Below are 55,593 nucleotides of genomic sequence, written 5' to 3' on the forward strand. Positions count from 1 at the left end.
AAACAGAGAGCGTCAGATGGCGAAGCCGATGGTGGTCGAGATTCCGCACGAACTCGGCCGCGAGGAGGCCCGGCGGCGGATCGACGAGGGCACCGTCAAGGTGCGCGACGCCCTGGGCAAGAGCGGCATCACCATCAACGCGCTGAACTGGACCGGCGACCGCCTCGACTATTCCGTCACCGCGCTCGCCCAGACCGTGGACGGCCAGATCGATGTCGGCCAGGACATCGTGCGCGTCGAGGTGCGGATGCCGCTGCTGCTCTCGATGTTCGCCCAGAAGATCCAGAAGATCGTCGGCAAGGAAGGCAACAAGCTCCTCCTGACCAAGAAGTAGCGGGAACCCCGCGCGGCAGCCTCCGTTGGCGAGGGGCGGCGGCACGGTGCCCGCCGCCAGCGAGGTGCGTCTCCATGGCCAATCCCGGACAGATTCCGGAATCCCCCGTGCCCGGACCGGAAACCCCGAGCCCCGGCCCCGCCACGCCCGACGCACCGCAGGTGCCCGAGCCCGGCCCCGGCCCGGAGATCCCCGGTGGGACGCCCGCCGAAGCGCCGGGCGAGACGCCGACGGAGATTCCGGTCGAGAGCCCCGGCGTGCCGGACTCGACGCCGACCGGCCCGGCCAACCCGATCGCCTGACGATCCGAAAGGCGGGGGCCATCCAGGGCCCCCGCTTCGATTGTTCCCGACCCCGGCGGCTGCCATAAGCCCGCCATGGCCGTCACACCGCTTCTCACCCTCCAAGACGTCGCACTCACCTTCGGCGGCACCCCGCTGATCGAGCGGGCGGATCTGACCATCGCGCCGGGTGAGCGCACCTGCCTCGTCGGCCGCAACGGCTCGGGCAAGTCCACCCTGATGCGCATCGCCGCCGGCCTCGTCGAGCCGGACCGGGCCGTGCGCTTCGTCCAGCCGGGCACCACGATCCGCTACCTCGCCCAGGAACCGGATTTTTCGGGGTTCGAGACCACGCTCGCCTTCGTGGAGGCTGGCCTCGCACCCGGCGACGACGCGCATCGCGCCCGCTACCTGCTGGAGAGCCTCGGCCTCGACGGCACCGAGGATCCCCGCCGGCTCTCCGGCGGCGAGGGGCGCCGGACCGCGCTCGCCCAGGCGCTGGCGCCCGAGCCCGACATCCTACTGCTCGACGAGCCCACCAACCATCTCGACCTTCCCGCCATCGAGTGGCTGGAGGCGGAGTTGAAGCGCACGCGCTCGGCGCTGGTCCTCATCAGCCACGACCGCCGCTTCCTCTCGGCCCTCTCGCGGGCCACCGTCTGGCTCGACCGGGGTGTGACGCGGCGGATCGAGCAGGGTTTCTCCAGCTTCGAGGAGTGGCGCGACGCCTTCTTCGAGGAGGAGGAGCGGGACAAGCACAAGCTCGACCGCAAGATCGCCGACGAGGAGCACTGGCTGCGCTACGGCGTCACCGCCCGGCGCAAGCGCAACGTGCGCCGCCTCTCCGACCTTCAGGACCTTCGCAAGAAGAGCCGCGAGCACCGCCGCCCCGTGGGGCAGGCGGTGCTGTCGGCTTCCGAGGGCGAGGCCTCGGGCACGCTGATCGCGGAGGCGCGCCACGTCTCGAAATCCTACGGCGAGCGCCGGATCGTCCACGACCTGACCCTGCGCGTCCTGCGCGGCGACCGGCTCGGCATCGTCGGCCCGAACGGGGCCGGCAAGACCACGCTCATCAACCTCCTCACCGGAGCGCTCACGCCCGATTCGGGCGAGATGCGCCTCGGCACCGGCCTCAACATGGTCCATCTCGACCAGGCCCGCGCCGTGCTGGAGCCGAGCGCCACGGTGACGGAAGTGCTCACCGGCGGGCGCGGCGACACCGTCACGGTGGGCGGGCGCAGCCGCCACGTGATCGGCTACCTGAAGGACTTCCTGTTCACCCCCGAGCAGGCGCGCACGCCCGTGAGCGTGCTCTCCGGCGGCGAGCGCAACCGCCTTCTGATCGCCCGGGCGCTGGCCCAGGCCTCGAACCTGCTCGTGCTCGACGAGCCGACCAACGACCTCGACCTCGAAACCCTCGATCTGCTGCAGGAGATGCTGGGCGACTACGCGGGCACCCTGATCCTGGTGAGCCACGACCGCGACTTCCTCGACCGGGTGGCCGGTAGCGTGCTGGTGAGCGAGGGGGAGGGACGCTGGGTCGAGTATGCCGGCGGCTATTCCGACATGCTGGCCCAGCGCGGGCGCGGGGTGGAGGCACGCAGCGACTCGAAGGAGAGCAAGCCCTCCCGCGATCGGGCCGAGCCGCGGGAGAAGTCCGCCCGGGCGGAGCCGGCCGCGAGCCGGACCAAGCTCGGCTTCAAGGAGCAGCACGAACTGAAGACGCTTCCGGGCCGCATGGCCGAGCTGGAGGCGGGCATCGCCAAGCTGCGCGAGGTGCTGTCCGATCCCGGCCTCTACGGTCGCGACCCGGGCCGGTTCCAGAAGGCCACCGCGATGCTGGGCGCCGCGGAGACGGAACTCGCGGCGGCCGAAGAGCGCTGGTTGACCCTGGAGATGCTGCGCGAGGCGGCGGGGAGCTGAGTCCCGCCGCGGCGATCTCAACGCAGATCTCCGGGCAAACCCGGTCTTTAACCGGCTCATTATGGGGAAAACATTTTCCCAGCGGGGCGGATTAAGTTGCGAGGCTGCAACAGCTGCCGTCGAAGCCTCTTCGCAACGCTCCAAACACAGTCATCTCTGTTGCCCGTACGGCAACGCTCGCCCATGGTGCCGCTGCGGACGGGCAACCCCGCCGCGAGCCTGACCGACCCCACCGCGGGGCGGCCCCGGGCACCAAGAGACACAGGACGGGTTGGGCCGCGCACGGGACGGTGAGCGCTCCGCCAAAACAAGTCCGGTCTCACGGGTCTCGAAACTTCTGGAGGGTTCATCATGAAGCTCGTCAAGAGCCTTCTCCTCGGATCGGCGGCAGGGCTGACCATCGCGGGTGGGGCTCAGGCCGCCGACCTGCCGGTTAAGAAGGCCGTTCCGATCGAGTACGTCCGGGTCTGCACCGCCTACGGCGCTGGCTTCTTCTACATCCCCGGCACCGATACCTGCCTGCGCGTCTCCGGCCGTGCCCGCGCCGAGTATGGCTACATCGGCAGCGACAACCGTCGCGTCGTCGGCGGCGGCGACCTCTCCGGCTTCATCGGCCTCGCGCGCTTCAACTTCGACGCCCGCACCCAGACCGGCTACGGCACCCTGCGCGCCTTCCTGCGCCTCGACGCCGCCAGCCGCACGGGCAACACCAAGATTTCCTCCGGCACGAACCTGCGCAGCGGCAACGCCTTCTCCGGCACCGGCCAGGACGCGTTCGGCCGCATCCAGAACTTCATCAACGTCGACAAGGCGTTCGTGCAGTTCGCCGGCCTGACCGCCGGTCGCGCCTCCTCGTTCTACGACTTCTACGCCCACGACTACGAGATCATCGGCTCCTCGCTGGGCTCCGATCTGCCGTCCACCAACCTGCTCGCCTACACGCAGAAGTTCGGTGAGGGCTGGTCCGCGACGATCTCGATGGAAGATCCGAACTACCGCAAGAACCCGATCTACTCCGACTCCGTCCCGGCGGCGGCGGCGGGTGCGGGCGCGGGTGCCCTCTCGCAGGTCCTCACCACCGCTCCGACCCCGATCATCCTCAGCACCGACGCCGTGGGCAACGCCACCTCGGTTGCCTTCATCGACGCCGTGCAGCGCTCGCGTCTGCCCGACTTCGTCGGCTCGCTGCGCTACGACGCTCCGTGGGGTTCGGCTCAGCTCTCCGCCGCCGTGCGCGAGATCAACACCGGCGGCTTCCTCAACACGCTCTCCGCCGCAGGTCTCGGCACCATCAGCGCCGCAGGAACCCAGGCTCTGCTGGCCGCGCGCGGCATCAGCGGCGTCGGCCAGACCGAGTACGGCTGGGCGGTTCAGGGTGGCCTGAAGTTCAACCTGCCCTTCATCGCCCCGGGCGATGGTCTCTACCTCCAGGGTTCGTACGGCGAGGGTGCCTCGTTCTACACCGGCATCAACCGCTTCACCGCCGGCTACCTCAGCAACGCCTCGGTCTATGCCGGCAACCCCTTCAACCAGTACCTCGCCGACGCGATCGTGAACCCGCTGACGGGCCGGCTGGAGCTCTCCAACAGCTTCACGGCAGTGGCCTCGTACCTCCACTACTGGTCGCCGGAATGGCGCTCGGCCTTCTACGGCAGCTACGGTGAGATCTGGTTCTCCGAGGGTGCCCGCCAGGCCACCAGCCAGGCCAACGCCATCGTCGGCAGCCCGTCGACGATCGCGCCGCCCTCCTACCTCACCAACGGCCTCGGCTATAACCTCAGCCAGTCGCTGCGCGACACCTACCAAGTCGTCACCGGCGCGAGCCTGATCTGGTCGCCGGTCAAGGATCTCGATATCGGTGTCGAGGGCCAGTACATCCGGACGGGCGTCAAGAGCGGCCGCGTCTCCGACGGCGACAAGGGCGGCTTCACCGGCACCGGCGCCAACCAGATCCCGACCCGCACCGTCAGCAGCCAGGACGTGTTCCAGGCCCGCTTCCGGGTGCAGCGCGACTTCTAAGACGTGAAACGGCAGGCCTTGCGCCTGCCGTTTCAAACGACCGGTCTTCCGCCGGGTGCGGAGACCACCGACGACCGACACCTTCCAGACCCCGGCCGCGAGGCCGGGGTTTTTTATGCGCGCGGCCCCGAACGGACCGGACTTCGCTCGCTTCTAGAGCTGCGCCCGACCACGTTGGGTCGGGACGCGTCTCTGAACCTTCGTTGTGCCGCGCTTTCTTTCGACGAACCGGCGTCCACTTCGTCGGAAAGCGCTTTAGGTGGTCTCGGACGACGCGGATGGTCCCGGTCTGCGGGCTCGGGAAGGCCGGTCCCGCGGCCTTCAAAGCGCCCCGATGGCGCGGTCTTCTGCGGGCCGAGCGAGGTCGCGTCTCCTTGTCCACTCCATCGTTCCCCTCCGCATCGCCCCGACCGCCCGCGCGCGGCCTGGCCCGCCTCGGCTGGATCGCCGGACTGCCCGTCCTCGCCCTGATCGGCGCCGCGGCGTATCTCGGCACGCCGCGTCTGTCCGAGAGCTTGCGGCGGCAGGCCGCGGAGATCGTCGCCGCGACCGGCGAGGGCCAGCCCGAGCCCTGGCTGCGCGTCTCGGTCGAGGGCCGCGACCTGATCGCCGCGGGCGAGGCGCCCGAGGCGGCCCAGCGCGACGCCGCACTCGACCGGCTCGCCCGGATCGAGGGCCGGCGCCGGCTGACCGACCGCACCGGGGTGATCGAGGAGGTTTCGCCCTTCGTCTGGTCCGTGGAGCGTCCGGCCACCGACCGCCTCGAAGCCACGGGCAGTCGCCCGGCCGAGGTCGGTGCCTTCGAATTGGCCCAGCGCCTGAAGCCGGCCCTGCCGCGCGCGGCGACCCTGGACGACCGGGCCCGGGCCGCCCGGGGCGCGCCGCGGGACTTCCCCGACGCGGCGGCCTTCGCGGTCGAGCGGTTGCAGGATCTCACCACCGGCGCCGTCGCCACCCTCAACGACACCGTCATCTCGATCCGCGGCGAGGCGGCGAGTCTGGCCGCCTACGACGCCCTGCGCACGGCACTCGCCAATCCGCCCCAGGGCTACAGCCTCGGCACGGTCGAGATTCTGCCGCCCGCGGTCGAGGATTTCCGGTTCGCGGTCTCGCGCCGGCCGGACGGCAGCCTGGAGCTGAACGGCCACGTCGCCTCAGGAACCGCCCGCGAGGAGATCCGCGCCGCGGCCGCGGAAGCCGCGGAAGGGGCGGCGATCGACGACTGGATGCACGATGCCCGCGGCCTGCCCCCCGGCATCGACGGTACCGCGCTCACCCGCTTCGTGCTCCGGCTCGCGGGGCTGCTGCACGAGGGCCGCGTCGCCTTCGAGGCCGGAACCGCCACGGTCGAGGGCAATGCCCTCGATGCCGGCGCGGTCGGCGAGGTCGAGGCGCTGATGCGCGACGGCCGGCCGGCGGGCGTCGCGGCGGGCCGGGTCGCGCTCACCGCCCGGCCGATCGTGCCCTATGTCCTGCGCATCCGCCGCGGCGCCGACAGCGTCACCTTGAGCGGTCATCTCCCCGATCAGGCGAGCCGGGAGACCCTGCTGGCCCGGTTGAGCCCGCGCTTCTTCCGCGAGACGATCCACGACCGCACCCGGCTCGCCGACGGGGCGCCGGCCGGCCTCGCGGCGGCGGCCGCGGCAGGCATCGACCCGCTCTCGACGCTGGCGAGCGGAGAGCTGACGCTCACGGGCACCGGCCTGCGCCTGACCGGCACCAGCCTCTATCCCGAGAGCGCCGCCCGCCTGAACCGCTCGCTGCCGAAGGCGGTGCCGGTGGGCTGGAGCGCCTCGGTCGCGGTCACCTCGGGCGAGACGCCGATGGCGGCGGCCGATCCGCGGGAATGCGGACGCCGCCTCGCCGAGCGCACGGCGCAGCCCCTGCGCTTCGCGCCGGGCAGCGCGGCCCTGGCGCCCGAATTTTATCCCGTGCTCGACGCCGTGGCGGCGCTCGCCCGCGCCTGTCCGGGTGAGCGCCTCGAGGTCGTCGGCCATCTCGACCCGCCCGGCGCCAAGCCGGAGGCGCGGCCCGATCCGGTCGCCGACGAGGCGGCGAAGGAAACGGCGCCGAAGCCGCCCGCGAAATCCGCCAAGGACCGCAAGGCCAAGCCGGCCGGCAAGCCGGCGGCCACCGCCGCCAAGGACGAGAGCGGCCAGAAGGACGCCAAGGGCGAGGGCAAGACCGAAGCTCCCGCCGACGCCAAGCCCGAATCGGCCGAGGCCGCCAAGGCCGAAACCGGCACCGATCTCGCGCGGGCGCGGGCGCTGGCCGTGCTCGATTACCTCCAGAAGGCGGGCGTTCCGCTGGACCAGGCCGCCGCTCCGGCGGATGCCGCTCCGCTCCCGGACCGGCAGGGAATCGGCCTCAGCCTGCGCTCGTGATTCCGCTCGCCACCTCGCTCTGGCCGGAATTGACCGCGGCCCTGTCACTCGGCCTCGCCGTCGGCGCCCTGACCGGCTTGCCCCGCAGCCACGCCGCCCGCCTGGGCGCCGGCCTGCTGTTCCTCGGGCTCGCCGCCCTAGCCGGGCTGGCCGCGACGGGGACGGTGCCAGGCCGCGGGGGCCTGTGGGTCGAGAGCGGGGCGCTGATCCTAGGAGCCTATCTCGCGGGCTGCGTCCTCGGCGGATTCGGCCGCCTCGCCCTGCGCCGGACCTGACCCGGGCGGCGCGTCCGCCCCGTCTGCGAGGCCCCAGATCCGCTGCGCCCGCCCGACGCCGCGCAGGGAGAATTCGCCGACCGGAATTACGGGCGTGCCGCAGCGCCGGGCGAAGGCCTCCGACAGGAGCAGCGAGCGGCCCAGCTCGTCGCAGAGCCGCTCCATCCGGCTCGCCTCGTTGACCGCCCGGCCGATCACAGTGAAGTCGAGGCGGCGGTCGGTGCCGACATTGCCGGAGACCACGCGCCCGTAATGGAGCACGATGTCGGCCTCCAGGGCCGGCAGGCCCCGGCGGCGGCGGGCGCGGTTCAGCGCCGCGTTCCGCGTCAGCGCCTCGCGCGCCGCACCGAGCGCGCCCGCGCAGGCGGGGCAGGCGAGGGCATCCGGCTCCGCCACGGGAAACACCGCCAGGAAGCCGTCTCCGAGGAACTTCGAGATCTCGCCGCCGTGGCGCTGGACGGGATCGCCGAGCGCGTCGAAATGCTCGTCGAGCCAGCCGACCACCTTCAGCGGGTCGTCGCGATCCGCCAGGGCGGTGAAGCCGCGCAAGTCCGCGAGCAGGATCGCGGCGTGCACCACCGCGCTCTGTCCGCGCCGCATCTCGCCGGCCAGCACCCGGGCGCCCGTGGCGGGCCCGAGATAGGTGCCGAGCATCTCGCGCATGGTGTGCGAGAGGCTGAACTTGGCCGTGACGAGGGCGATGACGGGCACCAGCCCGGCCAGCATCGCCCGCTCCGATTCGCTGAAGCCGCCGGCCCGGTCGGTGGCAAACGAGATGCCGACGCCTTCGAGCGCCGTGCCCGGGTCGAAGGCGGCGAGATGGAGCCGGTACTCGGTGGCGCCGGCCTGCCTCAGCTCGGTCAGGAGCGGCAGGTCCGGGAAGGCGTCCGGGCCATCCAGTTGCCAGCCGACGAAGCTGCCGCCGGCCGCGTGCAGCCAGCCGACGGGGCTCCGAAGATAGGAATCCTCCCCCTCGGGGCCGTGGAGCGTGGTGAACACCTCCACGCCGTCCCCGCGCCGCCACGCGATGCTGGCGCCGCGAAACTGGGGATCGATGACGGGCACGGCCAGGCTGAGGCGCCAGAGCGGAAGACCGGCCGCGACCAGTTCCTCGCAGAACGCGGCGATGACGCGCTCGCCCGCATCCGATTCGGTCGCCCGCGCGACGAAGCGAGCCTCGATGGCGCGCAGGGTGAGATCGGCGGGCGTGTCCGTGGGGGGCATGGCGGGCGCAACCATATCCGCGCCCGCCGCACGATCCAGAGCGGCGGGACCGCGCCTGTGGGCAAGTCGCCGGTTCGAGGCCGCCGAAGCGGCCGCTTGCCCGGCGGCACGGAAGGCTTCAACCGTGCCGCGGCAGGCGCGCGATCAGGGAATCTTCGGCATGGACGACAGGACGGGTGACGTGGACGGCTTGCGGCGCCAATTCGCTTTCCTGGCCGAGATCGACGGGCTCAAGGCCGTGCTGCGGCAGAACCGGACGATCGGGGAGGGGCGGCGCGAGAACTCGGCCGAGCATTCCTGGCATCTCGCGATGTTCGCCCTCGTGCTCGGCGAGCACGCGCCGGGGATCGATCTGGCCCGCGTCGTGACGATGCTGCTCGTGCACGACATCGTCGAGATCGATGCCGGCGACGTGCCGATCCACGGCCATTACGACGCCGCCGCCCTGGCCTTCATCGAGGCGGCGGCTGCCGAACGCATCTTCGGGCTGCTGCCCGGCCCGCAACGGGACCGCTTCCTGGCGCTGTGGCGCGAATTCGAGGCCGTCGAGACCGCCGAGGCGCGCTTCGCCAAGATGCTCGACCGGCTCCAGCCGCTGCTGCTCAACACGCTGACCGGCGGCGGAACCTGGGCCGAGAACGGCCTCACGCAGGCGCAGGTGCTCGCCCGCTACCTGCCCGTGGTCGAGCGCGGCGCGCCGAGCCTGCTGCCCCATGTCGAGGGGATGATCCGCCGCCACTACGCGACGGAAGGCGCTTGAGTATCTCTCACAAAACTCCCGCCGCGCTTCCGTCGCCAGAGCGAGAGGCGTCGGTGACCGGGAGTTTCGTGAGGCACTTCAAGGCCTGACCGGCTGCGCCTCCGCGCTCACGGCGGCGCGGACGCCGCGGGCAAAGTCGCGCTCGATCATCAGGGCGCTCTTGCCGTCCAGCCGATTGCGGTAGACCTGCAGGTTCTCCATCACCCGCTGCACGTAGTTGCGCGTCTCGGTGAAGGGGATGCGCTCCACCCAGTCGATCGGATCGACATCGGGCCGGCGCGGGTCACCGTAGGCATCGACCCACTTCTTCACGTTGCCGCCACCCGCGTTGTAGGAGGCGAAGGCAAGGATGTAGGAGCCCTTCCAGTCCTCCATCAGCTCACCCAGATGGGCCTGGCCCAGGCGGGCGTTGTAGGCGGGATCACTGGTGAGCCGGTCGGTGTCATAGCCCGTCGAGACGCGCTTGGCCGTCCGCTGGGCGGTCGCCGGCATCATCTGCATCAGGCCGCGCGCACCGACGCCGGACTGGGCGCGGGGATCGAACTGGCTCTCCTGCCGCGCGATGGCGAACACCATCGCCCGCTCGACCTGCGGCACCGCCGTGAAGGTCTCGTAATCGGGGATGCCGAGGGTCGGGTAGGCGTGGGTGTCGAGCGCCAGCCCGCGCTGCGTGGCGAGCTTGCCGATGGCCACGAGCGCCCGCGCGTCGCGCGCCTCCACCGCCGCCTCGCCGAGCGCGTTGACCTGCGCCTCGTCGGTGAGGAAGCGGGCCGCGTCGATGTAGAGCGGCAGGGCCAGTTCCTTGAGGGAGGCCGCGGCGAGCAGCTTCAGGCCGCGCACGAACAGCCGATCGTCGAAGGCGGCCCGGGCCGTTGGGCTCAGCACCGCCGCCTGGCGCAGGGGCAGGCTGTGCTGGCCGAGCCGGGCGCGGGCGAGCTGGCCGTAATAGGCGATGGGCTGGAGCGCCGCGCGCTCGTAGAAGCCCTTGGCCTCGGCGGCCTTGCCCGCGGCCTCGGCTGCGCGGCCCTGCCAGTAGGCGGCACGCGCCAGCGAGATCGGCGTCTCGGCCACGGACGCGGCCCCGGCGAAGTGCCGCTCGGCCGCGGCCGGATCGGCCATGAAGCGCAGGGCGATCCAGCCGGCGTGGAACTCGGCCTCGATGCGCTTCTCGGCCAGTCGCGCGGAATGGGCGGCGCTCACGGCGTAGGCGGTCTTGGGATCGCCCGCATCCATCAGCTTGCGGGCGACGATCCGGCGCTCGACCCACCACGTGTCCCCGTCCACGATGACCTCGGGATTGGTGGGCGCGGCGAGCAGAACCTTGGCCGCCTCCTCGGCCTTGTCGGCCCGTCGGAAGAACTGCACCCGCGAGAGCAGGTAGGAGGAATCGTTGCGCAGCGACGGCGGCACCGCGGCGAGCGCCGAGGCGCCCCCCTTCTTGCCCTGCACGGCGCGGCGGGCGCGCACGAGGCTGGCATAGGAGCCGCCGGCATAGTCCGCGGCGCGGGCGGCGGTGACCCAGTCCTCCTTCAGGAGGGCGCGCTCCATCCGGTAGCGGTGATCGACCACGGTGAGCAGGCCGGGGAAGGCGTCGGTGACCCTCGCTTCCAGGCTGCGCCCGAAGCTCTCCTCGCGCCACAGGTCGCGCACGAGGTCGGCCGCGTCCGCGTCGAGCCCGTCGGCGCGCAGGGCCAGCGCCAGGGCGAACTTGCCGGGAGCACTCTGGGGCTTGGCGCTGGCGAAGTAGGCCCGCACCACGGCCGGGCTCTTCTTCTCGGAGAGCAGCCGCTCCTCGGCGCGCCGCCGCAGCAGCGGGCCCGCCGGCCAATCGGGATTCGTCCGGGTGAAGGCGACGACCCGCTCGAAGCTGATCGCGGCGCCGGCACGGATCGCCACCCATTCGAGCAGCGCCCGGGCGGCCGGGTCCGTGAAGGTCTCGGCGAGCCGGTCGCCGTCGGAGGCCTTGCCCTTGCGGTAGAGATCAATCGCCTGACGCAGCTGTCCGAGATCGGTCTGCCCGGAGACGACCGGCCGGCCCGGGTCCGGCACCTCGGGGGAGGGGGCGGCGGGCGAGACGCCCGCATCGGGCAGCGGGAAGGCGACCGAAGCATCGCCCTCGGTCGAGGCGTAGGCCGCGGCGGCGGCCGGCAGCGGGGTGTCGGCGGCGGCCTCGCTCGCGCTCGGATCGAGGCGCAGCGCATCGGCGGCGACCGGGTCGGCGGCGGGGCTCTGGGCGTCGTTCACCCGCGCGGCGGGAGCGGTGGCGTCGCTCGTCGGGGCGGCGGGCGCCGAGGCCGGTTGCGGGTTGCGCGGCTCGATGGCGGCGCCGGGCCCGGCCAGCATCGCGCTGCCGGACAAAGCGAGCCCGAGGAGGAGGGGCAGGGAGCGGGCGGGCAACGCCTTGGTCATCAGACACCCCGACTCGGAGGCCAAGCCTTAAGCTCGGCCCAAGTCCGTTAAGATGGCATTAACTGCGCAAGCGAAGCGTTTGCGCGCGGACGGGGGAGGGCCTATGTCTCGCCCGTCCCGCCTGCGGCCGAGGCCGCCGGGACGTGCCAGAAGCAGGCAAGAAGAACGGCCGGGAACGCCAGGATGACCGATACGCACGCCCGCCTTCGCGGCTCGATGACCGCGCTCGCGACCCCCTTCCGCGACGGTGAGTTCGACGAATCGGCCTTCCGGAAATTCGTGAACTGGCAGATCGAGCAGGGCACCCACGCGCTGGTGCCGACCGGCACCACCGGCGAGAGCCCGACGCTGAGCCACGTCGAGCACGACCGCGTGGTCGAGGTCTGCGTCGCGGAAGCCGCCGGCCGGGTGCCGGTGATCGCGGGCGCCGGCTCGAACTCGACGCGGGAGGCCGTCGCGCGGGCGCGTCATGCCGAGAGCGTCGGCGCGGATGCGGTGCTCACCGTCACGCCCTACTACAACAAGCCGACGCAGGAGGGGATGTACGCCCACTTCAAGGCGGTGAACGACGCCGTCGGCATCCCGATCATCATCTACAACATTCCCGGCCGCTCCGTGGTCGACATGAGCGTCGACACCATGAAGCGCCTGTTCGAACTGAAGAACATCGCCGGCGTGAAGGATGCCACGGCCAAGATCGACCGCGTCAGCCTCCAGCGGCAGGCCTTGGGAGAAGATTTCATCCAGCTTTCTGGCGAAGATGCGACGGCGCTCGGCTTCAACGCCCATGGCGGCGTCGGCTGCATCTCGGTGGTCTCGAATGTCGCGCCCCGGCTCTGCGCCGATCTCCAGGAGGCGACGCTCAAGGGCGACTACGCCAAGGCGCTCGCGATCCAGGACCAGCTGATGCCGCTGCACGTGCAGATGTTCTACGAATCGAACCCGGTGCCGGCCAAGTACGCGCTCTCGCGCCTCGGGCTGATGTCGGAGGAGGTGCGCCTGCCGCTCGTGCCGGCGACCGAGGGCTGCCGCCGAGCGGTCGACGCCGCGCTGGCGCATGCCGGCTTGATCTAGCGCCGGCCCGATCCGAGGAGATCCGGCGAGACGCCTCGCCGGAGACCGCGGCGGTCCCCATATCGGTGGGCCGCTGCCCGACCGCGAACCTGAAGACGAATGGCACCCAAACCCGAACCCGGCCGGCGCGTCGTCGCCGACAACCGCTCCGCCCGCTACCACTACACGATCGAGGACACGTTCGAGGCCGGCATCGCGCTGACCGGCACCGAGGTGAAATCCCTGCGCGGCGGCAAGGCGACGATCGGCGAGTCCTATGCCGGGCCGTCGGGCAACGACCTGATGCTGTTCAACGCCTATATTCCGGAATACCTCGAGGCGAACCGCTTCAACCACGACACCAAGCGGCCCCGCCGCCTGCTGCTTCACCGGCGCCAGATCAACAAGCTGATCGGCGCGACCCAGCGCCAGGGCTACACGGTGATCCCGCTGAAGATCTACTTCAACGACAAGGGCCGGGCGAAGGTCGAGCTGGGGCTCGGCAAGGGCAAGCAGCTCCACGACAAGCGCGAGAGCGTCAAGCAGCGCGACTGGGAGCGCGACAAGGCCCGGCTGATGCGCGACAAGGGCTGAGACCGTTCCGGCTTTGGTCGGAGGCTCGAGCCAGCCCCACCGTCAGCGCGAGCGCATGCGAAGCGATCCAGCGGCGCGACCTTTCCGGATGGGGCGGCGCTCTGGATTGCTTTCGCTGAGCCTCGCGATGACGGTGAGGGTCAGTCTCCCGTCATCGCGATCGTGGCAGCGGTGTCCCGCTCAGCCCTCCGGCTCTTCCTCGGAGGAACCGGGGCGGATGCCGTAGCGGCTCTCCAGACCGGGATTGGACCGGGGTGCGCGCTCGGCGAAATCGCGACGCGGCCCCTCGCCGGGTGCCCGGACGGGCCGCTCGCTCGGATCGCGCCCGATGCGGGCGGCGAGGTGGGCGAGATCGACGAACTCGTCCGCCTGACGGCGCAGGTCGTCGGCGATCATCGCGGGCTGCGTCTGGATCGTCGAGACCACGGACACGCGCACGCCCCGGCGCTGGATCGCCTCCACCAGGGAGCGGAAATCGCCGTCGCCGGAGAAGAGAACCATGTGATCGATGTAGGGGGCGAGTTCGAGCGCGTCGATGGCGAGCTCGATATCCATGTTGCCCTTGATCTTGCGGCGCCCGGCCGAGTCGGTGAACTCCTTCACAGGCTTGGTCACCACGCGGTAACCATTGTAATCGAGCCAGTCGATCAGCGGGCGGATCGAAGAATACTCCTGATCCTCGATCATGGCGGTGTAATAGAAGGCCCTGATCAGATTATCGCGATTCTGAAAATCCTTGAGAAGCCGCTTGTAGTCGATATCGAAACCGAGCGCCTTCGTGGTGGCGTACAGGTTTGCACCGTCGATGAAAATCGCGGTGCGTTGCTTATCGGGCATTGAATGATCCGTGTCTTGAAGCTGAAAGAAACTGCTCTTGCCAATTTAGGAATAGAAGCGGTTCATGAAATCGAAGATCCGGGAACTGCACGGACCCGTGCACAACCGAACCGTCCATCGATAGCAGCCTTCGTTCGTGCAGGCGCGCTTGTGTTCGGAAGGTTTGTGGCCGCCTCTAACGGGAGCGGCTCAAACGGGCGCGGAGCGAGCGCACCCGCACGGGCAACGGCCCTATCGGTCTTTCGTGACGGAGCGAACCTGTCCTGTCAAGCACGCGCGCGGATCGAGCCAGAGTGTTTCCGGCTGCAGCGCAAGATCATGCCGGATACCGTAAAGAACACATCGCGGTTTTCAGCACCGCCTCAATAGTTGCGGCACAGGCAGACAATCAACTTCTATATGAAAATATTTACCTCAGGTTAAATCAGCTTCGCAAACGCTCGGCCCTCGAACGCTCTCCTTAGGACGCGACGGCGCGACGGGAGCTTTGCGAGGAAGGCTGCGGAGAATGGAAAACTGATTTCCACATTCGCCGATCCTCGCGCTGTCAGGCACGCTGATGGGAAGGCCCGACCCCACGACGGCTTGTGAGAGGGTCATGGCTTCGGCAGAGCGCGGCTGCCCGGCTTGACCGGCGGGAGTGCGGCGAGTTCCGGCGGCAGAGCGTCGGGGGAATAGGTCGGGATGTCGAGGGTGACGAGGGAAAGGAGCGGCAGACCGATCTCGCCACGCCCGCCCGAGCGGTCGATCAGGCAGGCCGCGCCGACCACCTCGCCGGCCTCGTCCTTCAGGGAGGCGAGGCATTCCCGGGCCGAGAGCCCGGTCGTGACGATATCCTCGACGATGACCGCGCGAGTGCCGGCGGGGATCGAGAAGCCGCGGCGCAGGGTGAAGGGACCGCCGGGGTCGCGCTCGACGAAGATCGCCTTGGCGCCGAGATGGCGGGCGGTCTCGTAGCCGGGGATGATGCCGCCGATCGCCGGCGAGACCACGATGTCGATCCGGCCGAAGCGCGCCGCGATCGCCTCGGCCAGAGCCCGGCAGAGCCGCTCGGTCCGGGCCGGGTCGGAGAAGATCGTCATCTTCTGCAGGAAGGTGGGCGAACGCAGCCCGGAACTCAGGATGAAGTGCCCCTGCAGCAGCGCGCCCGCGGAGCGGAATTCTTCGAGAACATCTTCCTGCGTCATGTCCGCTCGCGCGCAAACCCCGTCTTCCGCCGCTTCTTGCAGCGGCGGGCGCAGGGCGCAAGCGGGGGCTGTCGGCGCAACCGCGACGGCGGGCCGCTAAGTGTCTCTCACAAAACTCCCGCCACGCTTCCGTTGCCAGATCGAGAGGCGTGGGTGAGCGGGAGTATTGTGAGGCACTCTAATTGCGGACGCGCACGACCTCGCGCGGCCGATGGCGGCGCACGAACTCGGGCGGCGCGTCGTAGGCCGGATCGTCGATACCCACGGGCAGGAGCGCGCCGAGCAGCACGCCCTCGGTTCCGCCGCGCTGAATCATCGTGCGCATGCCGGGCTGCAGCCGGCCGTCGTCGAGATCATCGGGATGGGCGGGCACGAGCGGCAGCCCCTCGGGGCCGCCGCGCTGGATCATGGTCCGCATGCCGGGCTGAAGGGTCTGCGCGCCGGCCTCGACGGCGAGCGGAAGGCCCAGCCCGAGAAGGGCTGCGGTGACGAGGGAAAGCTTCATCGGGGCGCTCCGGTCAGGCACGTCGCGGACCCGGCATGCCATGCGCGGGCCCGATCACGGAATGACGGGCCGGCGCGTCGGTTCCGCAAGACGGTCGGCCATGGTCCCCCAACTCGGGCGAAGGATTAGCCGTTCACCCGCTCCACGCGGCTGACCGAGCGCTTGCCGCGCAGGTCCGCCACGATGGCGGTGAGGTGCTTCAGGTCCGGCACCGAGAGGTCGATGGCGATGTCCGTGAAGTCCTGGGTGCGGCGCTTCATCGAGACGTTGTCGATGTTGCCGTCGTGCTCGGCGATGACCTGGGCAATCTGGGCCAGGGTGCCGGGCTCGTTGATCGATTCGAGGCTGATCTTGGCGGGGAAGCGCTCGTGCGAGCCCTCCACGTCCCAGCGCACGTCGAGCCAGCGCTCGGGCTCGTTGTCGAAGGCGGCGAGCGCGGCCGACTGGATCGGGTAGATCGTCACGCCGACACCGGGGGTGAGGATGCCGACGATGCGGTCCCCCGGCACGGCGCCGCCGTTCGGCGCGAAGCTCACCGGCAGGTCGCCCGCGAGCCCCCGGATCGGGATGCCGCCCGGAGCAGCCGCCCCATCGGTCTCGGCGGAGAAGGTCAGGCGCATGGTCTGGTCCTTCGAGCGGGTGAGTCGCCCCGCCGCTCCGTTGGCCGCCGGCCCGCCGCTGGCGCCCGCGCGGCGCTCGTCCTTGAAGTCGGGATAGACCGCCTTGACCACGTCGCCGGAGAACATCTCACCGCGCCCGACGGCGGCGAAGACATCCTCCGTGCCGGCGCGGGCGAGCCGGGGCAGGGCGCCGCGCAGCTTCTCCTCGGAAAAGCTCTTGCCCGCCCGCTCGAAGGCCCGGTCGAGGATCTGGCGGCCGAGCCCCGCATATTGCCGGCGCACGGCCGTGCGGGTCGCCCGCCGGATCGCGGCGCGGGCCTTGCCGGTCACGACGAGGGATTCCCAGGCCGCGGGCGGCGAGGCGCCGTCGGAGCGGGCGATCTCCACCTCGTCGCCGTTGGCGAGTTCGTGCAGCAGCGGCGCGAGCCGGCCGTTGATCTTGGCGCCGACCGCCGTGTTGCCGACATCGGTGTGGACGGCGTAGGCGAAGTCGATCGGCGTGGCGCCCCGCGGCAGGGCGATCAGGCGGCCCTTGGGGGTGAAGCAGAACACTTGGTCCTGGAACAGCTCCAGCTTGGTGTGCTCCAGGAATTCTTCCGGCGAATCGCCCTCGGCCAGGAGTTCGATGGTGCGGCGCAGCCACTGGTAGGCCCCGCTCTCAGTGGCGAGGCGCGGATGGATCTCTCCCTCGGCGCCCTCGGCGGAGGCCTCCTTGTAATGGGCGTGGGCCGCGATGCCGTATTCGGCGATCTCGTCCATCTCGGCGGTGCGGATCTGAAGCTCGACGCGCTGCCGCTTGGGCCCGATCACCGTGGTGTGGATCGAGCGGTAATCGTTCTGCTTGGGGGTCGAGACGTAGTCCTTGTAGCGGCCCGGCACCATCGGCCAGCTCGTGTGGACCACGCCGAGCGCCGCGTAGCACTCCGCCACCGTGCCGACGATCACGCGGAAGCCGACGATGTCGGAGAGTTGCTCGAAGGCGACCGACTTGCGCTCCATCTTCGACCAGATCGAGAACGGCTTCTTGAGCCGGCCCTTCACCTGGGCCGTGATGCCGCGGGCGGCGAGCCGGGCGGTGAGATCGTGCTCGATGCTCTCGATGACGCTGCCGGACTTGGCCGAGAGGTCTTCGAGCCGCTTGGTGATGGTGGCGTAGATCTCGGGCTTGAGCGTGCGGAAGGAGAGGTCCTCCAATTCGTCGCGCAGCTCCTGCATGCCCATGCGGCCGGCCAGCGGCGCGTAGATGTCGAGGGTCTCCTCGGCGATCCGCGCCCGCTTGTCGTCGCGCATGAAGTGGAGGGTGCGCATGTTGTGCAGGCGGTCGGCCAGCTTGACCAGCAGCACCCGCACGTCCTCGGCCACTGCCAGGAGCAGCTTGCGGAAGTTCTCGCCCTGCACCGCCCGCTTCGAGACGAGATCGAGCCGCTTGAGCTTGGTCAGCCCGTCGACCAGCGCGCCGATCTCGGGCCCGAAGATCTCGCGGATCTCGTCGAGCGTGGCGGCGGTGTCCTCCACCGTGTCGTGCAGCACCGCCGCGACGATGGTCGCGTCGTCCAGGCGCAGATCGGTGAGGATCGCGGCGACTTCGAGGGGATGGGCGAAGAACGGGTCGCCGGAGGCGCGCTTCTGCGTGCCGTGCGCGCGCATGGCGTAGACGTAGGCGCGGTTCAGAAGCGCCTCGTTCGCGGCCGGGTTATAGCGTTTGACCCGTTCCACGAGTTCGTACTGGCGCATCATCCGCCGAAGGATCCTGCTCTGGGATGGTGTGGGGGCCCGGCCGGGCGGGCCGTGGTCATCGCGCGACAGCTTCCCGCATCGGCGGCCTTCGCGCCAGACCCACGGCGTCGCAGACGAAACGTGACGGTTTCATCCGGCCTGCACCGACCGCAGGGCCGGAAGACGAGAACGCCCGCCGCTCGGGACCGAGGGCGGGCGCGAAGGCGCAAGAGCGGGTGGGACAAGAGCGGGTGGGAAAGGCTTACTCGCCCTCGTCGTCCGTCTCGGTCGGCGGAGCCAGATTCTCCAGGCCGCGCAGGAGGTCTTCCTCGCTCATGAAGTCGAACTGCACGTTCTTGTCGTCCGAGGAGGACTGGGGCGCCACCGCCGCGGCGGCGGGGGAGCTCGACAAAAGCGGCACGGTGTCGGCCTCCGGCTCGTCCACCTCGACGTATTTCTGCATCGAGTGGATGAGCTGCTCCTTGAGATCGTCCGCCGTGATCGTCTCGTCGCCGATCTCGCGCAGGGCCACGACCGGATTCTTGTCGCGGTCGCGCTCGACGGTCAGGGGAGCGCCGGCGGCGAGCAGGCGGGCCCGGTGGCTGGCGAGCAGGACCAGCTCGAAGCGGTTCTCGACCTTCTCGATGCAGTCTTCGACGGTGACGCGAGCCATGCGAGGCGGCTCCTTCCTCAGGCGCGGATACGAACGATATGCGTGATGAACGGGCTTCCTACACCGGATGATGCCCCGCAACAAGCACTCGCCACGCCGCCGATTCCGTCCTGCCGCAGATACGAAGCGGGCAGCACTCGGCTGCGCGAACGCGCGCTTCAATCTCTGTCGCGTTTCGGTGGCATTTCGCCGTGTGCGGAGGACCAGCTTGACCCTGATCCTCCGCATGAGCATCGGCTAAGGCTGGCACCGAAAGGGGCGGGGAGGGTCGCACCTCCTCGCTCCACTCCTGAGAGAATTGAGATTCGATCGGAAAATTCAAGTCACAGGAGAGCGCCGCTTTGCTGTGGCGTTCCCGGCCCCGTCGATGAGGCCCAATCCACCTCGGATTCCGACCCCTCCTGCCTGTTGAGAATCCGGCCCTCCCGGTCCACATGGAAAGCGGCGTCGGCTGATCCCGGCGCCGCTTCCCGGCCGGCCTTGAACCGGCGCCAGCGGACCCGAGGATTGTCTCAGATGTTCATCCAGACCGAAGCCACGCCGAATCCCGCCACGCTCAAGTTCCTGCCCGGCCGCGTCGTGCTCACCGACGGGACCTTCGAAGCCCGCGATTCGCAGAGTGCCGAGCGCTCGCCGCTGGCCACCGCCCTATTCGCGGTGCCCGGTGTCTCGGGCGTCTATTTCGGGCACGACTTCATCTCGGTCACGAAGGCCGACGGCGTGAACGAGTGGCCCCAGGTGAAGCCCGCCGTGCTCGGCGCCATCATGGACCACTTCCAGTCCGGCCGCCCGGTGCTCGCCGAGGGCACGGCCCTGGCCGAGGACGAGACGGAGGAGTTCTACGACGAGGCCGACCACGACACGGTCGCGACCATCAAGGACCTGCTCGAGACCCGGGTGCGCCCGGCGGTGGCGGGCGATGGCGGCGACATCACCTTCCGCGGCTACCGCGACGGCATCGTCTACCTCGAGATGAAGGGCGCCTGCTCGGGCTGCCCGTCCTCCACCGCGACCCTGCGGCAGGGCGTGCAGAACCTGTTCCGCCACTTCCTGCCCTCCATTCGGGAAGTCCAGGCGATCTGAGTCCGCAAATCCTTGCGACCGCCCCGCGGGCAGAGGTGCAACACCGCCGCGCTTCCTTGGGGAGGCGGGCGGTCGAAGCCCTGACGGAGGCGGTCGTTTCGTCCTAGAAAGAACCGGATGGCGGGCGCCCCCGGCCCGCCGCCGGACGGAAGCGACGGTTTGCGAATCCTTGCCATCGATACGGCGCTCGAAGCCTGCGCCGCCTGCGTGGCCACCGACGACAGCGACGATCTGCTCGCCGAGGAGTCGATGCCGCTCGTGCGCGGCCATGCCGAGGCGCTGCTGCCGCTGATCGAGCGGATCATGGCCCGGGTCGAGGGCGGCTTCGAGGGACTGGACCGGATCGCGGTCACGGTCGGGCCGGGCAGCTATACGGGCCTGCGCGTCGGCCTCTCCGCCGCCCGCGCCATCGGGCTTGCCGCCAACATCCCCGTGGTCGGCGTCACCACCCTCTCCGCCCTGCTCGCCCCTCAACTCGCCCTCAACGGCGAGACGACGATCGTCGCCGCGATCGATGCCCGTCACGGTGCCGTCTACCTCCAGGCCATGAGCGTGGCGGAGGGCGTGGTGGTCCCGCCGCGCCACGTCGCGCTGGAGGAGGCGGTCGCCCTGCTCGGCCGGCGTCCGGCGATCCTCACCGGGTCCGGTGCCCCCGCGCTCGCCGCGGTGGCCGGCGCGGCGGGCCTCCCGGTGGAGGTCGCGGAGACGGGCGCGCCGCAGATCGCCTGGGTCGCCTCCCTCGGGCTCGTCGCCGACCCGGATCAGGCGCTGCCCCGTCCCCTCTACCTGCGCGGGCCGGACGCCCAGCCGCAGGACCATGCGAGGCTCGCCCGGGCATGACGCGACCGCTCTCCCCGCTCTGGCCCCTCGATTGGTGGTCCGCTTGGTGGGACGCCTGGGGCTCCGTGCCCTACGTCGCCCCCCTGCGCGATGCCGGACAGGCGGGCGCGCTGGAAAAGCTCCACGCCACCGCCTTCGCGCGCCCCTGGGCCGCCCACGAGTTCGAGCGGCTGCTCTGCGAGCGCTCCACCGAGGCGCACGCCCTGCGCCGGGGCGGCGCGATCCTCGGCTTCGTGCTCTCGCGCAAGGCCGCGGACGAGGCCGAGATCCTGACCATCGTGCTGGCGCCCTCCGCCCGCGGCGGCGGCCACAGCCACCGGCTCCTGCGCGAGCACCTGACCGCCCTGACCTTCTCGGGCGTCCGCACGGTTCATCTGGAGGTCGACGAGGGCAACGCCCCCGCGCTCAAGCTCTACGGGCGCCACGGCTTCGTGCGGGTCGGCGAGCGCAAGGGCTACTATCCGCTGCCCGACGGCAGCCGGGCCACCGCCCTGACCATGAGCGCGGCGCTCTCGTGAGGAGCCGCGGACCCCTCTCGGCCCGATGACGCGGGCCGGCATCGCGGTGCGCCTCGTTCTCCAGGCGCTCACCCTCCTGATCGTGATCGGCCCGCACTGGCTGAGCCTGCGCTTCGGCCACGGGCGGCTGGCCGGGCGGATGCCGGTGCTGTTCCACCGCCTGTTCCTGCGCCTGTTCTCGCTGCGCATCACCCAGAGCGGGACGCCGCCCGGCCCGGGCGAGCCGGCCCTCGTGCTGTCGAACCATGTCTCCTGGCTCGACATCGCCGTGCTGGGCTCGCTGCGCCCGCTCTCCTTCGTGGCCAAGTCCGAGATCGAGGGCTGGCCGCTGATCGGCACGCTGGCGAAGCTCCAGCGCACCGTCTTCATCGAGCGGTCCAAGCGGGCGGCCACCGCGAGCGTCAACGCCACGGTCGGGGAGCGCCTCGCCAACGGCGACCTGATCGTGCTGTTCGCCGAGGGCACCACCGGGGACGGCCTGCGGCTGCTGCCGTTCCGCTCCTCCCTGGTGGGGGCCGCCCGGGCGGCGCTTGCCGCCGAGGCCGGCGGCCTCGCCCGCATCCGGCTGCAGCCGCTGGCGCTGACCTACCTGCGCCGCAACGGCCTGCCCGTGACCCGCGCCGAGCGGCCGGAGATCGCGTGGTACGGCGACATGGAGCTGGCGCCCCATATCGCCCTGTTCGCCGACCGCGGCCCCATCGACGTCCACGTCGCCTGGGGCGCGCCGATCGCCTTCGACGCGGCCACCGATCGCAAGCTCGCCACCGCCCAGGCCGAGGCCGCCGTGCGGCGCGCCCTGCGCGAGACGCGGCTCGGCGGACCGACCGGGCGTCCCGCCCCCGGCGCGCCGAGCCCGGCCGGGGAGGGCGCCGACGTCTCGGCCCCGGGGATCGCCGCGGTGTGAGCCTCAGGTCGGGAGCGGGAAGGTCGCGGCCTGCCCGCGGACCGTCCCGTCGGCGTCCATGAGCTGCCAGACGATGCCGGCCGTGACGGGGAAGCGCCGCCCGTCCCGGGCCACCCGGATCCCCGCATAGTCCGAGACGAAGCCGTCGCGGGCCACCGCATCGAGCAGGCGCTGCCGCTCCTCCCGCTCCGGCGCCTCCGCGGAGAGGCGCGAGGGCATGCCGACGAACGCCTCCCAGGTGTAGCCGAAGGCCCGCTGCGCCGCCCGGTTGGCGTAGACGAAGCGCGGGTCGGCGCTCGTGTCGTGGGCGAGCACCGCGAACGGTGCCTTTCCGTAGAGCCAATCCGGCCCGAGCGCGGGTTCCGGCAGGAGCGGACGCCGGAGGAGGCGGTGGAAGCTGCCGGTGAGCAGGTCGAAGAAGGCGGGATCGGTGGCAAGGCTCATGCCGGGAACCTGACAGGGTCTGAACGGAATCGTGTCGGCGTCCGAACCATGGTAAAGCGCCCCTCGACCGGAAGATTCCCGAAAAGGCGCCGCCGGACGGCGGCAGGGTTGCGATCTTGAAGAAAGCCTACGTCAAATCCTACGGCTGCCAGATGAACGCCTACGACGCCGGCCGCATGGCCGACGTGCTGGCGGCCGAGGGCTACAGCGCGACGGATGCGGTCGAGGAGGCCGACATCGTCGTCCTCAACACCTGCCACATCCGCGAGAAGGCCGCCGAGAAGGTCTATTCCGAGCTCGGGCGCCTGCGCGTGCTCAAGGGCGAGCGGGCGGAAGAGGGCCGCGACACCCGCATCGTGGTGGCGGGCTGCGTGGCGCAGGCGGAAGGCCGCGAGATCCTTTCGCGCGCGCCGGCGGTGGATGTCGTGGTCGGCCCGCAGAGCTACCACCGCCTGCCCGACCTCCTGCGCCGCTCGCGCGAGGGGCGGGTGGTCGACACCGAGTTTCCGGCCGAGGACAAGTTCGATCACCTGCCCGCCCGGCGCAACCGCGGCGTCACCGGCTTCCTCACCGTGCAGGAGGGCTGCGACAAGTTCTGCGCCTTCTGCGTCGTGCCCTATACCCGCGGCGCGGAAGTCTCGCGCTCGGTGGCGGCCGTGGTCGAGGAGGCCCGCCGCCTCGTCGAAGGGGGCGTGCGCGAGATCACGCTGATCGGCCAGAACGTCAACGCCTATCACGGCGAGGGGTCGGACGGGGCGCCCTCGACCCTGGGGCAGCTCATGGACGCGCTGGCCGCCGTGCCCGGTCTCTTGCGCCTGCGCTACACCACGAGCCATCCCAACGACTTCGCCGACGACCTCATCGTCGCGCACGGGACGAACCCGCTGGTGATGCCCTACCTGCACCTGCCGGTGCAGTCGGGCTCGGACCGCATCCTGCACGCCATGAACCGGCGCCACACCGGGGACGCCTACCGGCGGCTGATCGAGCGCATCCGCGGCGCGCGGCCCGACATCGCCCTGTCCTCGGACTTCATCGTCGGCTTCCCCGGCGAGACCGACGCCGACTTCGACGAGACCATGCGGCTCGTCTCCGAGATCGGCTTCGCGGCGGCCTTCTCGTTCAAGTACAGCCCCCGCGCCGGCACCCCCGCGGCCGAGCGCGAGGACGCGGTGCCGGAGGTGGTGAAGACCGAGCGGCTCGCCGCCCTGCAGGCGTTGCTCGACGCCCAGCGCCACGCCTTCAACGCGGCAGCGGTCGGCCGCGTCGCCGAGATCCTGGTCGAGAAGGTCGGCCGGCATCCGGGGCAGGTCGCGGGCAAGACGCCCCATCTCCAGGCGGTGCAGTTCGACGCACCCGCCGCCACCATCGGCACGCTGGTGCCGGTGCGCATCACGCGCGCGGGCTCGAACAGCCTGTTCGGCGAGGTGCTGGAGGATGCGGCGGCCGCGGCCTGACCTATATGAAGGGCATCACCATGCCGGATTCCTTGCGTGCCGATTGACGTTGCGTCCGCCCGTGGCCCCGCCGGCCGCAACAACCGCCCCTCGCCGGGGCGCCCGGGTCTCGCCGAGACCGTCGAGGTCTCGCTCACCTTCGACGACAACCGTCTCGCGAGTCTCGTCTTCGGCCAGTACGACCAGAACGTCGCCCATATCGAGCGGCGGCTCGGCATCACCGGCACCGCGCTCGGAAACCACCTCGTCGTCAAGGGTGCACCCGAGGCCGCGGAGAAGGCCCGCCGGGTGTTCGAGCGGCTCTATGCCCGCGTGCAGAAGGGCGGCACGACCCTGACGCTCGGCGACGTGGACGGGGTGATCCAGGAGGTCACCGTCCAGGGCAACCTGTTTCCCTCCGCCGAGATCGTGGCCGAGCCCGGCCGCGAGCAGTTCGAGCAGATCGCCACGCGCAAGCGCGGGGGCGTGCGCGCCCGCAACGCCGCGCAGAGCGACTACATCAAGCTCCTGCGGGCCAACGAACTCGTCTTCGCCGAAGGCCCCGCCGGCACCGGCAAGACCTGGCTCGCCGTCGGCCACGCCGTCTCGCTGCTCGAACAGGGCCACGCCGAACGGCTGATCCTGTCGCGCCCCGCGGTCGAGGCCGGCGAGCGGCTCGGCTTCCTGCCCGGCGACATGCGCGAGAAGGTCGATCCCTACCTGCGCCCGATCTACGATGCGCTCTACGACTTCATGGAGGCGCGCCACGTCGACCGCGGCCTGCAGACCGGCATCATCGAGATCGCGCCGCTCGCCTTCATGCGCGGGCGCACGCTCACCAACGCCGTGGTCCTGCTGGACGAGGCGCAGAACACCACCTCCATGCAGATGAAGATGTTCCTGACGCGATTGGGCGAGAACTCGCGCATGATCATCACCGGCGATCCGAGCCAGATCGACCTGCCGCCGGGCCAGAAGTCCGGCCTCGTCGAGGCGGTCAACGTGCTCGACGGTGTCGAGGGCATCGGCCGGGTGCGCTTCCGCGACGTGGACGTGGTGCGCCACGACCTCGTGCGCCGCATCGTCACCGCCTACGAGACCGCGGCCCACGGCGAGGCGGACACCGAACGCAACCCGAACCCGCGCCGCCGCCCGCTGGCCTGACACCTCACGCGACCGACATGACCGACAACGAGATCGACATCGCCGTCGAGGATGCGCGCTGGGAACGGGCGGTCCCCGACCTGGAGGCCTTCGCGACCCGGGCGGTCGAGGCCGGACTGGCGATTCTGCCCGATTCGGGCGAGGGTCCGGTCGAGATCAGCGTGCTGCTGGCCGACGACGCCACCGTCCAGGCCCTGAACCGCACGTGGCGGAACAAGGATAAGCCCACCAACGTACTGTCCTTTCCGGCCGCCGAGCAGCCGCTTCAGCCGGGCATGGCACGCCCGCTCGGCGACGTCGTTCTTGCGTATGACACGCTCGTGCGCGAGAGTGCCGAGCAATCGAAGCCCTTCGAGCACCACTTCGCCCACCTCCTCGTTCATGGCACCCTTCACCTTCTCGGACAGGACCATGAGACCGGCGAGGCCGAGGCCGATGCCATGGAAGCTCTCGAAGTCGCCGCGCTGCGCGGCCTGGGCGTTCCGAACCCCTACGACGATTGAAGCGCCCGCGGCCGGTTCGACCGCGAAACGCGCATCACACCCAGAACTTGAACGCGGTCGCGGCGCGATCGATTTCGAGGCACGCCTCCCCCGGCATTTCCGCCACATCCAACTCAGAGACCAATGACCAACGACCGAAGTCGCGGCGCGGCCCTGGCCGCGCCAGCCGCGGACGCCGAACCGCCCCCACGCGAGGCGTGGTACGATCGTCTGCTGAACGTCTTCCACCTGCGACCGCGCGACTCCCTGCGCACCGGCCTCGAGGAGGCCCTGGCCGAGCCCGATACGGGCGAGGACGCCTTCTCCCCCCTCGAGCGGGCCATGCTCAAGAACGTGCTCGGCCTGCACAAGGTGCGGGTCGACGACGTGATGCTGCCCCGCGCCGACATCGTCGCGGTGGGAATCGACACCAGCCTCGGCGACCTGCTCAAGCTGTTCCGCACCGCGGGCCACTCCCGCCTGCCGGTCTACGGCGAGACTCTCGACGACCCCCGCGGCATGGTCCACATCCGCGACTTCGTCGAATACCTCGCCACCAAGGCGGAGGCCGCCCCGCGCCGTCCCGCGCCGCAGCCCGTGCCCGCCTCCGACGCGAGCGGCGAGGCCAAGCCCGTCCCGCGCCCGCGCCGCACGGCGTCCGCCCGCGGCACCCTGCGCGGGCTCGATCTCGGCAAGGTCGATCTCACCGCGACGCTCGCCTCCACCCGCATCCAGCGTCCCGTGCTGTTCGTGCCGCCCTCCATGCCGGCCATCGACCTGCTCGTGCGCATGCAGGCGACACGCACCCACATGGCGCTCGTCATCGACGAGTACGGCGGTACCGACGGGCTGATCTCGATCGAGGACCTGATCGAGATGGTGGTCGGCGACATCGAGGACGAGCACGACGTGGCCGAGGGCCAGCTCGTCAACCGCGTCGAGGGCGAGACCGAGGCCTACGTGGCCGATGCCCGCGCCGGACTGGCGGAGGTGTCGGCGGCGACCGGCGTCGATCTCCTCACCCTCGCGGGCGAACTCGCGGAGGAGATCGACACGATCGGCGGCCTGATCGTCACGCTCGCCGGGCGGGTGCCCTCCCGCGGCGAGCTGATCGCCGGGCCCGGCGACATCGAGTTCGAGGTGCTCGACGCCGATCCCCGGCGCGTCAAGCGGCTCAAGATCCAGCGCACGCCGGCCAAGATCGGCACCGTGGTGCCGCTCGCCCTGCCGCCGCCCCGGCCGGTGCCCCCCTCCGCCGACACGGACACGGCGCAGGCCGCCGAATCCGGTCGCTGAGCGTTCGAGGGATGAACGCGCCCAGCCGCGCCGTCGGCGCCGGACCGCGCCCTGACGCGGCGCGGATCGGCTTTCTCGAAGCGCTCGCCCACCGGATCATCCTGAGCCAGGGCTGGGTGCGATTCGCGATCGCCGTGGCGGCGGGCGCCGTGGGCGCGCTCGCCATGCCGCCCTACGGCCTGTTTCCCGCACTCGTCGTCTCGCTGGCGGTCGCCGTCTGGCTGATCGACGGAGCGGCGATCGGCGGCTCGGGCCGGCGCACGGTGCTCGTCTGCGCCGGGATCGGCTGGGCCTGGGGCTTCGGCTACTTCACCGCCGGCCTGTGGTGGCTCGGCGCGGCCTTCCTCGTGGAGGCGGACCAGTTCGCCTGGGCGATGCCGCTCGGCGTGGTCGGCCTGCCGGCGGTGCTCGCGCTGTTCTTCGCCGCCGGCTTCGCCGCGGCTCGCCTCGTCTGGTCGCGGGGGGCGAGCCGCATCGCGGCGCTCGCCTTCGGCCTCGCCGCCGCCGAATGGCTGCGCGGCCACCTGTTCACGGGCTTTCCCTGGAACACGCTCGGCATGGCGCTGGGCAACAACCTCTGGACCATGCAGGGGGCCTCGCTCGTCGGCCTCTACGGCTTGACCCTGCTCGCCGTGCTGATCGCCGCCGCCCCGGCCACGCTCGCCACCGGCGCGACGCCCCGCGGGCGGTTCGGACCGACCCTGGCGGCGCTGGCGACGCTTGCGGGACTGGCCGCCTTCGGGGCGTGGCGCGTGCCCGCCGCCCCCGATCCGACCGTGGCCGGCGTGCGCCTGCGGCTGATCCAGCCGAACATCCCGCAGGACGAGCGCTTCGGCGCCGGACGGCGCGAGCAGATCGTCGGCACGTATCTCGAACTGAGCGACCGCGCCCTCTCACCGCAGCGCACCGGCATCGCCGACATCACCCACCTGATCTGGCCGGAATCCGCCTTTCCCTTCCTGATCCAGCGCGATCCGGAGGCGCTGGGGCGGATCGGCGCCGCCCTGCCCGAGGGCAAGCAGCTCATCACCGGCGCGGCGCGGGCGCGGGCACTTCCGGACGGCGAGCGGCTGACCCGCGAGAACGCCGTCTTCTACAACTCCATCCTGACGATCGGCGGCGCCGGGCGCCCGGGCGACACCTACGACAAGGTCCATCTCGTGCCCTTCGGCGAGTACCTGCCAGGGCCGCTCGACGCGGTCCTGCGGGCGGTGGGCCTGCGCCAGTTCGTGTCCGTGCCCGGCGGCTTCACCGCCGGCGACCGCGCGGGCCAGCGCATCCTCAACGTTCCTGGCCTGCCGCCGGTCGCCGCCACGATCTGCTACGAGGCGATCTTCCCCGGCGCGATCCTGCCTGGCGAAGGGCATGAGGGCGCCTCCGCCGGACCGGACCGGATTCCGGGCCTGATCCTCAACCTCACCAACGACGCGTGGTTCGGCGACACGCCGGGGCCGCGCCAGCACTTCGCCCAGGCGCGGCTGCGGGCCGTGGAGGAGGGGCTGCCGCTGGTGCGCGACGCCAATTCCGGCATCTCGGCGGTGGTCGACGCCCATGGCCGGATCGTGGCGAGCCTGCCCCTGGGCGTCGAGGGCGTGCTCGATGCGGATCTGCCCGTGCGCCTGCCCGGCCGCACGCTCTACGCCGCCTTCGGCGACGGAGCGTTCGGCCTCGGGCTGATCGCCTGCCTGCTCGTCGCGCTCGCCGCCCGGCGCCGCCGCTCGTAGGGAGGGGCCGGATCGCGCGTCTCCCCGCGTATGCGTCCGTCTTCCGAAGAAGATCCGCGGCACGAGCGCGACATTCACGCAATCTTGGCCGTAGGATCAACCGTCATCGCCCTGCGTTCTGAGAATAAGGGCCCAGTCTGCCGGTGGAAGCCGGCGCCGGCCATTCTCGCGATCCGTAAGGGAATTGACGATGAAGCGCATATTCATGGCCTCGGCCGTCCTCGCGGGCGCGCTGGCCTACCTTCCGGCCACGGCCGACGCCCGCCCGATCGGCGTCGGCGGCTCCGGCGGACTCGGCGGCGGCAACTTCCGTAGCGCGCTCGGCGCCGGCGGCGTGACCGGATTCGGCAATTCGGGCTTCCGCGGCGGCGGCCTGGGTGGGGGCCGCTTCGGTGGCGGCGGCTTTGCCGGACGTCCCGGCTTCGGCGGCGGTGTCGGGATCGGGGGCGGAGGCTTCGCCGGTCGTCCCGGTTTCGGCGGCGGTGTTCGCCCGGGCTTCGGCGGTGGCGTCGCCGGTGTGCGGCCCGGCTTCGGCAATCGCGGCTGGTACGGCGGCAACCGCTGGCGGAACGCGGGCTACTATCGCCGCGGTTACGGCTACGGTCTGGGCGGGGTCGGTCTCGGCCTTGGCCTCGGCGCCGGTCTGGGCCTCGCAGCGGGCGGGCTCTACGGCGGCGGCTACGGCTATCCCGGCTATGGATACGGCTACGACGACGGCTACTACGCGCCGGCGGGCGGCTACGCTCCGGCCGGCTATTACGGCACCGAGACGGTGACGACGGGCGTCGGAGCGGGCGACGACGATGCGGTGGCCGAGTGCGCCCGCCGCTTCAAGACCTACGACCCGCAGTCCCAGACCTACATCGCCAAGCGCGGCGTGCGTCGCTCCTGCCCGTAAGGATCGAAGGGGCAGCGCCGTCCTCGGCGCTTCCCTTCCCTGACGTAAGAAAACCCCGCCCGGCCTGATGGCCGGGCGGGGTTTTTTCATGGTTCGGGGCGCGATGCCTTACTCGGCGGCGACCTTGTGCGCGGCGTTGCTGCCGTCGGTGTAGGTCTCGGCCTGGAGGCGCTGATGCGGGGCGGCACGGCCCGGCAGCGGCGGCAGGGCCTTGGCCTTCTCCAGATCGATCCCGGCGCCCTCGGCGACGCGGCGGCCGTAATCCTCGTCGGCGTGCCAGAAGTGCCAGACCATCCGAAGCTGGATGGGCTCGGGGCACTGCTTCATGTCGGCCACGAGGTTGGCGATCAGATCCTCACGCTCCCAATCCTGGAACGAGCGGTAGCGCACGCCGGCCTGGGTGTAGTCGTCCTCGGTGCGCGAGGTCTGGTAGCGGCCGAGGTTGCCCTGGACCGGCTGGTGATAATCCTTGGCCGGCTTGGGCGCCTCGCGCAGGCCCTCAGCGAGCGTCGAGGGCTCGTAGTTGATGTGGCGGTTCGGGCCGGTGCCGTCGACGCTGTAGGTCATCTGGCCGTCGCGCTGGTTCGAGTAGACCTTCACGCCAGGCTGCGGCGCGTTGATCGGCAGCTGCAGATAATTGGCGCCGACCCGGTAGCGCTGCGTGTCCGAGTAGGACAGCGTCCGGCCCTGGAGCATCTTGTCGTCCGAGAAGTCGATGCCGTCCACGAGCACGCCCGTGCCGAAGGCCGACTGCTCGACTTCCGCGAAGAAGTTGTCCGGCACGCGGTCGAGCACCATGCGGCCGACCGGCAGCAGGGGGAAATCCTCGACGGGCCACAGCTTCGTGTCGTCGAGCGGATCGAACGACAGGTGGTCGTTCGGGCCGTCGGGCATGATCTGCACGCAGAATTCCCACTCGGGGAAATTGCCGGCCTTGATGTTGTCGTAGAGGTCACGCGTGGCGTGGCCGACATCCTTGGCCTGGATCTCGGAGGCCTGGGCCGAGGTCAGGTTGCGCACGCCCTGCTTGGGCTCCCAGTGGAACTTGCAGAGCACCGCCTCGCCCTGGTCGTTGACGAGCTTGTAGGTGTTGACGCCCGAGCCTTCCATCTCGCGATAGTTGGCCGGAATGCCCCACGGCGACTTCAGGTGGGTGACCATGTGGATCGCTTCGGGGTGCTGGGCCACGAAGTCGAAGAAGCGCCACGCCTCCTGGCGGTTCGTCACCGGGTCCGGCTTGAACGCGTGGATCATGTCGGGGAACTTGATCGCGTCGCGGATGAAGAAGACCTTGAGGTTGTTGCCCACGAGGTCCCAGTTGCCCTCGACGGTCTTGAACTTCACCGCGAAGCCGCGCGGGTCGCGCTCGGTCTCAGGGCTCTCCTTGGCGCCGGCCACGGTGGAGAAGCGCACGAACATCGGCGTCTTCACGCCGGTCTCGTTGAGGACGCGGGCGCGGGTGTACTTGGAGGCCGGCTCGTCGCCGATCTTGCCGTAGGCCTCGAACCAGCCGTGGGCGCCGGCGCCGCGGGCATGCACCACGCGCTCCGGAATCCGCTCGCGATCGAAGTGGGTGATCTTCTCGATGAACTGGTAGTTCTCGAGCGTCGCGGGCCCCCGCTCGCCGACCGTGCGCGTGCTCTGGTTGTCGCGGACCGGATGGCCCTGGCGGGTCGTCAGAATCGGGCGATTCTCGCTCATGCGTCACATTCTCCTGGAAATTCGGAAGGTTCGGTGGGGCGGCCCGCCGGGGACCTGAAACCTGGAACCATTCTGGCTCGCAGGTATGACCCAGGCATGACCCATTGGCAAATGCATCGTCGCAAAGACTGTGATAGATGCCGTCTATGAACCTGTCCGGCCTGTCCCTTCGGGATCTCGAATATGTCGTCGCGGTCGCCGATGAAGGGCATTTCGGACGCGCCGCCGAACGCTGCAACGTGAGCCAGCCGACGCTCTCCGTGCAGGTCCGCAAACTGGAGAACGCGCTCGGGCTCGCCTTGTTCGAGCGTTCCAACCGCCGCGTGCTGCTCACGGTTGCGGGACAGGGGATCGTGCGGCAGGCCCGGGTGGTGCTGGGCGAGGCGCAGCGCCTGCTGGCTCTGGCCGTCGAGGGCCGCGGCTCGCCGCTCACCGGACGGCTGGTGCTGGCCGCGATCCAGACGCTCGGCCCCTATTACTTCCCCCTGGTGCTGCGCCTGCTTCGCCAGGAATTCCCACTGCTGACGCTGGCGCTGAGCGAGGCGCGCACGGCGGAAATCCTCGACGGGCTGCGCGACGGGCGCATCGACGCGGCGCTGGTCTCCCTGCCGGTGGCGGCCTCCGGGCTCACGGTCTCGCCGCTCTTCCTGGAGCCGTTCCGGCTGGCCTGCCCGGCCGACCACGCCCTGGCGCGGGGCGGTCCGCTACGGGCCGAGGAGATCGCCGGCCCCGACCTGCTGCTCCTCGACGAGGGCAACTGCCTGCGCGACCAGACCATCGCCGCCTGCGGCACCCTGCGGGCGGCGGGCCGCCACGCCACCAGCCTGGAGACGCTGCGCTCGATGGTGGCGGCGGGCGCCGGCTACACCCTGATCCCGGCGCTCGCCATCCCCTCCGGCCCCGATCCGAGCGGGCTGACGGTGGTGCGGCACTTCGACGGGGAAGGTCCCGGCCGAACCGTTGCTCTGGCTTGGCGCTCCAGCGATCCGCGCGCGGCGGGGCTCGCGCATCTGGCCGCCTTCTTCCGGGCGCACGCCCCGCCGAGCACCATCGCCTGCCAGGATGATCCGAATCCGATCCCGCCTTCGGGCGCCTCGCGTGACAGCCGTTCCGAAGCAGTGTAGCGGCGGGGCCTGATCCCGCCGCCTCCGCCGCTCAGCGCTCCGCCCGCCTTGCCCGACCTCGCCACGCTCGTGCGCTGGACCGCGCTCGTCGCCGTCTCCGGCCTGCTCGGCTGGGCGCTCAGTCATGCCGGCTTTCCCGCCGCCTTCCTGCTGGGGCCGATGCTGGTCGCCATCGTCTTCGGCGTGCGCGGCGCCGGCCTGACCTTCCCGCGCCCGGCCTTCCAGGGCTCGCAGGCCGTGGTCGGCTGCCTCGTCGCCCATTCGGTCACCGGCGAGATCGTCAAGACGCTGCAGGACGACGGATGGGTGATTCTCGCGGTCGTCCTCGTCACGGTGGCGGTGAGCGGGCTGGTCGGGCTGGTGCTGACCCGGCTGCAGGTTCTGCCCGGCACCACCGCCGCCTGGGGCTCCGCTCCGGGCGGGGCGGCGGCCATGGTGGCGATGTCGGAGGAATACGGCTCCGATCCGCGCCTCGTCGCCTTCATGCAATACGTGCGCGTGGCCGCCGTGGTGCTCTCGGCCTCGCTCGCCGCGCGCCTGCTCGCCGACATCAGCGGGCCGGCGACCACTTCGGCGGCGCAGGCTCCGCACACGCTCCCGGCCCTGCTCGCGACGCTCGCGGTGGCGGTGGTCGGCGTCGGTCTCGCGCGGATCGTTCGCCTGCCGGCCGGGGCGCTGGTCGGCCCGATGCTGCTCGGGGCGGGGCTGCACGCCCTCGGCCTCGTCGAGCTCGCCCTGCCGGAGCCGGTTCTGGCGGCGGCCTATGCCGGGATCGGCTGGTATGTCGGCCTGCGCTTCACGCGGCAGACCCTGCGCACCACGCTCCACGCACTGCCCGGCATCCTCGCCGCCACCGCGGCGATCATCCTGATCTGCGCCGCCTGGGCCTGGGGGCTGACCGGCCTTCTGTCGATCGACTACCTGACGGCCTTCCTGGCCACGAGCCCCGGGGGACTCGACTCGGTGGCGATCATCGCCGTGGGCTCGAAGGCGGACGTGTCCTTCGTGCTCGCGGTGCAGACCTTGCGGCTGTTCGTGGTGCTGGTGACCGGGCCGGTGCTCGCGAAATGGATCGCCCGCGCGGCCCCCGGAGGGCAGGGGGCGTGATCGCGCTCTACCACGCCTTCCTGAACTCGTGGCGCGGCCTCGTCTTCGGCGCCCGCACCGAGCGGGCGATCCGGCTCGAACTCCTGCTGCTGATGCTCGGCCTGCCCGCGGCCCTTCTTCTCGGCGGCACGCTGTGGGTGCGCGTCGCGCTGCTCGTCAGCCTGCTGCTCATGCTCGGAGCGGAGTTCCTCAACACCGCCATCGAGAAGCTGTGCGACCACCTGCACCCGGACCGGCATCCCAGGATCGGCATCGTGAAGGATCTGGCCTCCGCCGGAGCCTTCCTGACCCAGGCCATCGCCGCCCTGGTCTGGCTCGCGGCGCTGATCGACCGCTTCTGACCGTAAGGCCGCGGTCAGCGGTCCTCCTGCTCGGTCCAGACGGCCCAGCCGCTTCCAAGCATCGTCGCGGCGATGATGACCCACACGCCGATCCGGCCGACGCAATCGACCAGCCACGCGTGCACGGCCGAGAAACTGAGCGTCACCACGCAGTCCCAGATGCCGAGATAGAGAGCGAGCGCGAACAAGATGACGGCGAGGGGACGCGTCATCGATCCTCCGTTTCCTTCCACAGAGCCCAGGCCCCGGCGAACACCATCGCACCGATCAGCAGCCGCATTCCCGTATGCCCGATGCAATCGACGAGCCACGCATGAACGGCGGAAAGGCTCAGGTCCAGGACCCAGCCCCAAGCCGTGATGATGGTGGCGACCGCGACGACAATAAGGAGTTTCGTCCAAATCGGCATAAGACCCGCGCTATCACGATCATGCGAGCACTCCGATCGGCCGAGGCGACGTTCCGTCACGAATCCTCCGACAAAGCGCAGCATCGCCCGATGCATCCGCCGGATCGACGAGACCGAAGTGGTTCGGCCCGCTCCCCGGCATTTTCTGACTCCCCTCGCGGGCGCCTCCGAACCGTCCGCGCCGACAGGTCGGCTTGAGGCGGTGAGGGGGCGCGCCAAGTGCGAGGCCACCAAGTTCCTTTTTCATCCCAATCGGAACAGCGCATTCACTCACATTAGCGTGAAAAACAAATGGCGATATTCTTCACCGCCGACACGCATTTCGGCGATGCGCCGCTCGTGGAGCGTCGACGGCGCGCCTTCGCCTCGGTCGAGGCGCATGACGAGGCGCTGATCGCGCGCTGGAACGCCCGTGTCGGGGAGGGGGACGCGGTCTGGCATCTCGGCGACTTCGCGGCCCATGCCAGCCGGGAATACTGCGCCGCCGTCTTCGCGCAGCTCAACGGCGCCAAGCGTCTCGTGCGCGGCAACCACGACACCAACCGCGTGCTCGACCTACCCTGGGCCGAGCCGCCGGTGGAGAGCGCCCGGATCGGGGCACAGGACGCCTCGGGGCGACGCTGGCGGCTGTTCCTGTCGCACTACGCACACCGCGCCTGGCCCGGCCTGTGGCGCGAAACCCGTCACCTCTACGGCCACACCCACGCGACCCTGCCCGATACCAGCCGCTCCTGCGACGTCGGCGTGGATGCCTGGGATTTCTCGCCCGTCGGCCTCGCCGAGATCGTGGCGCGGCAGGATGCGGCGGACCGGGCGCCGGAGGAGATGCTTCGGCGCGGAATGCGCTGAGGATCGGCCGTCAGCTCAGGACCAGCGGCATCGCCTCGACATGCGTCTCGCAAAGCCCTCGCTGTTCCAGCGAACGCCCGAGCGCGGCCGTGAGCCCGGTCCCACCGGTGAACACGGCCAGGGCCGCGGGCGCGTCCGGCGCCCGCTCCGGCCGCTCTCCCAGGAGCTGGACGACGCGGCGGGCGATGGCCGGGGCCGGGTCGATCCAAGTGACCGGCCAGGGCGCGAGCCGCTCGAAGCGGGGCAGCAGCAGCGGATAGTGGGTGCAGGAGAGGCAGACCACGTCGGTGCGCTGCTCCTCCGCCTCGACGAAGCAGGGCGCGATCTCGGCCAGGATCGCCGCGTCCGAGACGGGCGCGCCCGCCATCTCCGCCTCGGCGTAGCGGGCGAGGTTCTTCGAACCCACCAGCGTCACCGCGCAATCGGCGGCGTAGCTGCGCACGAGGTCGTGGGTGTAGCTCCGGGCCACGGTGCCGGGCGTCGCGAGCAGCGAGACGAGGCGCGAGCGCGTCAGCGCGGCGGCCGGCTTGATCGGCGGCACCACGCCGACGAAGGGCGTGACGAAGCGCTGGCGCAGGGCCGGCAGCACCACGGTCGAGGCCGTGTTGCAGGCGATCACCACGAGATCGGGCGCGTGGCGGGCGAGCAGGCGCTCCATCACCGCGATCACCCGCGCCACGAGTTGCGGCTCGCTCAGGGCCCCGTAGGGAAAGGCCGCGTCGTCGGCGACGTAGAGATAGGCCGCATCCGGGCGGGCGCGGCGCACCTGCTCCAGCACGGTCAGACCGCCGAGGCCGGAATCGAAGACAAGGATGACCGGCTGTGGGTTGTGGGCCGGCGAGGCCGCGGAAAGGGTTGCCCCTGCCATCAGATCGATCCGCATGACCGTCACCCGGGCTCGCGCAGAATCCCTGGACCGTCATCCTGGGGTCCGCGGGGCGCCGAGTTTCGAAGCGCGACGGTTAAGGACACCTCACTGCGGCGGCAAAAAGGCTGCCGATACGGCGCGAAAACGCGGTCGGCGCGAGGGTGCGGCAAAGGGGTGCGACGAACGGCTTGGCCGTCCCGAGCGTTGTCATAGGACAATCGACTTCTATTTCCCGCGCCCAGCGGAGGAAGAGATTCCAACCATGGCAGCCGGCGCAGCACGTCTCACCTCTCCCGAGAGCCGCGCGGCCTTCCCGCCGCCGCCCCTCGACGCCCGTCCGATCGACCGCGACGCCTGGATCGCGGCCTTCCGCACCGTGCGCGACGAGACCGAGCGGCGCGCCGCCCCGCTCTCGCCGGAGGATCAGCAGATCCAGTCGATGGAGGATGCGAGCCCGACCAAGTGGCACCGGGCGCACACGACGTGGTTCTTCGAGCAGTTCCTGCTCGGCGCGCACCGGCCCGGCTACGCCCTCTACGACGAGCGCCTGCATTACCTGTTCAATTCCTACTACGTGCAGGCCGGGCCGCGTCAGCCGCGCTTCATGCGCGGGATGATCACGCGGCCCACCGCGCAGGAAACCGCCGCCTACCGCGCCCATGTCGACCGCGCCGTGACGGTGTGGCTGCGCGAGGCCTCCGACGAGGCGCTGGCGCAGGCGCTGCCGATCCTGGAGATCGGCCTCTACCACGAGCAGCAGCACCAGGAGCTGATGCTCACCGACATCCTGCACGCCTTCGCGCAGAATCCGCTCGATCCCGTCTACGAGGCGCGCTGGGCGATGCCTGCGGCGCAGGCATCCGCCGGCCGGACTGCCTTCGAAAGAGGCATCACGCAGATCGGCCACGACGGGACGGGTTTCGCCTTCGACAACGAGAGCCCGCGCCACGATGTCCTGATGCTGGGCGGCAGCATCGACCGGGGCCTCGTGACCAACCGCGACTGGCTCGCCTTCATGGCGGATGGCGGCTACGCGCGGGCCGAACTCTGGCTCAACGACGGCTGGGTCTGCGTCCAGCGGGACGCCTGGGAGGCACCGGGCTACTGGCGCCGCGAGGCGGATGGGTGGTCGACGATGTCGCTGGCCGGCCGCCGGGCGGTCGATCCGGCCGCTCCGGTCACCCATGTCAGCTACTACGAGGCGGATGCCTATGCCCGCTGGGCCGGGCGCGACCTGCCGGCGGAGGCCGAGTGGGAGGTCGCCGCCCGCGACGGCCTGATCGACGATGCCTTCGGCCTCGTCTGGCAATGGACCCGCAGCGCCTACGGTCCCTATCCGGGCTACCGGCCCGTGGCCGGGGCGCTCGGCGAGTACAACGGCAAGTTCATGTCGAACCAGTACGTGCTGCGCGGCTCCTCGGTCGCGACCGCGGAGGGGCATGCGAGCGTCGGCTACCGCAACTTCTTCTACCCTCATCAGCGCTGGCAGTTCACTGGCCTGAGGCTCGCCGACGCACAGGGCTGAGCCTGCCCGCCCCCTCCACCCTGTCAGCCCGCGGTCCCGGAGACACGCTTTGACGATCGATCCCCGCCTCTCGGACGCCTCTTCCGCCGAACCGGTCACGGAGGATGGCGTCTTCCTGGCCGATGTCTGGGACGGACTGGCGGCCGAGCCCAAGGTCCTGTCCGCCAAGTACTTCTACGACGCCGCCGGCTCGGCGCTGTTCGAGCGGATCACGGCCCTGCCGGAATATTATCCGACGCGCACCGAGCTGCGCATCCTCGACGAACGGGGCCCGGACATCGCCGCCCTGCTGCCGAAGGGGGCTGCCCTGGTGGAGTTCGGCAGCGGCTCCACCGCCAAGCTGCGGCGCCTGTTGCGGCACCTGCCCGACCTCTCGGCCTACATCCCGGTCGATGTCTCGGGCGCCTTCCTAACGGAGCAGGCCGAGACCCTGCGCGCGGACCTCCCCGACCTCACGGTCGAGCCCGTGGTCGCCGACTTCACCCGCCCCTTCACCCTGCCGGACGGCGTGCGCGACCGGCCGCTGGCGGGCTTCTTTCCCGGCTCGACCATCGGCAATTTCGAGCCCGGCGAGGCGGCGCGCCTGCTCGACGTGTTCGGCCGCATCCTGGGCCCCGGCGCGAGCCTGGTGATCGGCGTCGATCTCGTGAAGGACCGCGCGGTGCTGGAGGCGGCCTACGACGACGCGGCCGGCGTCACCGCCGCCTTCAACCTCAACCTCCTCCGCCGCATCCAGCGCGACCTCGACGCGGATATCGACGTGGAGAGCTTCCGCCACCGGGCCTTCTTCAACGCCGAGGCCTCGCGGATCGAGATGCATCTCGTCAGCCGCCGGGCGCAGACCCTACGCGTGGCCGGCCGCGGCTTCGCCTTCGAGGAGGGCGAATCGATCCACACCGAGAACAGCTACAAGTACACGCTCGACGGCTTCCGGGCGCTCGCCGCCCGCGCCGGCTGGTCCCCGGTCGAGGCCTGGACCGACGGCGATGGCCTGTTCTCGGTCCACGCCCTGCGGCGGGACGGCTGATCGGCGGCCGGCGCCCCGCGGAGGCGTCACGCTTCCGCGTTGCGTCGCGGCCGGAGCCGACGCAACAATCGGCGAGGACGACGCCATCGGCCGGAAATGCGGGCCGACCATGGTTAACGGCAACGCTTCCTCGGGAAGCGGAGCATTCCTCACGGAGCCGTTGCCATGCGTGCCGTCCTCGCCGCCGTCGTTTTCGCCACCCTTTCCATTGCCACCGACGCCGACGCGCGCACGACCGACGGTGCCGGGGAAGGCCGGGCGGCGGGCACGCTGACCTGCCGGACGCGGGACGACCTCGGCCTCGTCTTCGGCACCGCGCGGGTCGCGGCCTGCACCTTCGTGACCGGCAACGGCCGGCGCCAGACCTACGCCGCGCTCCTGCCGCCGCGGGTGGCCGAGGAGGGACGGCGCGTGCTGACTTGGCGGGTGGTCACCGCCGACGGCTCCAGCCGGGCGGGCCTTCTCGACGGGGCCTTCGCCGGCGACGAGGCCGGCCGCCTGCGCGGCCCGGCGGCTCTGCTCGCGCCGCTCGACGCGCCGGGCGAGACGAGCCTTCGGCTGGCGGCGCACGAGGGCCGGGTCGAGCTCGGCGCGCGCTGACGGCTACAGGCGGCAGGCGCCCGACAAAGCCTCGTTCTCGGCGCTGGTGAACAGCCGCGAGCGGACGTGGAAGCGCTTCTCGCGGCCGTTCTCCAGGGAGAACATGCCGCCGCGGCCGGGCACCACGTCGAGCATGATGTGGGTGTGCTTCCAGACCTCGAACTGCGAGCGCGAGATGAAGAAATCCGCGCCGCCGACCCGGCCGAGATGCACGTCGCCGTCGCTGGTGATGAAGTCGCCCACGGGGTAGCACATCGGCGAGGAGCCGTCGCAGCAGCCGCCCGACTGGTGGAACATCACCGGCCCGTACTCGGCCTTCAGCTCCTCGATCAGTTCGAGCGCGGCCGGCGTCGCGGTCACGCGCAGGGGCGTGCCGGCATTGTCGGCCTGCTCGGCGGTCACGGGCTCGATCCCCTCGGCGGGTTGGCTCGCGGGCTCGCTCATGGCTTCGTCTCCCTGATCGTCGGAACGCATTCGGTCCGGTGCGGCGGCAGGATAGCAGAGCCCGCCCCGCTCAGAACCCTGAGCACCCGCGCGAAGTGCCCGGCGCGTCTTGGACTTTTCGCCACCCTCAGGTGGCATCCGGGCGCTCGGCCCGACTTTTGCGACCCTTGGCGGAACGTCCGTGCGACGACGAGACAGCCGCCGAGGATGCGTCGATGAGCCTGCCCACCCCCGACCTTTCCGCACCGGTGGTGAAGACGACCTGTCCCTATTGCGGCGTCGGCTGCGGCGTGCTCGCCACGCCCGACGGGCGGGGCGGCGTGGCGATCGCGGGCGATCCCGATCATCCGGCCAATTTCGGCCGCCTCTGCTCGAAGGGCTCGGCGCTCGGCGAGACCGTCGACCTCAAGGACCGGCTGCTGTCGCCCACCGTCGACGGGCGGGCCGCGACCTGGGAGGGCGCGCTCGGCGCCGTCGCGGGCGGCCTGCGCAAAATCGCCGAGCAGCACGGGCCGGACGCCATCGCCTTCTACCTCTCCGGCCAGCTGCTGACGGAGGATTATTACGTCGCCAACAAGCTGGCCAAGGGCTTCCTCGGCACGCCGCATGTCGACACCAACTCGCGGCTCTGCATGTCCTCGGCGGTGGCGGCGCACCGCCGCGCCTTCGGCTCGGACACGGTGCCCGGCTGCTACGAGGATCTCGACGAGGCCGACCTGATCGTGCTCGTCGGCTCCAACGCCGCGTGGTGCCACCCGATTCTGTTCCGCCGCATGCTCGATGCGCGCAAGAACCGCGGCACGAAGATCGTCACCGTGGATCCCCGCCGGACACAGACCGGCGAGGAGGCCGACCTGCATCTCGGCCTCGAACCCGGCAGCGACACCGCCCTGTTCTCCGGCCTGCTGACGTATCTGGCCGGGCAGGGGAAACTCGACGGGCGCTTCATCGCGGAGCATACCGCCGGCTTCGAGGGCGCCCTGGAGCGCGCCCGGCAGATCGCGCCGGATGTCGCCGCCACCGCGCGGGCGACGGGCCTCGCGGAGGCCGACGTGCAAGCCTTCTTCGACCTCTTCGCCCGGACGGAGCAGGTGGTGACCGGCTTCAGCCAGGGGGCGAACCAGTCGGCGCAGGGGACCGACAAGGGCAACGCCATCATCAACTGCCACCTCGCCACCGGGCGGATCGGCCGGCCCGGCATGGGCCCGCTCTCGCTCACCGGCCAGCCCAACGCCATGGGCGGGCGCGAGGTCGGGGGACTGGCCAATATGCTGGCCGCCCACATGCACTTCGCCCCCGAGGAGGTGGACCGGGTGCGCCGCTTCTGGCGCGCGCCCAACATCATCACCGGCGAGGGCATGAAGGCGGTCGCGCTGTTCGAGGCGATCGAGCGCGGCAAGATCAAGGCGCTCTGGGTGATGGGCACCAATCCGCTGGTCTCGATGCCGCGGGCCGACCGCATCCGCGCGGCGATCCGGGGCCTCGACCTCTACGTCGTGTCGGAAGCCGTCGCCAACAGCGACAGCGCCCGTGCCACCGCCAAGAAGACCGTGCTGCTCCCCGCCCTCGCCTGGGGCGAGAAGGACGGCACGGTGACGAATTCCGAGCGGCGCATCTCGCGCCAGCGCGCCTTCCTGAAGGCGCCGGGGCAGGCGCGGGCCGACTGGGTGATCATGAGCGACGTGGCCCGGCGCCTGGGCCACGGCGAGGCCTTCGCCTACACCTCCGCCGTCGAGATCTTTCGCGAGCACGCCGCCCTCTCGGGCTTCGAGAACGACGGCACCCGCGACTTCGACCTCGGCGGCTTGGCCGAGATCGGCGCGCAGGCCTACGACCGGCACCTGCCGCTGCAATGGCCGGTGCCGAAGCGCGGGACGGAGGCGAAGCGGGGCCGCGCCCGGCTGTTCGCGGACGGGCGCTTCTACACCTTCGACCGGCGCGCCCGCTTCGTCGCGGTGCAGCCGCCGGCGCTGGCGCAGCCCGTCACGGCGGAGCGCCCGCTGGTGCTCAACACCGGCCGCATCCGCGACCACTGGCACACCATGACCCGCACGGGCAAAAGCCAGCGCCTCTCCGCGCACCGCGCCGTGCCCTTCGTGGAGATTCACCCCGACGACGCGGCCCGCTACCGCCTGACCGACGGCGGGTTTGCCCGCGTCACGACCGAACTCGGCGAGACGATCCTCGAAGTCACGGTCACCGACGGCATCCGGCCCGGCTCGATCTTCGCGCCGATGCACTGGAGCGACATGACCGCCTCGCACGGACGCGCCGCCGCACTCGCCCGCGGCATTCCCGATCCCGTCTCGGGCCAGCCCGAGTTGAAGGCGACGCCCGCCGCGATCGAGGCGGTGGCCTACCGCTCCCGCGGCTACCTGCTGACCCGGGAGACGCACGCGGCACCCGCCGGCTGGTGGTGGGCGCGGGCGACCGTCGCGGGCGGCTCCGGCCTGCTCTTTGCCGCGGGGGAGGGCTCGCGGGAGATGGCGCTGGCGGTCCGCGGGATGTTCCCCGGCCACGAACTCGCCGAATACGTCGACCATGCCCGCGGGCTCTATCGCTGCGCGGTCTATGCGGGGGACCGGCTCGTCGCCGCGCTCGCCGTGGCGCCGGGCGACCGGCGCCCGGAATGGGAGCTCGCCAAGGGGGTCTTCGCCGCCCCGGCGATCGACGCGGTGGACCGGCGCAGCCTGCTCTCCGGGCGCGCCGCGACGGCCTCGGCCGGCCCGGTCATCTGCGCCTGCCACGGCGTCGGACTCGACACCATCAACGCGGCGATCGGCGCCGGAGCGGGCTCGGTCGAGGCGGTGGGGGCGGCCTGCAAGGCGGGAACGAATTGCGGCTCCTGCATCCCCGAGATCCGCAAGCTGCTGCCGCAGGCGCTTGCGCGCAGCGCCGCGTAGGGGCAGTTTTCACCCAGCCCGTCCCACTCTCGCCCTCATCCTGCGGTGCTGCAAGACAGCTTCAAGGGAGGGCTCCAGAGACCGCGCGATCCCTGGAGGCTCCTTCGAGGCCTCCGCTTCGCTCCGGCACCTCAGGATGAGGGATGGGGCCTGGGATCACGAGTCGAGTCGCACACGAAAAGATCATGAGCACGCCCCGCCAACCCCGCGAAACCCGCGCCGGCCTCGAGCCGCTGGCGGTGCTGCCCGTCTTCGTGCCGCTTCAGGACAAGCGGGCCGTGCTCGCCGGCTCCAACGGCGGCGCGCCCTGGAAGGTGAAGCTGCTGGCCGCCGCCGGCGCCCGGGTCGATGTCTACGCCGAGGAGCCCAGCGAGGAGCTGCGCGGCGTGCCTGCCGAGATCGCCGCCGGCTCGGTGACGCTGCACCGGCGGCGCTGGACACCCGAGGATCTGGCGGGCGCCGCCTTCGCCATCGGCGCGATGGAGGACGAGGACGATTGCATCGCCTTCGTCGCGGCGGCGCGCGCGGCCGGCGCCATCGTCAACGCCGTCGACCGGCCGCACCTGTGCGACGTGAAGTTCGGCGCCATCGTCAACCGCTCGCCGCTGGTCGTCGGCATCTCGACGGAGGGCGCCGCCCCGGTCTTCGGGCAGACGGTGCGGGCGCGCATCGAGGCGATGCTGCCCCGCGGCTTCAAGCACTGGGTCGCGGCGGCGCGCGACTGGCGCGAGACCGTCTCCGCCCGCTTCCACGGCTTCGCCGAGCGGCGCGGCTTCTGGGAACGCTTCACCGACCGCGCCTTCGCCGAGCCGGACCGGGCGCCGACGGAGGCCGACCTGTCCGACCTGCTGGGGCAGGCCGAGGCGCTGCCGATGGGCGGCGCGGTGACGCTGGTGGGCGCCGGGCCGGGCGACGCCGAACTCCTGACGCTCAAGGCCCTGCGGGCTCTGCGCAACGCCGACGTGATCCTCTACGACGACCTCGTCGCGCCCGAAATCCTCGACTACGCCCGCCGCGAGGCCCGCACCATGCTGGTGGGCAAGACCGGGCACGGCCCCTCCTGCCGCCAGGACGACATCAACGCGCTGATGGTCTCGCTCGCCAAGTCCGGCAAGCAGGTGGTGCGCCTCAAATCCGGCGACCCGCTCGTGTTCGGCCGGGCCGGCGAGGAGATCGAGGCCTGCCAAGCCGTGGGCATCCCCTGCACCATCGTCCCCGGCGTCAGCGCGGCGCAGGGCGCGGCGGCCGCGCTCGGCGTGTCGCTGACCCATCGCGACGCGGCCCGGCGCCTGCAATTCGTCACCGGCCACGACCGGCGCGGCGCCCTGCCCGACGACCTGAACTGGGGGGCGCTGGCCGACAGAAGCGTCACCACCGTCGTCTACATGCCCAAGCGGACGCTCGCCGCCCTGCTGGAACGGGCCGTGGCCGAAGGGCTCGCCCCGGAGACGCCGGCGCTCGTCGTGTTCAACGCGACGCGGGCCAGCCAAGCGACGGTGGCCGGCACCGCCCGCGACTTGGCCGGGCGCGTCGAAGCCTCGGGCCTGGAAGGGCCGGCGATCCTGATGGTTGGCGAGGCCCTGCGCCGGCACGGGGCGCGGGCGGACGAATCCGCCCCGGAGATTCAAGCCGAGGCCTCCTGATGGTGGCCGCCCGGCCGTTCGCGCGGCAGGGTCCCGGCTCGCAAAAAGCTCCGCCGCCGCGCCCCCGCGACGGGAAACCGCGGAGACTTTTCCACTTCTTTGGCGAATCGCTCATCTTGAGTCGGTAACAAGCCGCGCCGGCGGATCGCCCGCGGCCGTCGCCCACCGCTCAACCTCGAAGAGCCTCGTAGAGCCCATGCGTCTGTCCCGCCGCGTTCTTCTGCCCATCGCCGCCTTCGTGGCGGGCCTCGTCGCGCTCTCCGCCGCGGCAGTCGTGACGCTGGTGCCCCAGCAGCAGGGCGGGGCGACCGGCATCGGCGGCCCCTTCACCCTGGTGAACCAGGACGGCAAGACCGTGAGCGAGCGCGACTTCGCCGGCCAGCCCTACCTGATGTTCTTCGGCTTCACCCATTGCCCGGACATCTGCCCGACGACGCTGCAGCAGGTCGGCGACGTGCTGGCGGCCCTGGGCCCCAAGGGTGATGCGCTCAAGGTCGCCTTCGTCACCGTGGACCCGGAGCGCGACCGGCCCGAGACGCTGAAGACCTACCTGTCGAGCTTCGATCCGCGCATCACCGGCCTGACCGGCAGCCCGGAGCAGGTGGCCGCGGCGGTCAAGACCTTCCGCGCCTACGCCAAGAAGGTGCCGAGTTCCGGCGGCGACTACACCATGGAGCACACTGCGCTCGTCTACCTCATGAACGCCCGCAACGGCTTCGTCGGCGCGGTCAACCTGAACCGGCCGGCGCCGGAGACGGCGGCGGAGCTGGCGAAGCGGATCTGAGCCCGGCGCTCACCCGGCCCGCGAGCGCGCCGCTGCGCGAATGGCGCGCCAGCCCGTGTTCGGTCTTGTTCCAGCGATGCGGGTGACGGGCGAGTTCGAACACGGCGAGCCACGCCGCGAGGCTGACCAGCAGGTAGTAGGCCGGCAGGAGCGCCACGAGGGGCAGGAGGTCGTGCCAGCCCCGCCGGAGGCAGCCGACGATCCCCGGAAGCCAGATCGCGGCGAGCCCGCCGAGGAAGATCGTCCAGGCGCCCGCCCGGGTGAGGTAGCGCAGGAGACCGCCCCCGCCCTCGTCCAGCATCAATTCGGCGAGGCCGCCGACCAGCATGAACGGGTAGAACAGGGCCGAGACGACGGTGCCCGGCAACAGGGCCAGCGCGCACAGGCTCTCCGCCGGTCCGAGCCGGCGGTAGGTCTCGCGCGGGAAACGCCCATGCGTGGCGCTGGTCTGCAGAAAGCCCTTCATCCAGCGGGTGCGCTGGCTCAGCCACGCGGCGGGGCACTTGGGCGCCTCCTCGAAGGTCGAACTCGGCAGGTCGCCGACATGGTAGCCCGCGAGCGCCAGGCGCAGACCGAGATCGGCATCCTCGGTGACGTTCCACGGGTCCCATCCATGGAGACGCCGCAGCACGTCGGTGCGGAAATGCGTCGAGGTGCCCCCGAGCGGGGTCGGCATGCGCCACGCGGCGAGCGCCGGGCCGAGCACGTCGAACAGGGCCGCATACTCGATGGCGAACAGGCGGGGCAGCCAGCCGTCCCCGTGGTTGTCGATGACGAGGCGGCCCTGCAGGCAGGCGACGGACGGGGCGGCGGCGGAAAAAACCGCCGCGGCGACCCGCAGTTGATCCGGCTCGATCACGTCCTCCGCGTCGTAGACCACGAGGAGGTCCCCGCGGGCGAGCGGCAGGGCAGCGCAGAGCGCCCGGGGCTTGGTGCGCGGCAGGCCTTCGGGCACGGTGACGATCTCGAAGCGGGGTGGCAGCGGCACCGCTCGCAGGGCCGCAGCGGTCTCGGGATCGCCCGCTTCCAGCAGGAACTTGATGTCGAGTTTCGCCGCCGGATAGTCGAGCCGGCCCAGGCTGTACACGAGCCGCGGAATGACTCGCGCCTCGCGATGGAGGGCGACGAGGATGGTGTAGGTCGGCAGGGCTTCGTCCGGCAGCCCGGGACGCGCGAGGCGCGCGGCTTCGGGCGCCGCGCGCATCGCGACCGCGGCGAGGCGGAAGGTCAGCAGGGCGATCATCAGGACCTGGACGAGCGTCAGCAGAACGAGGCTGGTGAGCGTCGGCAGGCGGATCAGCAGGGTGAGAAGAGCGAGGGCAAGGGCGATGAGCGCGAGGTCGATTGCCTGCAGCCCCGGACGGCAGGACCATTCGGGATGCCGGCGCTCCAGACTCTCGGAGGCATCCCGAGCGATCCCGTCTCCGTTCCGGGCGAAGACCGCCAGCCGCAGAGCGGTCGGCGTGGTGATGGCGGGTGGAGCATCCAGTCGGCCTGCCGCCGCGATCAGCCGGGCCACCGCCCTCCCGCGGGGTGCGGCGACGATGCGATGGCACGCATCCCGCCCGAGCGGTGCGGCGCCGACGACGAGACAGTCCGGGTAGCGCAGATCCTCGGCGAGAGCGAAGCCGTCCGCGAGGAAGCGCGTCCCAAGATGGCGTGCCAGCGCTTGGTAGAAGCGCTCCTCGGAGAGCAGCCCCTCGTTGAGGAGCGCGGTGGCCGCATCGGTGCCGCAGCGGCGCGCCGTGCGCACGGCCTGCTCCAGAACCACGAGCGGGATGCCCTCGGTTGCCAGGAAGCCGATCTCCGGCGGGAGCGGTATGATCCGGGCGCTGCGGCGGCGTTCGACGTTTGACAGGGCGACGGCTCCCTGCGAGCCCGCACCGTGCTAGGGAGAGATATGGGCCCGAACCCCTCCGACTGCGTGTATCGCTCCATTAACGCAACCCTTGCGTCAATTAACCATTTCCGGTTGCGCGCCGTCATGGGTACGGCGGCGATGAGTTTGCTCGCCAGCGTTGCACAGGCGCAACAAGCCCCACCGGCTGCACCGGCCGAGCCCCCCGCGGTTGCCGTGCCGAACTTCTGGAATCCGCGCGCCCGCGGTGAGCGCGTCGAGGCGCCTCAGACGGGCCGCGCCGTGCGCTTCATGACCGACGACGAGTTCCCGCCGCTGCATTTCGCGGGGCCGGACGGCGCCCCGACCGGCTTTTCCGTGGAGTTGGCCCGCGCCGTCTGCGAACGGCTCTCGATCGCCTGTACGGTCCAGGCGCGCCGCTTCGACACGCTGCTCGATGCCCTCTCCGACAAGCAGGGGGACGTGGTGGCTGCCGCCATCCCGCTGACGCCGGGCCTGCGGGCGCGCTTCCTGGCGACGCGTCCCTATTTCCGCTGGCCGGCCCGCTTCGTCGCCCGCCGCGACCGCGGCCTGCCCGCACCGTCGGCCGCCGCACTCGCCGAGCGGTCGGTCGCCGTCGTTGAGGGGAGCGCGCACGAGGCCTATCTCAAGGCCTACTTCCCCAAGGCCGCGAGAAAGACCTTCACCGACCTCGCTTCGGCGGAAAGCGCGCTACGGCGGGGCGAGGTCGATTACCTGTTCGCGGACGGGCTGAACCTCGCCCTGTGGCTGAACGGACAGGAGGCGGAGAATTGCTGCGCCTTCTCGGGCGGCGATTATCTCGAGAACCGCTATTTCGGCGAGGGCATCGGCCTCGTCACGCGCACCGAGGACGCCGCGCTGGCCCGCGCCCTCGACGACGCGCTCCAGCGTGTCTGGGACGACGGGAAGTACACCGAACTCTACCTGCGGTTCTTCCCCGTCAGCCCGTTCTGAGGGCCCGGCCTATCGCCGTCCCCCCGCCGCCCGGCGCGGCGCGGCGGAGCGGGCCATGCCCGCATCCTCCTCGAACAGTTCGGCGAGCTTCTCCGTCATCGCGCCGCCGAGTTCCTCCGCGTCGATGATGGTGACGGCGCGGCGGTAATAGCGCGTCACGTCGTGGCCGATGCCGATGGCCAGCAATTCCACCGGCGAGCGGGTCTCGATCTCCTCGATCATGTAGCGCAGGTGGCGCTCCAGGTAATTGCCGGGATTGACCGAGAGGGTCGAGTCGTCGACCGGCGCGCCGTCGGAGATCACCATCAGGATGCGGCGCTGCTCGGGACGCGCCAGCAAGCGCTTGTGCGCCCAGTCCAGCGCCTCGCCGTCGATGTTCTCCTTGAGCAGGCCCTCGCGCATCATCAGCCCGAGGTTCTTGCGCGCACGCCGCCAGGGGGCGTCGGCACTCTTGTAGATGATGTGGCGCAGGTCGTTGAGGCGGCCGGGTGCGGGCGGCTTGCCGCCCGCCAGCCACGCCTCGCGGGATTGCCCGCCCTTCCAGGCCCGGGTGGTGAAGCCGAGGATTTCGACCTTCACGCCGCAGCGCTCGAGCGTGCGCGCGAGGATGTCGGCGCAGGTCGCCGCGACCGTGATCGGGCGCCCGCGCATCGAGCCGGAATTGTCGAGCAGCAGCGTGACGACGGTGTCGCGGAAGTTGGTGTCCTTCTCCTGCTTGAAGGAGAGCGGCTGGAACGGGTCCGTGACGACGCGGACCAGACGGGCCGGATCGAGCTGGCCCTCCTCGAGATCGAAATCCCAGGCGCGGCTCTGCTGGGCCAGAAGGCGGCGCTGGAGCCGGTTGGCGAGACGGCCGACGACCCCCTGGAGATGGGCGAGCTGCTTGTCGAGGTAGCTGCGCAGGCGCGCCAGCTCCTCGGCGTCGCACAGCTCCTCCGCCTCGACGATCTCGTCGAAGCGCGGGTTGTAGACCTTGTAGTCGGGGCCGGCCCGCTCGTTGCCGCGCTGCGACGGCGGACGCCACGATTCAGAGGCCTCGTCCGATTCCGAATCCTCGGCCTCTTCCGGAAGCTCGCCCGAGGGCGCGTCGGCGGATTCGGTGGCGCCCTCGTCCAGATCGTCGGTGGCCTCGTCGTTCACCTCGATCTCGGCGCGGTCTCCCTGAGACTGCTCCTCGGCCTCGCCCTCGCTCGGGCTCTGCTCGTCGTCCTGGGCCTGGTTCTCGTCCTCGTCGCTCTCGTCGTCCCGGTCGAGCGGGCTCTCGTCGGCCATGTCGAGAGAGGAGAGCAGGTCGCGCACGGAGCGGGCGAAGCTGCGCTGGTTCTCGATCGATCCGAGCAGGCCGTCGAGGTTCTTGCCGGCCCGTGCCTCGATATGCTCGCGCCAGAGATCGACGATGCGGGCGGCGGCCGGCGGCGGCTTCTGCCCGGTCAGGCGCTCGCGCACCATCAGGGCGACGGCATCCTCCATCGGCGCGTCGGCGCGGTCGGTGATGGTCTCGTACTTGCCGCCGCGGTGGTAGCGGTCCTCCAGCATCGCGGTGATGTTGGCGGCCACGCCATCGAGCCGGCGCGAGCCGATCGCCTCGACGCGGGCCTGCTCCACCGCGTCGTAGACCGCGCGGGCGGCGGAATTCTCGGGGGCGAGCCGGCGGTGGACGCCTGAGTCGTGGCAGCCGAGGCGCAGGGCCATGGAGTCCGAATGGCCCCGCAGGATCGCCGCATCCTCGGCGGTGATGCGGCGGGTGGGCTCGGGCAGGCGCGCCTTGTCGCCGATCAGGGCCGGCCGGTCGCTGGCATAGGTGACCTCGATGTCGGGCCGCTTGGCGATGGCGCGCAGGCAGCCGGCCACGGACCGCTTCAGCGGTTCGGCGCCGGGTTCCTTGCGGTCGCCGGTCTTGGGGCGGTTGGTGAGGGCCATGGCGTTACCGGTCGATGTCGAGATCGAAGGGACGATTCTGAATGTCGCCCCAGGAATACGGCTGCTCCTGCGGGAAGTCGCTCTCGATCAGCCCGGTCTCCTGCGCCGCCCACCGGACCGCGCTCTCATAGGCCTCGTCGCAAGCCTCCTCGATCCGCGATTTCAGGCCGGGGTTCTTGTGGAGCAGCCGTGCGATCCGCGAGCGCTGCTCGGCGATGCTGCAGACCCGACTGCGGCTGCGCCGCTCCGGCTGCTGATCCCATTTCAGCATGTGCATCAGGAGGACGCGGAGGGCGCTTTCCAGCCGGTGGTACTGCGCGATCCCCACGTCGTCGAGTTCCTCCGCGATGTTCGCGAGGTCGAGGGCATCGACGCGGCCCGCGCGCAGATGCTCCACCTGTTCCCGGACCCAGGAATAGAGGTCGTCCTCGTAGCGGGTGCCGCGCCGGCTCGATACGCCCGCGGCGCCCTCGGAAGGCGCGCGCGCGGCGTCGGCCTCGCTCGTCGCAGTCTGCCGCGCCACGGGCTCCTCCATGCCGATCAGCTCAGCGCGACGTTGAGCGCGCTCTCGGGCAGTTCCTTGCCGAAGGCGCGCTGGTAGAACTCGGCGACCAGGGGCCGCTCCAGCTCGTCGCACTTGTTGAGGAAGGTCACCCGGAAGGCGAAGCCGATGTCGCGGAAGATGTCGGCGTTCTCCGCCCAGGTGATGACCGTGCGCGGGCTCATCACGGTGGAGAGGTCGCCGTTCATGAAGGCGTTGCGGGTGAGGTCCGCCACGCGCACCATCCGGTTCACCGTGTCGCGCCCGCTCTCGCTCTGGTAGTGCGTCGCCTTCGAGAGCACGATGTCGACCTCGCGGTCGTGCGGCAGGTAGTTCAGGGTGGTGACGATCGACCAGCGGTCCATCTGGCCCTGGTTGATCTGCTGCGTGCCGTGATAGAGGCCCGAGGTGTCGCCGAGACCCACCGTGTTGGCGGTGGCGAACAGCCGGAAGCCCGGATGCGGGCGGATGACGCGCTTCTGGTCGAGCAGCGTCAGGCGGCCCGAGACCTCCAGCACCCGCTGGATCACGAACATCACGTCGGGGCGCCCGGCATCGTACTCGTCGAAGACGAGGGCGACGTTGTTCTGCAGCGCCCAGGGCAGGATGCCGTCCTGGAAGGCGGTGACCTGCTTGCCGTCCTTGAGGACGATGGCGTCCTTGCCGACGAGGTCGATGCGCGAGACGTGGCTGTCGAGGTTGATCCGGATGCAAGGCCAGTTCAGCCGCGCCGCCACCTGCTCGATATGCGTCGACTTGCCGGTGCCGTGATAGCCGGTGACCATGACGCGGCGGTTGCGGGCGAAGCCGGCCAGGATCGAGAGCGTGGTCTCCCGGTCGAAGATGTAGTCCGGATCGAGGTCCGGCACGTGCTCCTCGGGTTCGGAATAGGCCGGCACCTTGAGATCGAGGTCGATGCCGAACACCTCGCGGACGGAGACCTGGCGGTCGGGCAGGGAAGCGGGCGTATCGTCAGACAGCATACGGAACCTCATGGGGGCGGTCGCGCGGACCTCGCCGGGTCCCGCGCCACCGCGCTTCGAACGTCAATTCACCTGCCGGTCGGCCTGCCGGGAAGCGGGCTGATCTCTTCCTTAATCACCGGCCGCAGGCATCGCCAAGGGGCTTGGCCAAGGACTCGGCGAAGGACTTGAACAGTCTCGCGCACCCGGATCGGCCTCGAAGCCGGTGGCGCGATCTTGCATGATATAGGTCGTCCGCGCGGGATTGCTGCCCCGCCGGGTGTCGGGGGGACCGGCGTCGGACGCATTCCAGCGCGGGCGTCCGCCTCCGTGGCGTGCATCCTTCGTGCCGACGCCCCTGTGCCGGACGCGGCCTCAGGACATCCCGGCGGCGCGCAGCACGTCGTGGGCGCGGATGATGTCGCGCAGGCGCTCCTCGAAGGAGCGGTCGCCGCCATTGGCGTCGGGGTGGAAGCGCTTCACCAGGGTCTTGTACTGCGCCTTGATCGCCGCGGAATCCGCGTTCTCGTCGAGGCCCATGACGTCGAGCGCCTTGCGCACGGCGGCCGAGTGGCGGGGACGCTGCGGCTCGGGCGCCGCCTGACGCCGCGAGGCTCCGCCGCCGAGCCCGTTGGCGCGCAGCACGCCGAGAGGATCGGCATAGGCCCAGTCCCGCTCGGCCTCGGGCTTGGCGCCGGGCTTGGCACGATGCGCCTTGTCGCCGCTGCCGGCGGCCGCGTTCACGCCCATCGACCAGGTCGGCCGATGACCGATGATCGCGTCCTTCTGGTAGGCCTCGACCGCGGCGTCGTTCATGCCGTCGAAGTAATTGTAGGTGGCGTTGTAGGCGCGCACGTGGTCGATGCAGAAGCGCCAGTACTGGCCCTCCTGCTTGCGTCCCTTCGGAGCGCGGTAGAGGCCGGGATGGGTGCAGCCGGTCGCCTCGCACCCCGTCTCGGCCGTCGCCGCGCCGGCGCTCGCCCCCGAGCGCGCATTCGCCCGCGCGCCCGTCTTCGCTCCCGACTTGGGATCGTCGCAGGTCGGCTTGATGCGGATGCGGTCGAACAGCGGCGAGTTGAGATCCATGACGGGCCGATTATGAGGGGTGGGCGCGCCGACGAAAAGGCCGTCGGGCCTGATGACGCATGCACCGATCCGGGGTTGACGCTCCGGGGGCAAAAAAGTGCCGGTGACGCAGCGTTCCGGGCCATCGTCCCCGGAGCGGGGCGTCTCCCGCCGTTCGGCCGCCGGCCGGCCGGAAGTGGCCGCGGCTCCCACCGATTCAGACGCTGCGTCGAGCTTACGAGGACAGGATGACCGGGACCCTGAAGGACTGGATCGCCGGGCGGCTCGGCGCCGAACTGGCGCCGACCGCGCTGGAGGTGATCGACGAATCGCACCTGCATGCCGGTCATTCCGGCGCGCGGCCGGAGGGCGAGACCCATTTCCGGCTCGATGTCGTCTCGGCGGCGTTCGAGGGCAAGAGCCGGGTCGAGCGTCACAGGCTCGTCAACGGGCTTCTCGACGATGCATTCAAGCGCGGGCTTCACGCCCTGGCGGTGCGCGCCCGCACGCCGGGCGAGGCCGGCTGACGCAGGCCGGCAGGCACCGCCAGGAAGAGGGGGCATCGGCCGTGGCGCTTCGCTGCACGCCGCAGATCGAGATCGACGAGGCCGAGATCGAGGAGAGCTTCGTGCGCGCCTCGGGTCCGGGCGGTCAGAACGTCAACAAGCTCTCCACCGCCGTGCAATTGCGCTTCGACGTGCGCCGCTCGCGCAGCCTGCCCGACGCGGTGGCGGTGCGGCTGATGCGGCTCGCCGGGCGCCGCCTGACGGGGGAGGGGGTTCTCGTCCTCACCGCACAGCGCTTCCGCACCCAGGAGCGCAACCGGGCGGATGCCCGCGAGCGCCTCGCCGCACTGGTGGCCGAGGCCGCGGTGCCGCCCACGCCCCGGCGCGCGACCCGGCCGACGCTGGCCTCGAAGAAGCGGCGCCTGGATGAAAAAGGCCGCCGCAGCAGCGTGAAACGGCTGCGCGGCGGCCCGGGCGATGACGGTTAGTTCTCGGAAAAGTCCGCCCGGGGCGGTGGAATCGCCGCTCCGGGACGGGAGGTGAGGCGGGCGATCAACCGGCAGCGGCGGGAGCGGTGGCGGTGGGCTTGGCCTCCGGGTGCGCGTCGGGCTGCGGGGCAGCGACGCCGGAGACGTAGGGCGTGTCCTTCAGGGCCATCGTCAGCACCAGCGAGATCAGCGCCAGGACGGCTGCGGCGCCCGCGGGGAACAGGAAGGCGCGCTCGCCGAACCATCCGTGCAGGAAGCCCCCGACCACCGCGCCGGTGCTGAGCGCCCCCCAGAGCGGCGCCTGAAGCCAGAAGGACGGGGCCGGCTTGTGCAGGATCAGGTTGGCCACGCCCGCGCCGAACCGGACCACCGTGCCGGTGACGTAGGTCAGCGCGAGGCTGCGCCCCGCCTCGTCCTGCAGCGTCGCGTTCTGGATGCCGAGCGCCAGCACGATCGGATAGGCGTGGAGCGGGAAGGCGGTGGTGCCAAAGGGCACGAACAGGCCGACGGCGAACAGGACCGCCTGGATGCTGAGCAGGACCGAGAGGCGGAAGCGGCCGGACCAGGCGGCGATGAGCGTGCCGATGCAGGCGCCGAAGCAGAACACGGCGATCACGCTGGCGAACCGGGTGGTCCCGTCCCAATCGTACCCGGACACGGCGGCGCCGAAGCGCGTCGTGTTTCCGCTCATGAACGACATGAAGAGCTGCGAGAATTCGAGGAAGCCGATTGCGTCCGCCGCACCCGCGATGCCCGATAGCACCAGGGCAAAGGGGACTCTCGTCACCGGGCTTGCCGGAAACGCCTTGTTCGACTCGTCAGCCATCGCTTTCCCTGATGTTGCCACGCAGCATAACGGTATTACGGGCGAGGGGTTGCCTCCATCGCATCCCATCAATTCACGTATTTGTGTAGGACGATAATCCGGCCGGGCACGTCGGAATTCCGCTGCCTTCGGATCGCTGCCGGTTCCATCGCGGCGAGCGCGAGACCGGACCGGGCCGCGGCCCCGCGCAGGTAGCCGTCGGCATGGGCGTAGCGCCCGTCCGGCCCGAGCACGACGCCACCGGCCCCATCCGCCGGCGATTGCACGGTGAAGGCCGCAAGGCCGCCGGGACGCAGCGCGCGGGCGATGCCGGTCAGCGCGGGGTCGAGATTCCCGAGATAGATGAACACGTCCGCCGCCACGATCAGGTCGGCACGCTCCTCCGGCTCCCCGGCGAGAAAGGCGACGAGATCGGCCTCCTCCAGGCGCGCGTAGCGGCCGGTGCGGCGGGCGAGCGCCAGCATGGCGGGAGAAAGGTCGCAGCCGGCGAGGCACCCGGTCCGCCCCTCCAGGGCTCGTCCCATCAGGCCCGTACCGCAGCCGAGATCGAGCGCCGCCGGGAAGTGCCGTGCCGCACCCGGCAGCGCATCGAGCGCGGCGATCATCCGCTCCGGCCCGCAATAGCCGAGTTCACCCACCAGATGCCGCTCGAAGCGCGGGGCGTAGCCGTCGAACAGGCTCCGGACATAGGCCGGCGACATCGCCGCGAGCACGTCTCCGCCCCCGAGCGCTGCCGCGCGCAGCCGACTGCCGAGGGCGTCCTCGGGGTCGAGGTCGAGCACGCGCGCGAAGGCGGACAGAGCCGCCCGCCGGTCGGTCTCGTTGCCGCCCGTGCCGAAGGCGGTCTCGCGGGCCCGCCCGAGCAGGAACCAGGCCGGGGCGTAGGCGGGTGCGATCTCCAGAACCTGCTCCGCCATCTCCGCGGCGCCCGCCGGGTCGCCCTCGGCCAGGCAAGCCTCGGCGTAGGCGTAACGGCGATCGGCGAGCAGGTCGCCGGAGGAGCGCTGGCGGGACATGGCGTGCAAACGAGCCGAACGAGGGCGGAGCGGAAGGGACGCCCTATATCCCGGCCGATGTCGCAGCGCGCCTCCGATCTTCTCACCCTCACCCGCGAGGGCCTCTACTGCCCGCTCGGGCGCTTCCATGTCGATCCGACCCACCCCGTGGAGCGGGCGCTGATCACGCACGGCCATGCCGACCACGCCCGGGCCGGCCACGGGACGGTGCTCGCCATCCCCGAGACCCTGCGGATCATGGCGGTGCGCTACGGCGCGGCCTTTTGCACCACGCGCCAGGAGGCCCGGCTCGGCGAGCGGATGCGGATCGGCGACGTGAGCGTGTTCTTCGCCCCCGCCGGCCACGTGCTGGGTTCGGCCCAGATCGCCATCGAGCGGGGGGGCCAGCGCATCGTCGTCTCGGGCGATTACAAGCGTGCTCCTGACCCGACCTGCCTGCCCTTCGAGGTGATACCCTGCGACGTGTTCATCACCGAGGCCACCTTCGGCCTGCCGGTCTTCCGCCATCCCGACACGCGGGTCGAGGTG

General features: G+C 71.0%; 53 protein-coding genes (1 of these 53 running past the window's edge). 33 read left to right on the forward strand and 20 right to left on the reverse strand.

The genetic code is table 11. From position 1 onward, the window contains the following. Positions 1-16: 16 nt before the first annotated feature. The 6 genes from ACPCJR_RS04020 to ACPCJR_RS04045 all read left to right on the forward strand — a co-directional run bounded on the left by ACPCJR_RS04020 (position 17) and on the right by ACPCJR_RS04045 (position 7,216). The gene (locus tag ACPCJR_RS04020; protein ID WP_391510575.1) at positions 17-334 is read left to right on the forward strand and encodes a polyhydroxyalkanoic acid system family protein; all 318 of its coding nucleotides are present in this window, start codon (positions 17-19) and stop codon (positions 332-334) included. A gap of 74 nt (positions 335-408) precedes the next feature. After that, positions 409-636, forward strand: a complete 228-nt coding sequence (locus ACPCJR_RS04025) for a hypothetical protein (protein WP_391510574.1) — start codon at positions 409-411, stop codon at positions 634-636. A 75-nt stretch (positions 637-711) separates the two neighbouring features. Continuing rightward, a complete protein-coding gene (locus ACPCJR_RS04030) occupies positions 712-2,538 on the forward strand; it encodes an ABC-F family ATP-binding cassette domain-containing protein (protein WP_391510573.1) in 1,827 nt (608 codons plus the stop codon). Between the two features lie 351 nt (positions 2,539-2,889). Then, positions 2,890-4,557 carry a porin gene (locus tag ACPCJR_RS04035; protein WP_391510572.1) on the forward strand — a complete coding sequence of 556 codons (1,668 nt, stop codon included), beginning with the start codon at positions 2,890-2,892 and terminating at the stop codon, positions 4,555-4,557. Between the two features lie 374 nt (positions 4,558-4,931). Beyond that, entirely contained in the window at positions 4,932-6,941 is a 2,010-nt protein-coding gene (locus ACPCJR_RS04040; RefSeq protein ID WP_391510571.1) for a flagellar motor protein MotB, read from the forward strand. Further along, on the forward strand, positions 6,938-7,216 hold the full coding sequence (locus ACPCJR_RS04045) for a hypothetical protein (protein ID WP_391510570.1): 279 nt from the start codon (positions 6,938-6,940) through the stop codon (positions 7,214-7,216). The genes ACPCJR_RS04040 and ACPCJR_RS04045 overlap by 4 nt, the downstream gene beginning before the upstream one ends. Here ACPCJR_RS04045 and ACPCJR_RS04050 read toward each other — a convergent pair. Next, positions 7,151-8,440, reverse strand: a complete 1,290-nt coding sequence (locus tag ACPCJR_RS04050; RefSeq protein ID WP_391510569.1) for an adenylate/guanylate cyclase domain-containing protein — start codon at positions 8,438-8,440, stop codon at positions 7,151-7,153. The genes ACPCJR_RS04045 and ACPCJR_RS04050 overlap by 66 nt on opposite strands. Before the next feature lie 160 nt (positions 8,441-8,600). Here ACPCJR_RS04050 and ACPCJR_RS04055 point away from each other — a divergent pair, with 160 nt between their 5' ends. After that, positions 8,601-9,200 carry an HD domain-containing protein gene (locus ACPCJR_RS04055; protein WP_391510568.1) on the forward strand — a complete coding sequence of 200 codons (600 nt, stop codon included), beginning with the start codon at positions 8,601-8,603 and terminating at the stop codon, positions 9,198-9,200. A 78-nt stretch (positions 9,201-9,278) separates the two neighbouring features. Here the strand turns inward: ACPCJR_RS04055 and ACPCJR_RS04060 are convergent, their stop codons facing one another. Beyond that, positions 9,279-11,609, reverse strand: a complete 2,331-nt coding sequence (locus tag ACPCJR_RS04060) for a lytic transglycosylase domain-containing protein (protein WP_391510567.1) — start codon at positions 11,607-11,609, stop codon at positions 9,279-9,281. Positions 11,610-11,792: 183 nt separating this feature from the next. On the opposite strand from ACPCJR_RS04060, the gene dapA reads away from it, so the two are divergent. Then, a complete protein-coding gene (gene dapA, locus ACPCJR_RS04065) occupies positions 11,793-12,683 on the forward strand; it encodes a 4-hydroxy-tetrahydrodipicolinate synthase (protein ID WP_391510566.1) in 891 nt (296 codons plus the stop codon). A 99-nt stretch (positions 12,684-12,782) separates the two neighbouring features. Continuing rightward, complete coding sequence (gene smpB / locus ACPCJR_RS04070; protein WP_110349656.1) at positions 12,783-13,256, forward strand: SsrA-binding protein SmpB; 474 nt, start codon at positions 12,783-12,785, stop codon at positions 13,254-13,256. Positions 13,257-13,436: 180 nt separating this feature from the next. Here the strand turns inward: smpB and ACPCJR_RS04075 are convergent, their stop codons facing one another. The 5 genes from ACPCJR_RS04075 to rpoZ all read right to left on the reverse strand — a co-directional run bounded on the left by ACPCJR_RS04075 (position 13,437) and on the right by rpoZ (position 18,794). Next, positions 13,437-14,093 (reverse strand): NYN domain-containing protein, encoded by a 657-nt coding sequence (locus ACPCJR_RS04075; protein ID WP_391510565.1) that lies wholly within the window; start codon positions 14,091-14,093, stop codon positions 13,437-13,439. A gap of 596 nt (positions 14,094-14,689) precedes the next feature. After that, positions 14,690-15,280: an orotate phosphoribosyltransferase gene (gene pyrE, locus ACPCJR_RS04080; protein ID WP_391510564.1), complete on the reverse strand. Its 591-nt coding sequence runs from the start codon at positions 15,278-15,280 to the stop codon at positions 14,690-14,692. Between the two features lie 178 nt (positions 15,281-15,458). Then, complete coding sequence (locus tag ACPCJR_RS04085; RefSeq protein ID WP_391510563.1) at positions 15,459-15,785, reverse strand: hypothetical protein; 327 nt, start codon at positions 15,783-15,785, stop codon at positions 15,459-15,461. A 125-nt stretch (positions 15,786-15,910) separates the two neighbouring features. Beyond that, positions 15,911-18,142, reverse strand: a complete 2,232-nt coding sequence (locus ACPCJR_RS04090) for a RelA/SpoT family protein (protein ID WP_391510562.1) — start codon at positions 18,140-18,142, stop codon at positions 15,911-15,913. 241 nt (positions 18,143-18,383) lie between these two features. Further along, positions 18,384-18,794, reverse strand: a complete 411-nt coding sequence (gene rpoZ, locus ACPCJR_RS04095; protein WP_110349651.1) for a DNA-directed RNA polymerase subunit omega — start codon at positions 18,792-18,794, stop codon at positions 18,384-18,386. A gap of 516 nt (positions 18,795-19,310) precedes the next feature. Between rpoZ and ACPCJR_RS04100 the strand changes: the two genes are divergently transcribed. The 4 genes from ACPCJR_RS04100 to ACPCJR_RS04115 all read left to right on the forward strand — a co-directional run bounded on the left by ACPCJR_RS04100 (position 19,311) and on the right by ACPCJR_RS04115 (position 22,139). Beyond that, the gene (locus ACPCJR_RS04100) at positions 19,311-19,877 is read left to right on the forward strand and encodes a NifU family protein (RefSeq protein WP_391510561.1); all 567 of its coding nucleotides are present in this window, start codon (positions 19,311-19,313) and stop codon (positions 19,875-19,877) included. Between the two features lie 159 nt (positions 19,878-20,036). Further along, positions 20,037-20,717, forward strand: coding sequence for a tRNA (adenosine(37)-N6)-threonylcarbamoyltransferase complex dimerization subunit type 1 TsaB (tsaB, locus tag ACPCJR_RS04105; protein ID WP_391510560.1), 681 nt, complete (start codon positions 20,037-20,039; stop codon positions 20,715-20,717). Continuing rightward, entirely contained in the window at positions 20,714-21,235 is a 522-nt protein-coding gene (locus ACPCJR_RS04110) for a GNAT family N-acetyltransferase (protein ID WP_391510559.1), read from the forward strand. Before tsaB ends, ACPCJR_RS04110 begins: the two co-directional genes overlap by 4 nt. A gap of 25 nt (positions 21,236-21,260) precedes the next feature. Continuing rightward, positions 21,261-22,139, forward strand: coding sequence for a lysophospholipid acyltransferase family protein (locus ACPCJR_RS04115; protein WP_391510558.1), 879 nt, complete (start codon positions 21,261-21,263; stop codon positions 22,137-22,139). A 3-nt stretch (positions 22,140-22,142) separates the two neighbouring features. Here ACPCJR_RS04115 and ACPCJR_RS04120 read toward each other — a convergent pair whose 3' ends face one another. Continuing rightward, positions 22,143-22,583, reverse strand: coding sequence for an MEKHLA domain-containing protein (locus ACPCJR_RS04120; RefSeq protein ID WP_391510557.1), 441 nt, complete (start codon positions 22,581-22,583; stop codon positions 22,143-22,145). A gap of 116 nt (positions 22,584-22,699) precedes the next feature. Between ACPCJR_RS04120 and miaB the strand changes: the two genes are divergently transcribed. The 6 genes from miaB to ACPCJR_RS04150 all read left to right on the forward strand — a co-directional run bounded on the left by miaB (position 22,700) and on the right by ACPCJR_RS04150 (position 29,583). Then, on the forward strand, positions 22,700-24,040 hold the full coding sequence (miaB, locus tag ACPCJR_RS04125) for a tRNA (N6-isopentenyl adenosine(37)-C2)-methylthiotransferase MiaB (RefSeq protein ID WP_391510556.1): 1,341 nt from the start codon (positions 22,700-22,702) through the stop codon (positions 24,038-24,040). 36 nt (positions 24,041-24,076) lie between these two features. Further along, complete coding sequence (locus ACPCJR_RS04130; RefSeq protein ID WP_391510555.1) at positions 24,077-25,183, forward strand: PhoH family protein; 1,107 nt, start codon at positions 24,077-24,079, stop codon at positions 25,181-25,183. A 17-nt stretch (positions 25,184-25,200) separates the two neighbouring features. Continuing rightward, positions 25,201-25,686 carry an rRNA maturation RNase YbeY gene (ybeY, locus tag ACPCJR_RS04135; RefSeq protein WP_391510554.1) on the forward strand — a complete coding sequence of 162 codons (486 nt, stop codon included), beginning with the start codon at positions 25,201-25,203 and terminating at the stop codon, positions 25,684-25,686. Between the two features lie 123 nt (positions 25,687-25,809). Continuing rightward, entirely contained in the window at positions 25,810-26,961 is a 1,152-nt protein-coding gene (locus ACPCJR_RS04140; RefSeq protein WP_391510553.1) for a hemolysin family protein, read from the forward strand. Positions 26,962-26,972: 11 nt separating this feature from the next. Beyond that, the gene (lnt, locus tag ACPCJR_RS04145) at positions 26,973-28,685 is read left to right on the forward strand and encodes an apolipoprotein N-acyltransferase (RefSeq protein ID WP_391510552.1); all 1,713 of its coding nucleotides are present in this window, start codon (positions 26,973-26,975) and stop codon (positions 28,683-28,685) included. Positions 28,686-28,875: 190 nt separating this feature from the next. Then, positions 28,876-29,583: a BA14K family protein gene (locus tag ACPCJR_RS04150; RefSeq protein ID WP_391510551.1), complete on the forward strand. Its 708-nt coding sequence runs from the start codon at positions 28,876-28,878 to the stop codon at positions 29,581-29,583. Positions 29,584-29,691: 108 nt separating this feature from the next. Here the strand turns inward: ACPCJR_RS04150 and ACPCJR_RS04155 are convergent, their stop codons facing one another. Beyond that, positions 29,692-31,284, reverse strand: a complete 1,593-nt coding sequence (locus tag ACPCJR_RS04155) for a catalase (RefSeq protein WP_391510550.1) — start codon at positions 31,282-31,284, stop codon at positions 29,692-29,694. Between the two features lie 146 nt (positions 31,285-31,430). Here ACPCJR_RS04155 and ACPCJR_RS04160 point away from each other — a divergent pair, with 146 nt between their 5' ends. From ACPCJR_RS04160 to ACPCJR_RS04170, 3 genes are read left to right on the forward strand one after another with little or no spacing between them, the layout of a single operon-like run. Continuing rightward, entirely contained in the window at positions 31,431-32,408 is a 978-nt protein-coding gene (locus tag ACPCJR_RS04160; protein ID WP_391511201.1) for a LysR substrate-binding domain-containing protein, read from the forward strand. 48 nt (positions 32,409-32,456) lie between these two features. Beyond that, positions 32,457-33,515, forward strand: a complete 1,059-nt coding sequence (locus ACPCJR_RS04165) for an AbrB family transcriptional regulator (RefSeq protein ID WP_391510549.1) — start codon at positions 32,457-32,459, stop codon at positions 33,513-33,515. Then, a complete protein-coding gene (locus ACPCJR_RS04170) occupies positions 33,512-33,856 on the forward strand; it encodes a diacylglycerol kinase (RefSeq protein WP_391510548.1) in 345 nt (114 codons plus the stop codon). The genes ACPCJR_RS04165 and ACPCJR_RS04170 overlap by 4 nt, the downstream gene beginning before the upstream one ends. A gap of 14 nt (positions 33,857-33,870) precedes the next feature. Here the strand turns inward: ACPCJR_RS04170 and ACPCJR_RS04175 are convergent, their stop codons facing one another. Further along, entirely contained in the window at positions 33,871-34,068 is a 198-nt protein-coding gene (locus ACPCJR_RS04175) for a hypothetical protein (protein ID WP_391510547.1), read from the reverse strand. Beyond that, positions 34,065-34,349: a hypothetical protein gene (locus ACPCJR_RS04180; protein WP_391510546.1), complete on the reverse strand. Its 285-nt coding sequence runs from the start codon at positions 34,347-34,349 to the stop codon at positions 34,065-34,067. Before ACPCJR_RS04180 ends, ACPCJR_RS04175 begins: the two co-directional genes overlap by 4 nt. A 207-nt stretch (positions 34,350-34,556) precedes the next feature. Between ACPCJR_RS04180 and ACPCJR_RS04185 the strand changes: the two genes are divergently transcribed. Further along, positions 34,557-35,114 (forward strand): metallophosphoesterase, encoded by a 558-nt coding sequence (locus ACPCJR_RS04185; RefSeq protein ID WP_391510545.1) that lies wholly within the window; start codon positions 34,557-34,559, stop codon positions 35,112-35,114. Positions 35,115-35,124: 10 nt separating this feature from the next. On the opposite strand, the gene murI is transcribed toward ACPCJR_RS04185, so the two are convergent. Next, complete coding sequence (murI, locus tag ACPCJR_RS04190; RefSeq protein ID WP_391510544.1) at positions 35,125-35,997, reverse strand: glutamate racemase; 873 nt, start codon at positions 35,995-35,997, stop codon at positions 35,125-35,127. Positions 35,998-36,244: 247 nt separating this feature from the next. Between murI and egtB the strand changes: the two genes are divergently transcribed. From egtB to ACPCJR_RS04205, 3 genes are all read left to right on the forward strand, one after another. Then, the gene (gene egtB / locus ACPCJR_RS04195) at positions 36,245-37,507 is read left to right on the forward strand and encodes an ergothioneine biosynthesis protein EgtB (protein WP_391510543.1); all 1,263 of its coding nucleotides are present in this window, start codon (positions 36,245-36,247) and stop codon (positions 37,505-37,507) included. A gap of 49 nt (positions 37,508-37,556) precedes the next feature. Further along, positions 37,557-38,534 (forward strand): L-histidine N(alpha)-methyltransferase, encoded by a 978-nt coding sequence (gene egtD / locus ACPCJR_RS04200; protein ID WP_391510542.1) that lies wholly within the window; start codon positions 37,557-37,559, stop codon positions 38,532-38,534. Positions 38,535-38,699: 165 nt separating this feature from the next. Beyond that, positions 38,700-39,134: a DUF992 domain-containing protein gene (locus ACPCJR_RS04205; RefSeq protein ID WP_391510541.1), complete on the forward strand. Its 435-nt coding sequence runs from the start codon at positions 38,700-38,702 to the stop codon at positions 39,132-39,134. Positions 39,135-39,137: 3 nt separating this feature from the next. On the opposite strand, the gene ACPCJR_RS04210 is transcribed toward ACPCJR_RS04205, so the two are convergent. Next, positions 39,138-39,578 carry a DUF779 domain-containing protein gene (locus tag ACPCJR_RS04210; RefSeq protein WP_110349631.1) on the reverse strand — a complete coding sequence of 147 codons (441 nt, stop codon included), beginning with the start codon at positions 39,576-39,578 and terminating at the stop codon, positions 39,138-39,140. A 215-nt stretch (positions 39,579-39,793) separates the two neighbouring features. Here ACPCJR_RS04210 and ACPCJR_RS04215 point away from each other — a divergent pair, with 215 nt between their 5' ends. From ACPCJR_RS04215 to ACPCJR_RS04225, 3 genes are all read left to right on the forward strand, one after another. Then, a complete protein-coding gene (locus ACPCJR_RS04215) occupies positions 39,794-42,481 on the forward strand; it encodes a molybdopterin-dependent oxidoreductase (RefSeq protein ID WP_391510540.1) in 2,688 nt (895 codons plus the stop codon). 185 nt (positions 42,482-42,666) lie between these two features. After that, complete coding sequence (gene cysG, locus ACPCJR_RS04220) at positions 42,667-44,124, forward strand: siroheme synthase CysG (protein WP_391510539.1); 1,458 nt, start codon at positions 42,667-42,669, stop codon at positions 44,122-44,124. A 196-nt stretch (positions 44,125-44,320) separates the two neighbouring features. Next, complete coding sequence (locus tag ACPCJR_RS04225) at positions 44,321-44,908, forward strand: SCO family protein (protein ID WP_391510538.1); 588 nt, start codon at positions 44,321-44,323, stop codon at positions 44,906-44,908. Here ACPCJR_RS04225 and ACPCJR_RS04230 read toward each other — a convergent pair. Beyond that, a complete protein-coding gene (locus tag ACPCJR_RS04230) occupies positions 44,853-46,661 on the reverse strand; it encodes a glycosyltransferase family 2 protein (protein WP_391510537.1) in 1,809 nt (602 codons plus the stop codon). The two genes, ACPCJR_RS04225 and ACPCJR_RS04230, sit on opposite strands and share 56 nt — an antisense overlap. A 246-nt stretch (positions 46,662-46,907) precedes the next feature. Here ACPCJR_RS04230 and ACPCJR_RS04235 point away from each other — a divergent pair, with 246 nt between their 5' ends. Then, positions 46,908-47,741 (forward strand): transporter substrate-binding domain-containing protein, encoded by an 834-nt coding sequence (locus ACPCJR_RS04235; protein WP_391510536.1) that lies wholly within the window; start codon positions 46,908-46,910, stop codon positions 47,739-47,741. A gap of 9 nt (positions 47,742-47,750) precedes the next feature. On the opposite strand, the gene cobT is transcribed toward ACPCJR_RS04235, so the two are convergent. The 4 genes from cobT to ACPCJR_RS04255 form a co-directional block, all read right to left on the reverse strand. After that, positions 47,751-49,661, reverse strand: a complete 1,911-nt coding sequence (cobT, locus tag ACPCJR_RS04240; RefSeq protein ID WP_391510535.1) for a cobaltochelatase subunit CobT — start codon at positions 49,659-49,661, stop codon at positions 47,751-47,753. Between the two features lie 4 nt (positions 49,662-49,665). Further along, positions 49,666-50,184: a DUF29 domain-containing protein gene (locus ACPCJR_RS04245; protein ID WP_391510534.1), complete on the reverse strand. Its 519-nt coding sequence runs from the start codon at positions 50,182-50,184 to the stop codon at positions 49,666-49,668. 17 nt (positions 50,185-50,201) lie between these two features. Further along, on the reverse strand, positions 50,202-51,185 hold the full coding sequence (gene cobS, locus ACPCJR_RS04250) for a cobaltochelatase subunit CobS (RefSeq protein ID WP_110349625.1): 984 nt from the start codon (positions 51,183-51,185) through the stop codon (positions 50,202-50,204). Positions 51,186-51,539: 354 nt separating this feature from the next. Next, positions 51,540-52,250: a J domain-containing protein gene (locus ACPCJR_RS04255; protein ID WP_391510533.1), complete on the reverse strand. Its 711-nt coding sequence runs from the start codon at positions 52,248-52,250 to the stop codon at positions 51,540-51,542. Between the two features lie 227 nt (positions 52,251-52,477). On the opposite strand from ACPCJR_RS04255, the gene ACPCJR_RS04260 reads away from it, so the two are divergent. Both ACPCJR_RS04260 and arfB read left to right on the forward strand, forming a co-directional pair. Beyond that, a complete protein-coding gene (locus tag ACPCJR_RS04260) occupies positions 52,478-52,756 on the forward strand; it encodes a BolA family protein (RefSeq protein WP_391510532.1) in 279 nt (92 codons plus the stop codon). A gap of 41 nt (positions 52,757-52,797) precedes the next feature. Further along, complete coding sequence (gene arfB, locus ACPCJR_RS04265; protein ID WP_331286285.1) at positions 52,798-53,223, forward strand: alternative ribosome rescue aminoacyl-tRNA hydrolase ArfB; 426 nt, start codon at positions 52,798-52,800, stop codon at positions 53,221-53,223. 64 nt (positions 53,224-53,287) lie between these two features. On the opposite strand, the gene ACPCJR_RS04270 is transcribed toward arfB, so the two are convergent. Together ACPCJR_RS04270 and ACPCJR_RS04275 are read right to left on the reverse strand one after the other, a co-directional pair. Beyond that, entirely contained in the window at positions 53,288-54,049 is a 762-nt protein-coding gene (locus ACPCJR_RS04270) for a YoaK family protein (protein ID WP_391510531.1), read from the reverse strand. A 68-nt stretch (positions 54,050-54,117) separates the two neighbouring features. Then, positions 54,118-55,065, reverse strand: a complete 948-nt coding sequence (locus ACPCJR_RS04275) for a methyltransferase (protein WP_391510530.1) — start codon at positions 55,063-55,065, stop codon at positions 54,118-54,120. Positions 55,066-55,122: 57 nt separating this feature from the next. Here ACPCJR_RS04275 and ACPCJR_RS04280 point away from each other — a divergent pair, with 57 nt between their 5' ends. Further along, positions 55,123-55,593, forward strand: partial view of a ligase-associated DNA damage response exonuclease gene (locus tag ACPCJR_RS04280; protein ID WP_391510529.1) — the 5' portion only. 588 nt of this gene lie beyond the right edge of the window; only the first 471 of its 1,059 coding nucleotides appear in the window; it begins with the start codon at positions 55,123-55,125; its stop codon lies beyond the right edge, outside the window.

It is taken from the genome of Methylobacterium sp. NPDC097929, assembly GCF_049543375.1.
Classification (GTDB): domain Bacteria; phylum Pseudomonadota; class Alphaproteobacteria; order Rhizobiales; family Beijerinckiaceae; genus Methylobacterium.

Bases quoted from the DNA above. Each gene is read 5' to 3' on its own strand.
- cysG (WP_391510539.1), top strand. From the start codon at position 42,667: ATGAGCACGCCCCGCCAACCCCGCGAAACCCGCGCCGGCCTCGAGCCG.
- dapA (WP_391510566.1), top strand. From the start codon at position 11,793: ATGACCGATACGCACGCCCGCCTTCGCGGCTCGATGACCGCGCTCGCG.
- cobS (WP_110349625.1), bottom strand. From the start codon at position 51,185: ATGCTGTCTGACGATACGCCCGCTTCCCTGCCCGACCGCCAGGTCTCC.
- ACPCJR_RS04260 (WP_391510532.1), top strand. From the start codon at position 52,478: ATGACCGGGACCCTGAAGGACTGGATCGCCGGGCGGCTCGGCGCCGAA.
- ACPCJR_RS04235 (WP_391510536.1), top strand. From the start codon at position 46,908: ATGAGTTTGCTCGCCAGCGTTGCACAGGCGCAACAAGCCCCACCGGCT.
- lnt (WP_391510552.1), top strand. From the start codon at position 26,973: ATGAACGCGCCCAGCCGCGCCGTCGGCGCCGGACCGCGCCCTGACGCG.
- ACPCJR_RS04205 (WP_391510541.1), top strand. From the start codon at position 38,700: ATGCGTGCCGTCCTCGCCGCCGTCGTTTTCGCCACCCTTTCCATTGCC.
- cobT (WP_391510535.1), bottom strand. From the start codon at position 49,661: ATGGCCCTCACCAACCGCCCCAAGACCGGCGACCGCAAGGAACCCGGC.
- ACPCJR_RS04185 (WP_391510545.1), top strand. From the start codon at position 34,557: ATGGCGATATTCTTCACCGCCGACACGCATTTCGGCGATGCGCCGCTC.
- ACPCJR_RS04060 (WP_391510567.1), bottom strand. From the start codon at position 11,609: ATGACCAAGGCGTTGCCCGCCCGCTCCCTGCCCCTCCTCCTCGGGCTC.
- ACPCJR_RS04180 (WP_391510546.1), bottom strand. From the start codon at position 34,349: ATGCTGCGCTTTGTCGGAGGATTCGTGACGGAACGTCGCCTCGGCCGA.
- ACPCJR_RS04020 (WP_391510575.1), top strand. From the start codon at position 17: ATGGCGAAGCCGATGGTGGTCGAGATTCCGCACGAACTCGGCCGCGAG.
- ACPCJR_RS04175 (WP_391510547.1), bottom strand. From the start codon at position 34,068: ATGACGCGTCCCCTCGCCGTCATCTTGTTCGCGCTCGCTCTCTATCTC.
- ACPCJR_RS04055 (WP_391510568.1), top strand. From the start codon at position 8,601: ATGGACGACAGGACGGGTGACGTGGACGGCTTGCGGCGCCAATTCGCT.
- ACPCJR_RS04215 (WP_391510540.1), top strand. From the start codon at position 39,794: ATGAGCCTGCCCACCCCCGACCTTTCCGCACCGGTGGTGAAGACGACC.
- murI (WP_391510544.1), bottom strand. From the start codon at position 35,997: ATGCGGATCGATCTGATGGCAGGGGCAACCCTTTCCGCGGCCTCGCCG.
- ACPCJR_RS04225 (WP_391510538.1), top strand. From the start codon at position 44,321: ATGCGTCTGTCCCGCCGCGTTCTTCTGCCCATCGCCGCCTTCGTGGCG.
- ACPCJR_RS04160 (WP_391511201.1), top strand. From the start codon at position 31,431: ATGAACCTGTCCGGCCTGTCCCTTCGGGATCTCGAATATGTCGTCGCG.
- ACPCJR_RS04140 (WP_391510553.1), top strand. From the start codon at position 25,810: ATGACCAACGACCGAAGTCGCGGCGCGGCCCTGGCCGCGCCAGCCGCG.
- egtB (WP_391510543.1), top strand. From the start codon at position 36,245: ATGGCAGCCGGCGCAGCACGTCTCACCTCTCCCGAGAGCCGCGCGGCC.
- ybeY (WP_391510554.1), top strand. From the start codon at position 25,201: ATGACCGACAACGAGATCGACATCGCCGTCGAGGATGCGCGCTGGGAA.
- ACPCJR_RS04090 (WP_391510562.1), bottom strand. From the start codon at position 18,142: ATGATGCGCCAGTACGAACTCGTGGAACGGGTCAAACGCTATAACCCG.
- ACPCJR_RS04050 (WP_391510569.1), bottom strand. From the start codon at position 8,440: ATGCCCCCCACGGACACGCCCGCCGATCTCACCCTGCGCGCCATCGAG.
- ACPCJR_RS04100 (WP_391510561.1), top strand. From the start codon at position 19,311: ATGTTCATCCAGACCGAAGCCACGCCGAATCCCGCCACGCTCAAGTTC.
- ACPCJR_RS04275 (WP_391510530.1), bottom strand. From the start codon at position 55,065: ATGTCCCGCCAGCGCTCCTCCGGCGACCTGCTCGCCGATCGCCGTTAC.
- ACPCJR_RS04115 (WP_391510558.1), top strand. From the start codon at position 21,261: ATGACGCGGGCCGGCATCGCGGTGCGCCTCGTTCTCCAGGCGCTCACC.
- pyrE (WP_391510564.1), bottom strand. From the start codon at position 15,280: ATGACGCAGGAAGATGTTCTCGAAGAATTCCGCTCCGCGGGCGCGCTG.
- ACPCJR_RS04110 (WP_391510559.1), top strand. From the start codon at position 20,714: ATGACGCGACCGCTCTCCCCGCTCTGGCCCCTCGATTGGTGGTCCGCT.
- ACPCJR_RS04210 (WP_110349631.1), bottom strand. From the start codon at position 39,578: ATGAGCGAGCCCGCGAGCCAACCCGCCGAGGGGATCGAGCCCGTGACC.
- ACPCJR_RS04085 (WP_391510563.1), bottom strand. From the start codon at position 15,785: ATGAAGCTTTCCCTCGTCACCGCAGCCCTTCTCGGGCTGGGCCTTCCG.
- ACPCJR_RS04030 (WP_391510573.1), top strand. From the start codon at position 712: ATGGCCGTCACACCGCTTCTCACCCTCCAAGACGTCGCACTCACCTTC.
- ACPCJR_RS04270 (WP_391510531.1), bottom strand. From the start codon at position 54,049: ATGGCTGACGAGTCGAACAAGGCGTTTCCGGCAAGCCCGGTGACGAGA.
- ACPCJR_RS04035 (WP_391510572.1), top strand. From the start codon at position 2,890: ATGAAGCTCGTCAAGAGCCTTCTCCTCGGATCGGCGGCAGGGCTGACC.
- rpoZ (WP_110349651.1), bottom strand. From the start codon at position 18,794: ATGGCTCGCGTCACCGTCGAAGACTGCATCGAGAAGGTCGAGAACCGC.
- smpB (WP_110349656.1), top strand. From the start codon at position 12,783: ATGGCACCCAAACCCGAACCCGGCCGGCGCGTCGTCGCCGACAACCGC.
- ACPCJR_RS04155 (WP_391510550.1), bottom strand. From the start codon at position 31,284: ATGAGCGAGAATCGCCCGATTCTGACGACCCGCCAGGGCCATCCGGTC.
- ACPCJR_RS04025 (WP_391510574.1), top strand. From the start codon at position 409: ATGGCCAATCCCGGACAGATTCCGGAATCCCCCGTGCCCGGACCGGAA.
- ACPCJR_RS04255 (WP_391510533.1), bottom strand. From the start codon at position 52,250: ATGGATCTCAACTCGCCGCTGTTCGACCGCATCCGCATCAAGCCGACC.
- ACPCJR_RS04075 (WP_391510565.1), bottom strand. From the start codon at position 14,093: ATGCCCGATAAGCAACGCACCGCGATTTTCATCGACGGTGCAAACCTG.
- ACPCJR_RS04120 (WP_391510557.1), bottom strand. From the start codon at position 22,583: ATGAGCCTTGCCACCGATCCCGCCTTCTTCGACCTGCTCACCGGCAGC.
- ACPCJR_RS04150 (WP_391510551.1), top strand. From the start codon at position 28,876: ATGAAGCGCATATTCATGGCCTCGGCCGTCCTCGCGGGCGCGCTGGCC.